At 66.6% G+C, this 56,393-nt stretch carries 51 protein-coding genes (2 of these 51 only partly in view); 26 read left to right on the top strand and 25 right to left on the bottom strand.

Translation table 11 applies throughout. The features are described 5' to 3' along the window. A protein-coding gene (rlmKL, locus tag QKY98_RS13735) for a bifunctional 23S rRNA (guanine(2069)-N(7))-methyltransferase RlmK/23S rRNA (guanine(2445)-N(2))-methyltransferase RlmL (protein WP_077172154.1) crosses the window boundary here: on the bottom strand, positions 1–925 show its 5' portion. 1,247 nt of this gene lie to the left of the window's left edge; 925 of the gene's 2,172 nt are visible here — the first part of the coding sequence; the start codon lies at positions 923–925; its stop codon lies beyond the left edge, outside the window. Between the two features lie 317 nt (positions 926–1,242). On the opposite strand from rlmKL, the gene rmf reads away from it, so the two are divergent. Further along, complete coding sequence (gene rmf / locus QKY98_RS13730; protein ID WP_007159291.1) at positions 1,243–1,458, top strand: ribosome modulation factor; 216 nt, start codon at positions 1,243–1,245, stop codon at positions 1,456–1,458. Positions 1,459–1,577: 119 nt separating this feature from the next. On the opposite strand, the gene QKY98_RS13725 is transcribed toward rmf, so the two are convergent. Next, positions 1,578–2,597, bottom strand: coding sequence for a quinone-dependent dihydroorotate dehydrogenase (locus tag QKY98_RS13725; RefSeq protein ID WP_284671070.1), 1,020 nt, complete (start codon positions 2,595–2,597; stop codon positions 1,578–1,580). A gap of 185 nt (positions 2,598–2,782) precedes the next feature. Between QKY98_RS13725 and QKY98_RS13720 the strand changes: the two genes are divergently transcribed. Further along, positions 2,783–3,658 carry a DUF6685 family protein gene (locus tag QKY98_RS13720; protein ID WP_284671069.1) on the top strand — a complete coding sequence of 292 codons (876 nt, stop codon included), beginning with the start codon at positions 2,783–2,785 and terminating at the stop codon, positions 3,656–3,658. Positions 3,659–3,665: 7 nt separating this feature from the next. Here QKY98_RS13720 and QKY98_RS13715 read toward each other — a convergent pair whose 3' ends face one another. The 4 genes from QKY98_RS13715 to QKY98_RS13700 all read right to left on the bottom strand — a co-directional run bounded on the left by QKY98_RS13715 (position 3,666) and on the right by QKY98_RS13700 (position 9,493). After that, complete coding sequence (locus QKY98_RS13715; protein WP_169854106.1) at positions 3,666–4,235, bottom strand: biliverdin-producing heme oxygenase; 570 nt, start codon at positions 4,233–4,235, stop codon at positions 3,666–3,668. A gap of 27 nt (positions 4,236–4,262) precedes the next feature. Next, positions 4,263–6,674 carry a PAS domain-containing hybrid sensor histidine kinase/response regulator gene (locus QKY98_RS13710; RefSeq protein ID WP_027602659.1) on the bottom strand — a complete coding sequence of 804 codons (2,412 nt, stop codon included), beginning with the start codon at positions 6,672–6,674 and terminating at the stop codon, positions 4,263–4,265. 99 nt (positions 6,675–6,773) lie between these two features. Then, positions 6,774–7,235 carry a response regulator gene (locus QKY98_RS13705; protein ID WP_007159296.1) on the bottom strand — a complete coding sequence of 154 codons (462 nt, stop codon included), beginning with the start codon at positions 7,233–7,235 and terminating at the stop codon, positions 6,774–6,776. An 8-nt stretch (positions 7,236–7,243) separates the two neighbouring features. Then, complete coding sequence (locus QKY98_RS13700) at positions 7,244–9,493, bottom strand: ATP-binding protein (RefSeq protein WP_007159297.1); 2,250 nt, start codon at positions 9,491–9,493, stop codon at positions 7,244–7,246. Between the two features lie 214 nt (positions 9,494–9,707). On the opposite strand from QKY98_RS13700, the gene QKY98_RS13695 reads away from it, so the two are divergent. Beyond that, positions 9,708–10,733: an alpha/beta fold hydrolase gene (locus QKY98_RS13695; RefSeq protein ID WP_284671068.1), complete on the top strand. Its 1,026-nt coding sequence runs from the start codon at positions 9,708–9,710 to the stop codon at positions 10,731–10,733. Between the two features lie 108 nt (positions 10,734–10,841). Here the strand turns inward: QKY98_RS13695 and QKY98_RS13690 are convergent, their stop codons facing one another. The 3 genes from QKY98_RS13690 to QKY98_RS13680 all read right to left on the bottom strand — a co-directional run bounded on the left by QKY98_RS13690 (position 10,842) and on the right by QKY98_RS13680 (position 16,504). Further along, on the bottom strand, positions 10,842–15,689 hold the full coding sequence (locus QKY98_RS13690) for an NAD-glutamate dehydrogenase (RefSeq protein WP_027596984.1): 4,848 nt from the start codon (positions 15,687–15,689) through the stop codon (positions 10,842–10,844). Positions 15,690–15,881: 192 nt separating this feature from the next. Next, on the bottom strand, positions 15,882–16,091 hold the full coding sequence (locus QKY98_RS13685) for a SlyX family protein (RefSeq protein WP_007159300.1): 210 nt from the start codon (positions 16,089–16,091) through the stop codon (positions 15,882–15,884). Beyond that, positions 16,088–16,504, bottom strand: a complete 417-nt coding sequence (locus QKY98_RS13680; RefSeq protein ID WP_284671067.1) for an HIT domain-containing protein — start codon at positions 16,502–16,504, stop codon at positions 16,088–16,090. The genes QKY98_RS13685 and QKY98_RS13680 overlap by 4 nt, the downstream gene beginning before the upstream one ends. A gap of 368 nt (positions 16,505–16,872) precedes the next feature. On the opposite strand from QKY98_RS13680, the gene QKY98_RS13675 reads away from it, so the two are divergent. Both QKY98_RS13675 and QKY98_RS13670 read left to right on the top strand, forming a co-directional pair. Further along, positions 16,873–18,216, top strand: coding sequence for an OprD family porin (locus QKY98_RS13675; protein WP_150338320.1), 1,344 nt, complete (start codon positions 16,873–16,875; stop codon positions 18,214–18,216). 151 nt (positions 18,217–18,367) lie between these two features. Then, positions 18,368–20,074, top strand: coding sequence for a proline--tRNA ligase (locus QKY98_RS13670; protein WP_074584449.1), 1,707 nt, complete (start codon positions 18,368–18,370; stop codon positions 20,072–20,074). Between the two features lie 16 nt (positions 20,075–20,090). On the opposite strand, the gene QKY98_RS13665 is transcribed toward QKY98_RS13670, so the two are convergent. Both QKY98_RS13665 and QKY98_RS13660 read right to left on the bottom strand, forming a co-directional pair. Then, complete coding sequence (locus QKY98_RS13665) at positions 20,091–20,378, bottom strand: acylphosphatase (RefSeq protein ID WP_278387479.1); 288 nt, start codon at positions 20,376–20,378, stop codon at positions 20,091–20,093. Then, positions 20,375–21,625 carry a YihY family inner membrane protein gene (locus QKY98_RS13660; protein WP_027602651.1) on the bottom strand — a complete coding sequence of 417 codons (1,251 nt, stop codon included), beginning with the start codon at positions 21,623–21,625 and terminating at the stop codon, positions 20,375–20,377. Before QKY98_RS13660 ends, QKY98_RS13665 begins: the two co-directional genes overlap by 4 nt. 91 nt (positions 21,626–21,716) lie before the next feature. Here QKY98_RS13660 and arsC point away from each other — a divergent pair, with 91 nt between their 5' ends. Continuing rightward, positions 21,717–22,070, top strand: a complete 354-nt coding sequence (gene arsC, locus QKY98_RS13655; RefSeq protein WP_284671066.1) for an arsenate reductase (glutaredoxin) — start codon at positions 21,717–21,719, stop codon at positions 22,068–22,070. After that, complete coding sequence (wrbA, locus tag QKY98_RS13650; RefSeq protein ID WP_027602649.1) at positions 22,067–22,666, top strand: NAD(P)H:quinone oxidoreductase; 600 nt, start codon at positions 22,067–22,069, stop codon at positions 22,664–22,666. The genes arsC and wrbA overlap by 4 nt, the downstream gene beginning before the upstream one ends. Before the next feature lie 15 nt (positions 22,667–22,681). Here the strand turns inward: wrbA and hda are convergent, their stop codons facing one another. Next, a complete protein-coding gene (gene hda / locus QKY98_RS13645) occupies positions 22,682–23,386 on the bottom strand; it encodes a DnaA regulatory inactivator Hda (protein ID WP_017638945.1) in 705 nt (234 codons plus the stop codon). Between the two features lie 97 nt (positions 23,387–23,483). Further along, positions 23,484–24,563: a DUF2066 domain-containing protein gene (locus QKY98_RS13640; RefSeq protein WP_027602648.1), complete on the bottom strand. Its 1,080-nt coding sequence runs from the start codon at positions 24,561–24,563 to the stop codon at positions 23,484–23,486. A gap of 285 nt (positions 24,564–24,848) precedes the next feature. Here QKY98_RS13640 and purM point away from each other — a divergent pair, with 285 nt between their 5' ends. The 4 genes from purM to QKY98_RS13620 all read left to right on the top strand — a co-directional run bounded on the left by purM (position 24,849) and on the right by QKY98_RS13620 (position 27,834). After that, positions 24,849–25,910 (top strand): phosphoribosylformylglycinamidine cyclo-ligase, encoded by a 1,062-nt coding sequence (gene purM, locus QKY98_RS13635; RefSeq protein ID WP_027602647.1) that lies wholly within the window; start codon positions 24,849–24,851, stop codon positions 25,908–25,910. Then, on the top strand, positions 25,907–26,575 hold the full coding sequence (gene purN, locus QKY98_RS13630; RefSeq protein WP_284671065.1) for a phosphoribosylglycinamide formyltransferase: 669 nt from the start codon (positions 25,907–25,909) through the stop codon (positions 26,573–26,575). Before purM ends, purN begins: the two co-directional genes overlap by 4 nt. Before the next feature lie 15 nt (positions 26,576–26,590). Further along, positions 26,591–27,304 carry a DUF3108 domain-containing protein gene (locus QKY98_RS13625; protein ID WP_007159312.1) on the top strand — a complete coding sequence of 238 codons (714 nt, stop codon included), beginning with the start codon at positions 26,591–26,593 and terminating at the stop codon, positions 27,302–27,304. Between the two features lie 350 nt (positions 27,305–27,654). Then, complete coding sequence (locus QKY98_RS13620) at positions 27,655–27,834, top strand: hypothetical protein (RefSeq protein ID WP_007159313.1); 180 nt, start codon at positions 27,655–27,657, stop codon at positions 27,832–27,834. Between the two features lie 237 nt (positions 27,835–28,071). On the opposite strand, the gene QKY98_RS13615 is transcribed toward QKY98_RS13620, so the two are convergent. From QKY98_RS13615 to QKY98_RS13605, 3 genes are read right to left on the bottom strand one after another with little or no spacing between them, the layout of a single operon-like run. Continuing rightward, positions 28,072–30,297, bottom strand: a complete 2,226-nt coding sequence (locus QKY98_RS13615; RefSeq protein ID WP_284671064.1) for a xanthine dehydrogenase family protein molybdopterin-binding subunit — start codon at positions 30,295–30,297, stop codon at positions 28,072–28,074. Continuing rightward, entirely contained in the window at positions 30,294–31,280 is a 987-nt protein-coding gene (locus QKY98_RS13610; protein ID WP_284671063.1) for an FAD binding domain-containing protein, read from the bottom strand. Before QKY98_RS13610 ends, QKY98_RS13615 begins: the two co-directional genes overlap by 4 nt. Further along, entirely contained in the window at positions 31,277–31,807 is a 531-nt protein-coding gene (locus tag QKY98_RS13605; protein WP_007159316.1) for a (2Fe-2S)-binding protein, read from the bottom strand. The genes QKY98_RS13610 and QKY98_RS13605 overlap by 4 nt, the downstream gene beginning before the upstream one ends. Before the next feature lie 318 nt (positions 31,808–32,125). Between QKY98_RS13605 and paoA the strand changes: the two genes are divergently transcribed. Genes paoA through QKY98_RS13590 form a run of 3 tightly spaced genes read left to right on the top strand, consistent with a single transcriptional unit; the run spans position 32,126 to position 36,004 of the window. Then, positions 32,126–32,794, top strand: coding sequence for an aldehyde dehydrogenase iron-sulfur subunit PaoA (gene paoA, locus QKY98_RS13600; RefSeq protein ID WP_027602642.1), 669 nt, complete (start codon positions 32,126–32,128; stop codon positions 32,792–32,794). Further along, the gene (locus QKY98_RS13595; RefSeq protein WP_027596998.1) at positions 32,791–33,771 is read left to right on the top strand and encodes an FAD binding domain-containing protein; all 981 of its coding nucleotides are present in this window, start codon (positions 32,791–32,793) and stop codon (positions 33,769–33,771) included. The genes paoA and QKY98_RS13595 overlap by 4 nt, the downstream gene beginning before the upstream one ends. Positions 33,772–33,781: 10 nt before the next feature. Next, a complete protein-coding gene (locus QKY98_RS13590) occupies positions 33,782–36,004 on the top strand; it encodes a xanthine dehydrogenase family protein molybdopterin-binding subunit (RefSeq protein ID WP_284671062.1) in 2,223 nt (740 codons plus the stop codon). A gap of 16 nt (positions 36,005–36,020) precedes the next feature. Here QKY98_RS13590 and QKY98_RS13585 read toward each other — a convergent pair whose 3' ends face one another. Both QKY98_RS13585 and QKY98_RS13580 read right to left on the bottom strand, forming a co-directional pair. Continuing rightward, complete coding sequence (locus QKY98_RS13585) at positions 36,021–36,917, bottom strand: DMT family transporter (RefSeq protein WP_027597000.1); 897 nt, start codon at positions 36,915–36,917, stop codon at positions 36,021–36,023. A gap of 22 nt (positions 36,918–36,939) precedes the next feature. Continuing rightward, positions 36,940–37,842: a DMT family transporter gene (locus tag QKY98_RS13580; protein ID WP_027597001.1), complete on the bottom strand. Its 903-nt coding sequence runs from the start codon at positions 37,840–37,842 to the stop codon at positions 36,940–36,942. 104 nt (positions 37,843–37,946) lie between these two features. Here QKY98_RS13580 and QKY98_RS13575 point away from each other — a divergent pair, with 104 nt between their 5' ends. The 5 genes from QKY98_RS13575 to QKY98_RS13555 all read left to right on the top strand — a co-directional run bounded on the left by QKY98_RS13575 (position 37,947) and on the right by QKY98_RS13555 (position 40,932). Beyond that, entirely contained in the window at positions 37,947–38,903 is a 957-nt protein-coding gene (locus QKY98_RS13575) for a LysR substrate-binding domain-containing protein (RefSeq protein WP_284671061.1), read from the top strand. A 54-nt stretch (positions 38,904–38,957) separates the two neighbouring features. Beyond that, complete coding sequence (locus QKY98_RS13570) at positions 38,958–39,335, top strand: lysozyme inhibitor LprI family protein (protein WP_284671060.1); 378 nt, start codon at positions 38,958–38,960, stop codon at positions 39,333–39,335. 70 nt (positions 39,336–39,405) lie between these two features. After that, positions 39,406–40,062 (top strand): DUF2726 domain-containing protein, encoded by a 657-nt coding sequence (locus tag QKY98_RS13565; RefSeq protein WP_284671059.1) that lies wholly within the window; start codon positions 39,406–39,408, stop codon positions 40,060–40,062. A gap of 16 nt (positions 40,063–40,078) precedes the next feature. Beyond that, positions 40,079–40,405, top strand: coding sequence for a hypothetical protein (locus QKY98_RS13560; protein WP_027602636.1), 327 nt, complete (start codon positions 40,079–40,081; stop codon positions 40,403–40,405). Then, entirely contained in the window at positions 40,312–40,932 is a 621-nt protein-coding gene (locus QKY98_RS13555) for a GNAT family N-acetyltransferase (RefSeq protein ID WP_327170493.1), read from the top strand. The genes QKY98_RS13560 and QKY98_RS13555 overlap by 94 nt, the downstream gene beginning before the upstream one ends. Positions 40,933–41,152: 220 nt before the next feature. On the opposite strand, the gene gntR is transcribed toward QKY98_RS13555, so the two are convergent. Next, entirely contained in the window at positions 41,153–42,169 is a 1,017-nt protein-coding gene (gene gntR, locus QKY98_RS13550; RefSeq protein ID WP_027602634.1) for an HTH-type transcriptional regulator GntR, read from the bottom strand. A 186-nt stretch (positions 42,170–42,355) separates the two neighbouring features. On the opposite strand from gntR, the gene QKY98_RS13545 reads away from it, so the two are divergent. Both QKY98_RS13545 and QKY98_RS13540 read left to right on the top strand, forming a co-directional pair. Then, positions 42,356–42,889, top strand: coding sequence for a gluconokinase (locus QKY98_RS13545; protein ID WP_169854092.1), 534 nt, complete (start codon positions 42,356–42,358; stop codon positions 42,887–42,889). A 61-nt stretch (positions 42,890–42,950) separates the two neighbouring features. Continuing rightward, positions 42,951–44,303 (top strand): GntP family permease, encoded by a 1,353-nt coding sequence (locus QKY98_RS13540; protein ID WP_007159329.1) that lies wholly within the window; start codon positions 42,951–42,953, stop codon positions 44,301–44,303. 4 nt (positions 44,304–44,307) lie between these two features. On the opposite strand, the gene QKY98_RS13535 is transcribed toward QKY98_RS13540, so the two are convergent. From QKY98_RS13535 to QKY98_RS13520, 4 genes are all read right to left on the bottom strand, one after another. Continuing rightward, on the bottom strand, positions 44,308–45,861 hold the full coding sequence (locus QKY98_RS13535) for an alkaline phosphatase D family protein (protein ID WP_284671058.1): 1,554 nt from the start codon (positions 45,859–45,861) through the stop codon (positions 44,308–44,310). A 62-nt stretch (positions 45,862–45,923) separates the two neighbouring features. Then, positions 45,924–46,226: a putative quinol monooxygenase gene (locus QKY98_RS13530; protein ID WP_027602631.1), complete on the bottom strand. Its 303-nt coding sequence runs from the start codon at positions 46,224–46,226 to the stop codon at positions 45,924–45,926. Positions 46,227–46,314: 88 nt separating this feature from the next. Beyond that, positions 46,315–46,719 (bottom strand): RcnB family protein, encoded by a 405-nt coding sequence (locus tag QKY98_RS13525; protein ID WP_027597011.1) that lies wholly within the window; start codon positions 46,717–46,719, stop codon positions 46,315–46,317. Between the two features lie 85 nt (positions 46,720–46,804). Continuing rightward, entirely contained in the window at positions 46,805–47,056 is a 252-nt protein-coding gene (locus QKY98_RS13520; protein WP_027597012.1) for a hypothetical protein, read from the bottom strand. Positions 47,057–47,228: 172 nt separating this feature from the next. Here QKY98_RS13520 and QKY98_RS13515 point away from each other — a divergent pair, with 172 nt between their 5' ends. The 3 genes from QKY98_RS13515 (at position 47,229) to trmA (ending at position 51,192) form a co-directional block, all read left to right on the top strand. Continuing rightward, the gene (locus tag QKY98_RS13515; RefSeq protein WP_284671057.1) at positions 47,229–48,620 is read left to right on the top strand and encodes an MFS transporter; all 1,392 of its coding nucleotides are present in this window, start codon (positions 47,229–47,231) and stop codon (positions 48,618–48,620) included. A 124-nt stretch (positions 48,621–48,744) separates the two neighbouring features. Then, entirely contained in the window at positions 48,745–50,040 is a 1,296-nt protein-coding gene (locus tag QKY98_RS13510; protein WP_027602630.1) for an NCS2 family permease, read from the top strand. Positions 50,041–50,103: 63 nt separating this feature from the next. After that, positions 50,104–51,192, top strand: coding sequence for a tRNA (uridine(54)-C5)-methyltransferase TrmA (trmA, locus tag QKY98_RS13505; protein ID WP_284671056.1), 1,089 nt, complete (start codon positions 50,104–50,106; stop codon positions 51,190–51,192). Positions 51,193–51,698: 506 nt separating this feature from the next. Here trmA and QKY98_RS13500 read toward each other — a convergent pair. Next, positions 51,699–52,619 (bottom strand): Gfo/Idh/MocA family protein, encoded by a 921-nt coding sequence (locus QKY98_RS13500; RefSeq protein ID WP_284671055.1) that lies wholly within the window; start codon positions 52,617–52,619, stop codon positions 51,699–51,701. Between the two features lie 50 nt (positions 52,620–52,669). Next, on the bottom strand, positions 52,670–53,554 hold the full coding sequence (ptrR, locus tag QKY98_RS13495; RefSeq protein ID WP_027602627.1) for a putrescine utilization regulator PtrR: 885 nt from the start codon (positions 53,552–53,554) through the stop codon (positions 52,670–52,672). Between the two features lie 109 nt (positions 53,555–53,663). Here ptrR and QKY98_RS13490 point away from each other — a divergent pair, with 109 nt between their 5' ends. Then, positions 53,664–54,809 (top strand): YbfB/YjiJ family MFS transporter, encoded by a 1,146-nt coding sequence (locus tag QKY98_RS13490; RefSeq protein ID WP_027602626.1) that lies wholly within the window; start codon positions 53,664–53,666, stop codon positions 54,807–54,809. Between the two features lie 152 nt (positions 54,810–54,961). Then, on the top strand, positions 54,962–56,393 hold the 5' portion of the coding sequence (locus QKY98_RS13485) for an acetolactate synthase large subunit (protein WP_027597019.1). Its footprint extends 215 nt past the window's final position; the window shows 1,432 of its 1,647 coding nt (coding positions 1–1,432); its start codon is at positions 54,962–54,964; the stop codon falls past the right edge of the window.

Raw genomic sequence — 56,393 nt, 5'->3', positions numbered from 1 at the left:
GGCCCTTGTCCGGACGCGGCTCGAAGCTGGCGACCTCGCCCTGGTAGACCTTGATCCACTCGGACAGCCCGGCCCGCTCGATGTTGTTGCGCGCCGGCTGGATCAGCCGCGGATCGGCTTCGTAGCCGCGGATCCAGACCGGCGTCCTGGCCAGGCCCGCAGTGGCTCGCGCTTCAGCCTCCTGGTGCAGTTGCTGCCAGAGGGCGGGCACATGGCCCAGCCAGCCGGAAAAGCCCCAGCGCTCGCGGCGCAGGTTGGGGGCGATGTCCGCCGCCATCAAGCCGGCTTCGACCAGGAAGGTGCCCACCCCGCACATGGGGTCGGCCAGGGCGCCACCGGCCGCGGCCAGGGCCGGCCAGCCGGCACGGATCAGTACCGCGGCCGCCAGGTTTTCCTTGAGCGGCGCCGCGCCCTGCTGCAGGCGATAGCCACGCTGGTGCAGGCTCTGACCGGAGAGATCCAGCGAGAGGATGGCCTGGCCGCGCTCCAGGTGCAGGTGGACGCGCAGATCCGGAGCAACCTTGTCCACCGTGGGCCGCTGCCCGGTGCGCTCGCGCAGGCGGTCGACGATGGCGTCCTTGACCTTGAGGGCACCGAAATGGGTGTTGTCGATGCCCGCGCCCTGGCCGCTGAAGCCCACCGCCAGGGTGCCGGTGGGCGCCAGGTGTTCTTCCCATTCCACCCCGTGCACGCCCAGGTACAGCCCCTGGGGGTCTTCTACCGGGAAGCGCGCCAGCACCAGTAGCACCCGGTTGGCCAGGCGCGACCAGAGGCACAGGCGGTAGGCATCCGCGAGACTGGCCTCGCCGCGCACCGCCGCGGTCTGGCTGCGGGCTTCCTGCAGACCGAGGCCCTGGGCCTCTTCCAGCAGCAGGGTCTCGAGTCCCTTGGGACAGGTGAGGATGAGTTGTTGCATCGCGGACATCGTTGAATCCATAGGTTAGCGCAAGGAACTTTCTGCCTTTGGTCGGATTGACCGATGAGGACAGCCCCTTGCGTGAAAGTTTGACTGCGTCTCAACAAGCCGCAGTGACGGCATTCCAGCGGCGGTTTATCGCCATTTCATTTCGATTTGATTACGGCTTATAGCTAAAAGGTCGTTCCCAGCCAGAGCGCCATTGGTTAGTAATTGACCACCCGCAGCGCGAAGGTGCGGGGCGGATGTCAGGACGCCGGCTCTGGCATCCAGGCCTGCAACGGGCCATGGACAATCTGCAAGTCAACCTACGAGGGCACTACCCTATGAGAAGACTCAAGCGTGATCCAATGGAACGAGCTTTCCAGCGTGGTTATCAGCACGGCATCGTGGGCAAATCGCGGGACCTCTGCCCCTTCACCCAGGACGCCGTCCGGCAGGCCTGGCTCAATGGCTGGCGTGAGGGCCGTAGCGACCAATGGGACGGCTACGTAGGCACCGCCGGTCTTCAACGCATGAATCAACTTCAAGCCGTAGGCTAATTCGATTTCACTAGCGGAAGCCCAGGGCTTCCCATAGCGTTCTGGTTGTTTTCCAGTCAGATCCTCTCCCAGGATCAGGGACCCGGTCCCACGGGGGCTCCCAGCGAGCCCCCTCCCCCTCAGGGGCGCGCTGCTGCAATGGCATCCACGGCTTCGCGGATCAAGGCCGGTCCGCGATAGATGAAGCCGCTGTAGAGCTGCACCAGACTGGCACCCGCCGCGATCTTCTCCGCCGCATCCTCGCCCGACAGGATCCCGCCCGCCGCGATGATCGGCAGCCGACCACCCAGCTCACCAGCCAGCACCCGCACCACATGGGTGCTCTTCTCGCGTACCGGGGCGCCCGACAGACCACCGGCCTCGGCGGCATAGGGCAGATTCTCCACCCCTTCGCGACCCAGGGTGGTGTTGGTGGCGATGATGGCGTCCATCCCGGCATCGCGGATCGCCTGGGCGGTCAGCACGATCTCTTCATCGGCCAGGTCCGGGGCGATCTTGATGGCGATAGGCACGCGGCGGCCATGCTGGACCGCCAGGTCTTCCTGGCGCTGGCGCAGGGCTTCCAGCAGGCTCTTGAGCGCATCGCCGAATTGCAGGCTGCGCAGGCCGGGCGTATTGGGCGAGCTGACGTTCACCGTGATGTAGCTGGCATGGGCATAGACCCGGTCCAGACCGATCAGGTAGTCGTCCACCGCCCGCTCCACCGGAGTAGTGGCATTCTTGCCGATGTTGATCCCCAGTACGCCCCGGAAGCGTGCGGCCTTGACCCGCTCGATCAGCGCATCCACGCCCGCATTGTTGAAACCCATGCGGTTGATGATGGCGTCGGCCTGCTCCAGGCGGAACAGCCGCGGCTTGGGATTGCCCGGCTGCGGCCGCGGCGTCACGGTACCGATCTCGATGAAGCCGAAACCCAGGCCGGCGAAGCCGTCGATAGCGGCGCCGTTCTTGTCGAGTCCGGCGGCCAGGCCCACCGGATTGGGAAACTCCAGGCCCATGACCTGGACCGGTAGCCGACCCGGCCGCCGGCCGAGCCCGGTCAGGCCCAGACGACCCGCGGCACCGATCAGGTCCAGCGCCAGATCGTGCGATCCTTCGGGAGACATTTTGAAGAGCAGAGGACGGAGCGCGTCGTACATGGCGGACTCACAGGCGATTCGGAAAGCGCGCATTATACAGGCTTGCCACCGGCCATACGTCGCTCGCTCCGGAGGCGAACGGTCACTCGCACAAAAGATCCTACCTTTCGGGAATCATTTGACGATAGCGCGGTCTTTGCCACGCTAGACTCGGTCGTGCAGTTCCTATCCGCCCCGGAGACCTCATGAGCAACAGTGCCAACCTCCTGGGCAGCCCCTGGTCTTCGCTGGCCTTGCATCTGCATCCCTCCCTGGCCAGCCGCCGGATCCAGCGTTGCCTGGAACGCCTGGCCGACGCCTTCGTCCCCTTGCCCGCGCCTACCGACAGCCTTTGGTGGGATGAAGGCCATCCGCTGCACCTGTTGCTCGGCTTGCCCCGCGCCGCCCTGTCCGGACCGACCCAGGAGATCAAGGGCCACGCCCATGCCCTGCTCAGTCAGTTGGTGGTCGCCGATACGCTGCAGGCCGCCGCCCTCGACCTGCGTGCCATCGATGGCCTCTGCCAGCGCCTCGGCGACAGCACGCTCGATACGGCGATACAGCTGGAGGAACTGGCCGCCCTGCCCGCAGCGCGCGAGCAGGTGCGGATCATCGGCTATCGGGATTTCCAGGCGGCGCTCTATCGCACCTTGCCGAATGTGTCTGCGGAACAGCCCCTGCGTCTGCGCCAGGCCAGCTGGCGAGGTACCCGACTGTTCCTGGAAAACGATACGGCCACCACCCTCGCCTTCGCCAGCATCATCGCCTACGCCCGCATCCGCGGGATCGCCGTGGAGGTGCCGGCGCAGATCCAGTGCCTGCGCCTGGATCCGGCGGCCATCGACCGCCTGCAGGAGGCTTTCGCAGTCTATGCCCTGCCCAATGCGGTCTGGAACCACCCCGACTTCATCCAGGTGCTGCTGGGCCTGAAGCTCGACTATGCGCGCCTGCCACTGCCCACGCCGGGCCAGGATCTGGAGTGGTTGCTGCTGCCCAGCGAGGTGGCGAGCACCCGGGTCCTCAGTGAGATTCTCGAACGCCTGGGCGCTGCCGAGGTGATCGGCTACCTGCAGGCGCTCTAGAAACCGCTCAGGGGGCGGCTACCGCCGGCGCATGTCGCTGCCCTGCCGCCAGAAAGACCTCGAAGGCCAGCCGCTGGCCGGCCAGCATCGCCGGATGCAGGCGCGCATCGCTGCCCGCCTCATCCAGACGCTGCAGAAAGCCTGGCCAGGCGCCCTTGGGCGGCACGTGACCCAGATAGGCCCGGGCGTCGCGCACCGCCTCGTCGGGACTCTCGCCGGCATGGCGATCCAGCATTCGCGACCCCAGCCGAGACCCTTCGAGGACATAGGCCACCCCCCAGCACTCGCCTTCGTCGAGCAGGCGCTCGAGGACGACGGGTTCGGGCTGCTCGGCGGCCAGGCGCTGCAGATCCTCTGCCAGCACCCCGGTGCGGCGACGCTCCGCCCAGTCGGGCAGCAGGCGCTGGATGCCGGAGCGCTCCAGCAGGTCTTCCAGACCGATCAGGGCCTGGGCATGGGCCTGCAGAAAGGCGGTGTAATGCAGCCGGGTCTGCAGCGCATAGCGGCCAAAGGTCGCATCGACCTGCTCGTGCAGGGCACCGCCCTCGGCGCGCAACATTTCACGGATGGAGGACACGCAAATACCTCAAGTTGGCGCCGGCCTTCAGAGCGGCGAAGGCTGGGGCTTCTCGCCGCGCAGGGCGGCCTGCAGCCGGGCTGCCAGGTCGGCCTCGCGAAAGGGCTTGGGAACGATGAAGGATTGTTCGGGATCGAGTTCGCCCAGTTCGGCATAGCCGGTGATGAAGACCACCGGCAACTGCGGCAGCCGCTTGCGCACCTGGCGGGCCAGCTCGGCACCGTTCATGCCGGGCATGGCGAAATCCGCCAGCAGCAGATCGATCTGCGGATCGCGCTCCAGCGCACTCAGGGCGGCGAAGCCATTGCTGGCCTCCACCACCTGATAGCCGAGATCGGCCAGCAGGGCAGCGGTCACGTTGCGTACCGCGTGGTCGTCGTCGACAAGCAGGATGCGGCGCTCGGCGGCCTGCTCGTCGCGACCCAGGGCCGGTAGCCCGATCGGATCCTGGGCATCCTCCGCCTCGGTACGCGGCAGATAGACCAGCACCGTGGTGCCACTGCCCATCTGCGTCTCGATGCGGACCCCGCCACCGGACTGCTTGGCGAAGCCGAACACCTGGGCCAGGCCCAGACCGGAGCCCTTGCCCACCTCCTTGGTGGTGAAGAAGGGTTCAAAGGCCTTGGCCAGCACCTCTTCGCTCATCCCGGTACCGGAATCCTGCACCGCCAGCAGCACGTATTCGCCCGGTTCGGGTTCCTCGGGACGCTGCGGCGGCTCGCTGATGGTCTGATTGGAGGTGCTCAGGCGCAGGGTGCCGCCGACCGCCATGGCATCCCGGGCATTGATCGCCAGGTTGAGGATGATGAGTTCGATCTGGGTCGGATCGACCAGGGCGTGCCAGCAATCGGCGCGCAGGTGGGTCTCGATCCAGACACTGCCGCCCATGGTACTGCGCAGCAGCTCCAGCATGCCCTCGACGGTTTCGTTGAGCTTGACCGGCTTGGGCGCCAGTCGCTGGCGACGGGAAAAAGCCAGCAGCTGGGCGGTGAGCTTGGCGCCCCGCTCGCCCGCTTCGCGGATGTTCTGCACCCGCCCCTGGGTCTTGTCGCTGGCCGCCAGGCGCGTCAGGTCGCGCTCAAGGAAGCTGGCGCTGCTGAGCACCACGGTGAGCAGGTTGTTGAAGTCATGGGCCACGCCCGCCGTGAGCTGACCCACGGCTTCCAGTCGCTGCATCTGCTGCAGGGTCGCCTCGACCCGCTCGCGCTCGTCGATCTGCTCGCGCAGCTGGCGGTTCGCTGCAGCCAGCTCTTCCATCGCCAGGACTTCCGAGGAGATGTCGCGCCCGGAGCAATAGGTCATGCCGGCATCCGGTACCGCCGTCCAGGAAATCCAGCGATAGCTGCCGTCACGATGGCGGATGCGGTTGACGAAGCGCTGGCTGGTCGCGCCGGTGGCCAACTGCTTGAGTTCGTTGTCGGTGATGAAGCGCTCGTCGGGATGCACCAGCGCCAGCAGCGAGGAGTCCAGCAACTCCACCCGCGACCAGCCCAGGTTTTCTTCCCAGGCCGGGTTGAGCGCCACCAGGGTGCCATCGGGCTTGCACACCAGCAGCAGATCGCGGGTGAGGTCCCAGGTCCGATCGCGCTCCCGGGTACGTTCTTCGACGCGCTCGCCGAGACTGACGTTGAGCCGCTCGAGCTTTTCCGCGGCATCGCGCTGCTGGGTGATGTCGAGCATCACGCCCAGAAAGCGGGTGCAGACGCCGGCGTCGAAGAAGGGCTGGCCGCGGGTCTCGACCCAGCGCTGGGCGCCATTGTCCAGACGAATGCGGTATTCGCTGCGGTAGTCGTCGTCGCGCTCATCGGCGCTCGCCTGGCGGACCGTATGCAGAAAGCGCTCGAGGCCATCGCTGCCGCACAGCCGTTCGAAGACCTCGAGATCGACCACCGCATCGGCCGGCAGCCCGAACATGGCCTTGCAGCGCTCATCCCAGACCAGGGTACGACTGGCCGGCAAATACTCCCACATGCCCAGGCGGGAGGCGTCCATCGCCAGGCGGGACCTGACCTCCAGGCTGTGCAGGGCTTCTTCGGCGCGGCGCCGCTCGCGGCGCTCGTGCACCACCAGCAATGCCCGCTCGACGGCCTTGGCCAGGAGCTCCATGCTCTGCTTGAGCACATAGTCGTTGGCACCCAGGCGCATCATCTCCACGGCGTGCACCTCACCAAAGATGCCCGAGACGAAGATGAAGGGCGTTTCCGGTGCCAGCGCCCGCGCCACGCGCAGGGCCTCGGCACCGGAGAAGCCCGGCAGGATGATGTCGGAAAGGATGATGTCGTAGGTCTGCTGGCTCAGGGCCAGGGTGAGACCGGTACGCTCGTAGACGATCTTGGATTGCAGCTCGAAGCCGTGCCTTTCCAGCTCGATCAGGATCAGCTCGGCGTCGAGCTTGCTGTCCTCTACCAGGAGGATCTTGATCTGTTTCGAGAGGGGCATAAACGGACGTCGGCCTTGGATCTGTTCGCTCAGGGGAGCCGGGTCGCGCATATCTGCCGGTCGCGGATGACTGGATACGGATGCACTTATCTTCACTCGCTAACGGCCAATGCGCCTGGCGACACGGCGCGATCCTGGCGGCGGCTCGTTGAGTACGGCCCAGAACACGCCGAGGTCACTGATCGCGGCAACGAAATCACGGAATTCGACCGGCTTGACCACGTAGGCGTTCACGCCCAGTTCGTAGGCCTTTTCCAGATCGGGCTCCTCCCGCGACGACGTCAGCATGACCACGGGGATGCTGCACAGCTCCGGGGTACCACGCACCAGGTCCAGCACCTCGAGGCCATCGACCTTGGGCAGCTTGAGATCCAGCAGCATCACGGCGGGATTGCCCGGCTCGCGATCGGCATAGGGCTCGCGGCGCAACAGGTAATCGACCGCTTCGGCGCCGTCACGCAGGACCACGACATCGTTGGCCAACTGGCTGCGCTCCAGAGCCACCAGGGTAAGCTCCAGATCGTGCGGATTGTCTTCGACCAGCACAATGGGTTTGAGCATGAATAGAACTACCTTTTGTGTACCGGCGACGGTCGTTGTTTGGGAAGGGCGAAATAGAAGGTCGCGCCCTCGCCGATGGCACCTTCGGCCCAGACGCGACCGTCATGGCGCTCGATGATGCGTCTGACACTGGCCAGACCGATGCCGACCCCTTCGAACTCATCGGCATGGTGCAGGCGCTGGAAGACGCCGAACAGCTTGCCTACGTAATCCATGTTGAAACCGACGCCGTTGTCCCGGACAAAGATGATGTCCTCGGAATCGCTCGGCAAGGTGCCGATCTCGATCACCGCCGGCTCTTCGTAGCGACTGTATTTGATGGCATTGGCCAGCAGATTGCGCAAGGCGAGATGGACGAAGGCGGCATCGGCGATGACGACAGGCAGGGGGCCGATGTGCCACTCCACCTGCCGCTCGGCATAGTCCGGCGCCATCTCTTCGCGGATGGCTTCCACCAGGGCGGTGAGATTGACGTCGGAATAGCGGATCGCGGCCCGCCCCATCTGCGAGAAGCTCAGCAGGTTGTCCACCAGGCTGCCGGCGAAGCGCGCCGACGAACCGATGTTCTCCAGGAAACGCCGCCCCCGGTCCGACAGCTTGCCACCCTCGATGTCGCCCAGCAGCTCGGCATAGCCGGCGATGTGGCGCAGCGGCGCCCGCAGGTCGTGGGACACGCTGTAGGAAAAGGCCGCCAGTTCCTTGTTGCTGCGCTGCAGCTCCTCGGCCAGCTCGGCCATCTCCTCGGCCTTGCGCAGGACGATCCCGCGCACCGCGTTGCGCAATTCGATGGCGCTTTCCAGCTCCAGCGGCGACCAGGGTAGCGACAGCCCCCGTACCGTCTCCTGCCAGAGCACGAAGCTCTGTCGGGGCGACAGACGCCCGTCGCTGCCTTCCTGCTTGGTCGGCCGGCCGGCCCAGTTGACCACCTGCACCAGTTCGCTGCGGAACCAGATCAGGTAGTGGGAATGCAATTCGGAAATGGGGACGGCGAGCACCCCGGCCGCATGCTGGGCCAGCTGGGGGAGCTCGGCGATATCCTTGGCCAGGTTGTCGGTGACGAAGTGGTCCTTGACGTTGACCGACAGCCACTCGACCAGGCTGTCCACCACCTCGCGCGGCGGTACCTGGCCGATCAGCTCGGTCCCGTCGGAGGAGATGATGGCGGCGCCCTGCGCCCGGGCGAAATCCAGGAAGACCTGCGGCAGCTCCAATAGTCCCTGGCAGACGCTGTCGCGGTCGGCCATGGTCGAGAGCATCTGCACCATGGATTGGCGCAGCGCCAGCCGGCGATCGGATTCCGCATGGGTCTCGGCGGCATCGATCTGCAGCGACAGCACCCGGCCGAACAGCTCGCAGGCGGTACGCGTCTGGAAGGACACCCGCTGGGGTTGACGGTCGTGGCAGAGCACCAGGCCCCAGAGGCGATCACCGACCACGATGGAGATGGACATGGACGCCAGGGTGCCCATGTTCCTCATGTACTGCAGGTGCACCGGCGACACGCTGCGCAGCTGCGCGAAGCTGAGGTCAAGCGGCTGCCCGGTCAGCGGATTGGTCTGCGGCTGCAACGGCGAGGGCTGGTAGTAGGCGTTGCCGATCACCCGGATGCGGTTGGCCAGGTACAGGCGACGCGCCTGGGCCGGAATGTCCGAAGCGGGAAATCTCAGGCCCAGATAGCTGGGTACGCCGGGATCGCACTCCTCGGCCAGCACCTGCCCATGACCGTCCTCGTCGAAGCGATAGATCATGGTGTGGTCGAAACCGGAAATACGCTTGGCTTCGCGCACCGCGAGCTTGGCGATGGCGTCGACGGTTTCGGCCTGGTGCAGCTGTTCGATGAATACCCGCACCATGGGATAGAGGGTATTGAGGCCAAGGCGGCTGTCCACCGGCGCCTCGAATTCGACGATCAGCACCCCGCCGAAGCGGTGCATGAACAGCGCGAAGGTCTGCTGCCGCGGCCCCAGGGTCACATCACCCTGATAGATGGGGTTCTGCTCTTCCTGGGTCAGCGCACCGAGCATGGCCGGCAGATCCCGTTCCGGCAGCAATTCGCCGAGGGTGCGACCCAGCACCTCCTCCACGGCGACCCCGAGGTACTCGCGGACGTTGGCACTGGCCTGGACGATGCGCAAATCCGGCTCTTCCACGGCGAACAGGAAGCCATGTTCCTGGATACTGCCGGGAATATGGATCGGCTCGTTGGCGCAATCGGCCAGAGCGTCGGGCTGCGTCTTGGAGGGTGACTCGAGCGCCAAACCGGGAACCTCATGTGATCGGAAAGAAGCGCAGGGAAAGCGGTGCGCCGAAACGGAAACAAAGGTCATTCAGACTATCAGACCCTGGGCAGGAGGCGAAGCGAAACGGCGCGCAGCCTGAACAGCGACATGCGCGGCGACACTCTCTCGCCGCGGGTTGGAATCTTCTCCGTCGGCCTTCGGTCGGAGCTGGTTTAGCCCCAGGATCCTGCCCATGTCCTTGCGCCGCGCCCTCCCCCTGGCCGCCCTGCTACTGAGTCCGCTCAGTCAGGCCGAGCCCCTCTACGGTGAACGTCTCGAAGGCTTCGACTACGACTATTCGGTCAAGACCTTCAGCTTCGACTCCCAGCGCCAACCGTTGGAAATGGCCTATCTCGACGTCGCGCCGAGCGGAAAACCGAACGGCCGGACCCTGGTGCTGTTGCACGGCAAGAACTTCTGCGCCGGCACCTGGGCGCAGAGCATCCAGGTGCTGAGCGCTGCCGGCTATCGGATCGTGGCCCCGGACCAGATCGGTTTCTGCAAATCCAGCAAGCCAGCCCACTACCAGTACAGCTTCCAGCAACTGGCCGCCAATACCCGGGCGCTGCTCGACCACCTGGGCATCGCCCGGGCGACCCTGATCGGCCATTCGACCGGCGGCATGCTCGCGACCCGCTACGCTCTGCTCTATCCGGAGGCCACCGAACAGCTGGTGCTGGTCAACCCCATTGGCCTCGAGGACTGGAAGGCCCTGGGCGTACCCTATCGCAGCGTCGACCAGTGGTACGCCCGGGAACTGAAGACCTCCGCCGACGGCATCCGCGACTACGAGCGCAGCACCTACTACGCCGGCCAGTGGTCCCCGGCCTACGAACGCTGGGTGACGATGCTCGCCGGTCTCAACAACGGCCCCGGCAAGGAAAGGGTCGCCTGGAACTCGGCCCTGATCTACGACATGATCTACAGCCAACCGGTGGTCTACGAATTCGCCCGACTGCGCATGCCCACCCTGCTCATGATCGGCCAGCGAGATACCACCGCCATCGGCAAGGACGCCGCGCCGGCCGCCATCAAGGCGCAGCTGGGTCACTATCCCGAACTGGGCAAGGCGGCGGCGCGACGCATCCCCCGGGCGACCCTGGTGGAATTCGAGGACCTGGGCCACGCGCCCCAGATGCAGGCGCCGGAGCGCTTTCACCAGGCCCTGCTGCAGGGGCTGAGCGCCCTCAAGGCATCCTCGACGCAGCCCCAGCCCTGATCGAATCAGAACGATGAAAAAAAGCGGCGTACCCGAGGGTACGCCGCCTTTTTTCATGCCCTGAGAGACGACGCTGCCCACGAACGCCATTCGTGGGCAGCGCCTGCCTCAGGCGCTGCTGCTGGCCAGATCCGCCAGTTCACGACTGGCGACGCTGTACATCGCATAGTCCTGACCGCTGGCATTGCGCAGATCCACCAGCAGACCCCGCCAGCGCTCCACGGCTGCGCGATGGCGCTCCAGCCACAGCGAGAGCCGCGCTTCCGGATCGCTCGGCGCCTCGCTCAGGTTGAGCATGGCGATGGTGATGGTGCGCTGCTGCACATCCACCTCGTCGCGGAAGGCTTCGCGCGCCAGGGCCTGCCAGGCATTGGCCACCGGCAGCTGGTTGAGCTGCTGCTGGTACCAGGCCAGGTCCAGCACATCGCCCGCGGCGAACCAGGTGGCCGCCACTTCCAGCGGATCCTGGGCGGTGACCTCCGCCGCCTGGATCACCGGCAGCAGGGTATAGATGTGGTTGGTCCCGGCGACGACCCGCGCCAGCAGCTCGGGTACGCCCGCCTCGGTATAGGCGCGGAAGCGCTCTTCCCAGTCCTGGCGCGGCTCGCCCTGCAGCAGTTCGTCCAGACGCACCCCCAGGGCGGCGATGCGCGGCCCGAAGAAGGCCGCCACGGCGCCGGCATCCAGGCCGCTGCGATGGCTGCGCAGGAACCAGCGGGTCGCCCGCCGGCCCAGTCGCATCAACTCGCTCATCAGGCGCAGCTGCAACTCCGCCGGCACCTGATGATCCAGGGCTTCCACCTGACGCCACCAGTGCGGCAGGTGCAGGACGTCGCGCATCACCACATAGGCGCGGGCGACATCGGCCGCGCTCATGCCGGTGGATTCGCACAGGCGCTGCACGAAGGTGATGCCCATGTGGTTGATCAGGTCGTTGGCGATCTGGTTGGCGACGATCTCGCGTTTCAGGCGATGGCGCGCCATGGCCTCGGGGAACTGCTCGGTCAGGCGCTGCGGGAAGGCGCCCTGCATGTCCCGGGCGAGGTATTCGTCGTCCGGCACCGAAGAGGCCAGCAATTGCTCCTTGAGGTCGATCTTGCTGTAGGAGATCAGCACCGACAGCTCGGCCCGGGTCAGTCCCTGCTCCTTGGCGGCGCGCTCGGCGAGCACCTCGTCGCTGGGCAGGAATTCGAGGGTGCGATCCAGCTTGCCACGCCCTTCGAGGTCGACGATCAGCCGCTGGTATTCGGCCAGGTGCGTCCGCGCCCGGTATTCCGCCAGCGACAGGGCACCGGTCTGCATGTAGTTGTTGGCGACCACCAGTTCGCCGACCTCGTCGGTCATCTCGCCCATCAGCGTGTTGCGCTGCTTGACGGTCATGTCGCCGGCGGAGACCACGTCGCCCAGGAGGATCTTGATGTTGACCTCGTGGTCGGAGCAATCCACGCCGCCGGCGTTGTCGATGAAGTCGGTGTTGCAGGCGCCGCCGTGCAGACCGAATTCCACCCGCGCCAGCTGACTCATGCCCAGGTTGCCACCCTCGCCAATGACCTTGGCGCGCAGGTCGCAGCCGTCCACGCGCAGCGCGTCGTTGGCCTTGTCGCCGATGTCGGCGTGGCTTTCGAAGCTGGCCTTGACGTAGGTGCCGATGCCGCCGTTCCAGATCAGATCCACCGGTGCCTTGAGCAGGGCGTTGATCAGCTCGTTGGGCGTCAGGTGATCGGCCTGGAGATCGAAGCGCGCCTTCATCTCGGGACTGATGGCGATGCGCTTGGCACTGCGCGGGAAGATGCCACCACCCTGGGAGATCAGGCTGGCGTCATAGTCGGTCCAGCTCGACCGCGGCAGGTTGAACAGCCGTTCGCGCTCGACATAGCTGCGCTCGGCGTCCGGATTGGGATCGATGAAGATGTGCAGGTGGTTGAAGGCCGCCACCAGCTCCAGGCTGCGCGAACGCAGCAGGCCGTTGCCGAAGACGTCGCCGGCCATGTCGCCGATGCCCACCACGGTGACCGGATCGGTCTGGACGTCGATGCCGCGCTCCCGGAAGTGGCGCTGCACGCTGACCCAGGCGCCCCGCGAGGTGATGCCCATCTTCTTATGGTCGTAACCCGCCGAACCACCGGAGGCGAAGGCGTCGTCGAGCCAGAAGCCATAGTCCTGGGCAATGCCGTTGGCGATGTCGGAGAAGGTCGCGGTGCCCTTGTCGGCGGCCACCACCAGATAGGGGTCGTCGCCGTCGTAGCGCACCACGGCAGCCGGCGGGACCACTTCACCGTCTTTCAGGTTGTCGGTGATGTCCAGCAGACCGCTGATGAAGATGCGGTAGCAGGCGATGGCCTCGGCCTGGATGTCGTCGCGGGAGCCGCCGGTGGGCAGACGCCGTGGCACGAAGCCACCCTTGGCGCCCACGGGGACGATCACCGAGTTCTTGACCTGCTGCGCCTTGACCAGGCCCAGCACCTCGGTGCGGTAGTCTTCCTCGCGATCCGACCAGCGCAGGCCGCCGCGGGCGACGTTACCGAATCTCAGGTGCACCCCTTCCACGCGCGGGCTGTAGACGAAGATCTCGTAGCGTGGCACGGGGCGCGGCAGCTCGGGAATGGCCTTGGGATCGAGCTTGAAGCTGAAATAGGCCTTGGGCTTGCCAGCGGCGTCGGTCTGGAAGACGTTGGTTCTCAGGGTCGCCTTGATCAGGTCCAGGTAGCGCCGCAGGATGCGGTCCTCGTTGAGCACCGCGACATCGTCGAGGGCACTGAGGATGGCCTGCTCCAGGCGCTGCTGCTTGTCGTCCAGGTCTTCGCTGGTCATGCGCCGCGCCAGGTAGAACTTCATGCGGAACAGCCGCACCAGTTCCCGGGCGATGTCGACGTGGGCGTTGAGGGTAGCGGCGATGTAGCCGATGTCGAAGCCGATGCGGATCTGCTTGAGGTAGCGCGCATAGGCGCGCAGCACCGCGACGTCCCGCCAGGGCAGCCCGGCGGTCAGCACCAGGCGGTTGAAGCTGTCATTTTCCGCCTGCCCATCCACCACCTGGACGAAGGCGTCCTGGAAGGTGTCGTTGAGTTGCTGCAGATCCAGCTCCAGGCCGGCCACGGTGGTGAAGGCGAAGTCATGGATCCAGTAGCGGCGGCCATTGCGATGGCGCAGCTCGTAGGGGAATTCGCCGAGCACGCGCAGCCCGAGGTTTTCCAGGATCGGCAGGACGTCCGACAGCGCCAGGGGCGTATCGGCGTGATAGAGCTTGCAGTGCAGGATGTTGTCGCCGGTCTGGGTCAGCGGCTGATAGAAGCCCATGGCCAGACGGCGCTCGTCGCTGAGCGCCAGCAGGTGGCGCATGTCTACCACGGCCAGGTGCGGCGCGAAGCGCTCGCGATAGCCGGCCGGGAAGCCCAGCGGATAGTCGGCGAGGATGGAGGTGCCCTGGGCTTCGCCGAAGCTGTCCACCATCAGGCTGGCGAAGTCGTCCTTCCAGCTGCGGCAGGCCTGCACCATTTCCTGTTCCAGGCGCGCCGGATCGACATCCTGCGGCTGCAGGGGATCGACGCGCAGGATGAACTGCACCCGCGCCAGCACGGATTCGGAGAAGAAGGTCCAGAATTCGCAGTCGGTGCCATGCAGGCGATCCATGAGGATCTGCTGCATGCGCTGGCGCACTTCGGTGGAATAGATGTCGCGCGGCACATAGGCCAGGCAATAGAAGAACTGGCCATAGGGATCGCGGCGCAGGAAGACGCGCACCTTGCTGCGCTCCTGGATCTGCACGATGGCCATGGCGGTGCTGAACAGGTCGTCCACCGGAGTCTGGAACAGATCGTCCCGCGGCAACCCTTCGAGGACCTGGGCCAGTTCCTTGCCCAGGTGGGCGCTGCTGTCGAAATCGGCGCGGCGACGCACCTCGTCGACCTTGCGGCGGATATAGGGAATCTCGCGCACGCTGTCGTTGTAGACGCTGGAGGTGTAGAGACCCATGAAGCGGTGCTCGCGCACCACCCGGCCAGTGGCGTCCACTTCGCGCAGGGAAACGAAATCGGGATAGGCCGGGCGATGCACCCGGCTCGGGTCGGCCGCCTTGGCGAAGGACAGCAGCACCGGTTCTCGCAGATAGCGCAGCGGCTCACCGGACAGGGTGATCTCGGCGGTCTCGGGGCGACCGCGCAGGCGCCGCGACAGGCCGAGCAGGGAGTCGGGCACATAGCGTTGCACCGCGGTCTCGCCGTCGCCTTCGACGGTGAATTCCTCGTAGCCGAGGAAGGTGAATCTGTCGTCGCGCAGCCAGTCGAGGAAGGCCTTGACCTCGGCCAGCTCGCCCTCCTCCACGCCGGCCGGACGCCGATCCAGCCAGCTCAGCAGGTCGGCGACCTTGGCCTTCATGGCGGCATAGTCGCCGACGGTCAGGCGCACCTCACCGAGGATCTCCTGCAGCGCCGCCTCCAGGGTGCGCAACTCGCTGGTTGCGGCACAGCGGTCGATCTCGAGGAACATCAGGGCTTCGCGGGTCACCCCTTCGCCCTGCTGGCCCTTGGGCAGCAACTCGAGCAGACGACCCTGGGCATCCCGGCGCACGCTGAGGACGCTGTTCTGCAGGGTATGGACACTGTAGCCCTGGCGATTGAGCTCCATGCGCACCGAGTCGACCAAGAACGGCGAATCGGCGTGCAGCACCTCGACCACGGTGTGGCTCGATTGCCAGCCGTGTCGTTCGTAATCCGGATTAAAGACCTGGACCCGCGGCTCGGAGGGATCGAAGACATCCAGCAGACGCCAGGCCGACAGCACGCAGCCGACCAGATCGGAGAGCCGACGCTGAGTGAGTTCTTCCAGCGGGACGATGCCGAAGAACTGGGCGGTGAAGCGCTCCAGCTGTTCGAGGGTATTCCCTTCGACATGGGCCGCGAGGGCATTCTTGAGTTGTTGTTGGAAATCCGCTTGGCTGGCAGCGGTGAAAAACGCCATAACCGTACTCCGTCCTGAAGGTGCTGTGGGCTTCGCTCCGCAGAGGACAGGCCTCTCCCGGAGCGAGTTCCACAGGGGACGAGGCCGGACTGCACCAAAAAAGTGCAAAGATGCAGTGCGGCTAGAGTAGCCAACAAAGACAGCTATGCACGTACGTCAGGGCGACAACAAGATTCAGCTGCGGAACGGATCTCAATAGTGCGGTGGCGGCGCCTCGTCCGGCAGACCACCGCCACCCGAACTCTGCAGCTCGGCCTGGCGCTCGGCCAGGACGCGAATCTGGGCCGCGCAGCGATCCAGCGCCCGCTGCTGCTCGACGATGATGTCGTTGAGGGTCTGAATGGTGTCGTCCTGGAAGGCCTGGCGCATTTCCAGGTCGGCGATACGGTCTTCAAGGGTCATGCCTGTGTCTCCTCTTCGAGCAGCACCCGCCAGCGTTCCGCAGCGGCATGGCCGGCTTCCGCGGTATGGGGCTCGCGTGGCGAGTGCCCCCATACCGGGCCGGGCCAGGCCGGATCGCCCTCCTGCCGCAGCAGGACGTGCAGGTGCAATTGCCTGACGACGTTGCCCAGAGCACCGATGTTCAATTTTTGATCCGGCTGCGCGTGGCGCAACACCTGGGCAACAAGTGTCACCTCTCGCCACAGTTGTGCCTGGTCCTGGGGTGACAGGTCGAGGATCTCGGTAACACTTTCGCGCCGGGGTACCAGCACCAGCCAGTCATAGCGCCTGTCGTTCAGCAGCAATACCTGGCAGAGCGTCAAGGACGCCACTTCCAGGGTATCTCCGGCCAGCCGTGGGTCTATTTGGAACATCTCATCTCCTGCCAACACCTGTTGGCACTAAAAGTGTGCACAGCTTTGGGCAAGTGAAACCTTTGGTGTCACAAAGGTGCAACCAACCCTTCCGAAACTGCCCATTGCCCGGAACGCGGACCAGCGATAGACAGGCGGGCTCAGGGATTGAGCGTTTGTGCACGCTTTTTGCTATCACGATCTGGGTACGACGATCGGACGGGAACTCTTAAAGAGCTTTCTTAAGAGTCACGGTTAATCCGCTCATCACACGCAAAATTTTGATGAAACCTATCGCCCCTCCGAGAGAGGTGCTATATGTGCCGCCATTAGAACAAACAGCCACGGCTGACACGATGGCTGACTTTCAACCCAAAGGAGCATTTCTGATGCAAGCGATGAAGTGGAGCATTCTCGCCCTGGCCGTAGCCGCAGGGACCACTCAACTGGCTTTCGCCGACCAGCAGTCCGAATCCAAGGGCTTTGTCGAAGACAGCAAGCTGAACCTGTTGAACCGCAACTACTACTTCAACCGGGATCGTGATGGCGGCTCGAACGACCGTCGCGACTGGAGCCATGGCTTCCTGCTGAACTACGCGTCGGGCTTCACTCAGGGCACCGTGGGTGTCGGCGTGGATGCCTTCGGCTACCTTGGCATCAAGCTCGATGGCGGCAAGGGTTATGCCGGCACTGGCAACCTGCCGATCGGCAACGATGGCAGCCCGAACGACGAGTACTCCACTGCTGGCGCTTCTGTGAAGCTACGCATTTCCAACACCATACTGAAGTATGGCAACCTGCAGCCCACTTCGCCGGTGTTCGCCGTGGGTGGCAGCCGTCTGTTCCCCCAGACCGCTACCGGCTTCATGCTGACCAGCGAGGAAATCGAGAACCTCTTCTTGGAAGCAGGTCATTTCACAGCTGGTCGCGATAACATAAATACCTATCACGATGGCAACATCGGCCCGGCTTACGCAACGTTTATTGATAACTCCAAGGTTACGAGCCGCTCTGGGGACTACGTTGGCGGCAAGTACAAGATCTCCGATCAGCTCAGCACCTCGCTTTACTATGGTCGCCTGGAAGACGTCTGGAACCAGTACTATGCCAACCTGAACTATGTTCAGCCGCTTGCTGCGAATCAGTCCCTGACTTTCGACGCCAACTATTACTACACCAAGGATACCGGTAGCGCGAAGGCTGGCGACATCAGCAACAATGCCTTCTCCTTGGCCGCTGCCTATAGCATTGATGCTCACACCTTTACCGTCGGCTTCCAGAAAATCAACGGCAATACCCCGTTCGATTACGTTGGCGCTGGCGGCAAAGGCGCAGGTTCGCTGGGCTCCGGCGGCGACAGCATCTTCCTGGCCAACTCCATTCAGTTCTCCGACTTCAACGCCCCGGGCGAGAAGTCCTGGCAGGCTCGCTACGACCTGAACATGGCCACCCTGGGTGTACCCGGCCTGAGCTTCATGACCCGCTATGTGCGTGGTACCGGCATTGAAGCTACCAGCAACGCCGCCTATGCCGGCATTGGCTATCAAGATGGCGACAAAGAGCACGAGACCAACCTCGAAGCCAAGTACGTTCTGCAGAGTGGTCCGGCCAAGGACCTGTCCTTCCGCATTCGCCAGACCTGGCACCGTGGCGATGTCAGCACTGGCTCGGGTAACAGCGGTAACGTCAACGAGTTCCGCCTGATCACCGAGTACCCGCTGAGCATCCTGTAAGGGACAGCGTACCTCGCACGATCCAGCAGCCCGGCATTCGCCGGGCTGTTCTTTTCCGGCCTCCGGTCGGCGCCACCCGCGTCCCTGTACGCCCTGCCCCACCCCGCCGTACAATGCCGGTCCCGTCTCGATGCCGACAGACCGCCTAGCCATGCGTACCAGCCAGTTCCTGCTGTCCACCCTCAAAGAAACCCCTTCCGATGCCGTGGTGATCAGCCACCAGCTGCTGCTGCGTGCCGGCATGATCCGCAAGCTGGCCTCGGGTCTCTACACCTGGCTGCCGCTGGGCCTGCGCGTGCTGCGCAAGGTGGAAGCCGTGGTGCGTGAGGAAATGAACGCCACCGGCGCCCTGGAGGTGCTGATGCCGGCGATCCAGCCTGCCGAGCTGTGGCAGGAATCCGGTCGCTGGGAACAGTACGGCCCCGAGCTGCTGCGCCTGAAGGACCGTCATCAGCGCGATTTCTGCGTGGGCCCGACCCATGAGGAAGTCATCACCGACCTGATGCGCAACGAGTTGAACAGCTACAAGCAGCTGCCGATCAACCTGTACCAGATCCAGACCAAGTTCCGCGACGAGATCCGCCCGCGTTTCGGCCTGATGCGCGGTCGCGAATTCGTGATGAAGGACGCCTATTCCTTCCACCTGAACCAGGCGTCGCTGCAGGAAACCTACGACGCCATGTACCAGGCGTACTGCAACGTCTTCAGTCGCCTGGGTCTGAATTTCCGTCCGGTGCAGGCCGACAACGGCTCCATCGGCGGCAGCGGCTCCCACGAATTCCATGTGCTGGCCGGTTCCGGTGAAGACGACATCGCCTTCAGCGACACTTCCGAATACGCCGCCAACATCGAGAAGGCCGAGGCCCTGCCGCGGGAGACCGCGCGCGGCGCCGCCACCGAGGAATTGCGTCTGGTCGACACCCCCGACACCAAGACCATCGCCGATCTGGTGGAGAAATTCGGCCTGGCCATCGAGAAGACCGTGAAGACCCTGGTCGTGCGTGGCGCCGAGGAAGGCACCCTGGTCGCGCTGGTGGTGCGTGGCGATCACGAACTCAACGAGATCAAGGCGGCCAACCTGCCGGAAGTCGCCAGCCCCCTGGTGTTCGCCACCGAGCCGGAGATCCGCGCGGCCATCGGCGCCAGCCCCGGTTCCCTGGGCCCGATGAATCTGTCGATCCCCTGCATCGTCGATCGCTCGGTCGCCCTGATGAGCGATTTCGGCATCGGCGCCAACCAGGAAGACAAGCACTACTTCGGCGTGAACTGGGAGCGTGATCTGCCGCTGCCCCAGGTCGCCGATCTGCGCAACGTGGTGGCCGGTGATCCGAGCCCCGATGGCCAGGGCACCCTGGTGATCAAGCGCGGCATCGAAGTGGGCCATATCTTCCAGCTGGGCACCAAGTACAGCGAGGCGATGAAGCTGTCGGTGCTGGGTGAGGAAGGCAAACCCACCACCCTGACCATGGGCTGCTACGGCATCGGGGTGTCCCGCGTGGTCGCCGCCGCCATCGAGCAGAACCATGACGAGCGCGGTATCCGCTGGCCGGCTGCCCTGGCGCCCTTCCAGATCGCCCTGGTGCCGATGAAGTACGAGAACGCCGCGGTGAAGGAAGCGACCGATCGCCTCTACGGCGAGCTGAAGGCCGCCGGCTTCGATGTGCTGCTGGACGACCGCGACAAGAAGACCAGCCCTGGCGTGAAGTTCGCCGACATGGAGCTGATCGGCATCCCCCATCGCCTGGTGGTGGGTGAGCGCGGTCTCAACGAAGGCCTGGTCGAATACAAGGGCCGTACTGACAGCGACAGCCAGAACGTCGCCCTGGCCGAGATCGTAGGCTTCCTCAAGGCCCGCTGAGGGCTACCGCTCCAGGTCAGGCGTCCGTGCGCCTGACCTGGAAGTCGGTCAGGCCTGTACAGGCCACCTCCTCCAGCTCCACCCCGGTCACCTCGGCCGCTGCCGGTCCCTGCCAGAGCCAGAGTTCCAGCTGGGCAAGGGCTTCGATCGAACCTTCCAGGTGGCATTCCACCCGGCCATCCGCTAGATTCCGCACCCAGCCGGTGACGCCCAGTCGCTGCGCCTCCTGCCGCGTGCTCTCGCGATAGTAGACGCCCTGGACGCGGCCACTGATCAGGCCATGACGTGCCGATTTTGCGATCATCGCGGGGCTCCTCGTTCTTCCAGCACCGGCGCGACCTTGAGCCACTGGGCCACGCTTCCGGCGAGCAGTTCATGACGCTGTGCCTGCAGCCGCGCGAAGGCCTCCTGCAGCTGTGGATACCAGTCACCGGGAAAGCGTTCGGCAGGCGGCCAGCAATCCGGCGCCGGCGGTGCCCAGGGTGCGCGATCCAGCAGATCCAGCAGCGCATAGCCATGTAGGTCGCGGCAGAGCACCCAGTGGCCGCTGTCGTTCTGGCACACCAGGCGTTCCTGCTGCAGGAACGCCAGCACCGCATGCCATTCATGCTCCGGCAGCTTCCAGCCCGCCTGGTGCAGCCGCCCCAGGTGCAGACTGGAGCCGCTCTGCTGCCTTTCCAGGAAGGCCCGTAGCACGGCGAGCAGGATGAAGAAGGCCGGCAGCGGCGCGCGGCGCCAGTGATGGGTGGTGGACAGGCTGCAGACCACCTCCGCGCCGAGCAGCACGATCAGCCAGCAGACGTAGATCCACACCAGGAACAGCGGCACCGTGGCAAAGGCGCCATAGATCAGCTGGTAGCCGGGGAAATAGAAGACATAGAGGCCGAACAGACTCTTGGCCGCCTCGAACAGCACCCCGGTCAGGGCTCCGCCGATCAGCGCATGGCGCAGCGGGACCCGGGTGTTGGGCACGGCGGCGTACATCAGGGTGAAGGCGGCGATGCTGAACAGCAGCGGCGTGACCTTGAGCAGCGCCTGGGCGCCGGACATGCCGTAGGAGCCGAACACCAGGGCCACCGAGGCCAGGTAGGTGCTCATGGCGAAGCCGGCGCCCAGCAGCAGGGGCCCCAGGCTGAGCACCGCCCAGTAGAGCAGGAAGCTGGAGACCCCGCGCCGCGGAATGCGTACCCGCCAGATGTCGTTGAAGGTCTTTTCCACCGTCACCAGCATGAAGAAGGACGTCACCGCCAGGAGGGCCACGCCCAGCCAGGTCAGGTGCCGCGCCTGCTCGATGAAGTTGCGCAGGTACTCTTCCAGGGTCGCCCCGGTGGAGGGCACGAAATTGCGGAAGATGAAGGCCTGGATCTGCACTTCCGTGCCCTGGAAGGCGGGTATCGCCGAGAGCATGGCGAAGGTGACGGTCATCACCGGGACCACCGCGAACAGGGTGGTATAGGTGAGGGCCGCGGCATTGTTCGGGGCGCGGTCTTCGATGAAGCGGTCGGCGAGGTAGCGAACGAAGGACAGCAGTTCACGCAAGCGGGCCGGCATTGGCGGTTCCTCGAAAGGCACGGTCAAGGGCTGGCGCGGCAGTCCTCGCCAACCCGCTACAATGGGCATCTTACCTTCTATGGATCAGCCCATGAGTGAAATCGTCCTCTATCACAATCCGCGCTGCTCGAAATCGCGGGCGGCCCTGGAGCTGCTGCAAAGCCGCGAGCTAGCCGTGCCCGTTGTGCCCTACCTGGAAACGCCGCCGGATGCCGCCACCCTGCGCGCGCTGCTCGCCAAGCTGGGCCTGAGGGCGCGCCAGTTGCTGCGCACTGGCGAGGACGCCTATCGCGAATTGAACCTCGCCGATCCGGCGCTGGACGACGATGCCCTGATCGCGGCCATGGCCGCCCATCCCAAGCTGATCGAAAGACCCATCGCCGTGCGCGGCGAACGCGCCGTCGTCGGTCGTCCCCCCGAGCGTGTCCTGGAGATCCTGCAATGACCCCCGAAGCCTATGTCCTGGTGCTCTACTACAGCCGCCATGGCGCTACCGCCGAGATGGCCCGCCAGGTCGCCCGCGGGGTGGAGATGGGCGGCATGGCCGCGCGCCTGCGCACCGTGCCGGCAGTCTCCGCCGAGTGCGCCGCCGTCGCTCCGGCGGTGCCCGACCAGGGCGCGGTCTATGCCACCCTCGACGACCTGCGCGACTGTGCAGCGCTGGCCCTGGGCAGCCCGACCCGCTACGGCAACATGGCCGCCGCCATGAAGTACTTCCTGGATGGCACCAACAGCCTCTGGCTGACCGGGGCGCTGGTGGACAAGCCCGCCGGGGTCTTCACCTCCACCGCCAGCCTGCACGGTGGCCAGGAGAGCACCCTGCTGTCCATGGCCCTGCCGCTGCTGCACCACGGCATGCTCATCACCGGCCTGCCCTACAGCGAGAGCGCCCTGCTGGAAACCAAGGGGGGCGGTACGCCCTATGGGCCGAGTCATTTCGCCGGAGCGGATGGCAAGCGCGCGCTGGACGAGCAGGAGACGGCGCTGTGCCGGGCCCTGGGCAAGCGCCTGGCGACCCTGGCGGGTCGCCTGCAGCAATAGCGGTAGCCGGCGCGGCTACCAGCCCATGATTTCCTTGACGAAGGGAATGGTGAGCTTGCGTCGCGCCTGCAGCGACGCCTGATCCAGGCGTTCGAGCATGTCGAACAGGGCGTCCATGCTGCGGGTGTTGCGCGAGAGGATGAAGCGACCGACCTCGTCGGTCAGGTGCAGGCCGCGGCGGGAGGCCCGCAGTTGCAGGGCGCGCAGCTTGTCTTCGTCGGACAGCGGGCGCAACTGGAAGACCAGCGCCAGGGTCAGGCGCGACTTGAGATCGGCCAGCTGCACCGGCAGTTGCCGCGGCGAGGCGGTACTGGAGATCAGCAGTCGCTTGCCGGCATCGCGCAGGCGATTGAACAGATGGAAGAGCGCCTCTTCCCAGCGCCGCTGCCCGGCCAGGGCGTCGAGATCGTCGAGGCAGACCAGCTCGCACTGTTCGAGGTTGTCGAACAGCTCGACGCCGTAGTCGGCCAGTTCGCCCATGGGCAGGTAGATGGCGCGCTCGCCCAGTTCTTCCAGGCGGTGACAGGCGGCCTGCATCAGGTGGCTGCGACCGGCACCCGCGCCGCCCCAGAGATAGATCAGGCTTTCCGTCCAGCCGGCATCGGCATCGCAGAGACGCTCGACATAGCCGAGCGCCGCGGCATTGGCGCCAGGGTAGTAGTTGACGAAGGTGGCGTCGTCACGCAGACGAATGCCCAGGGGCAGCTGTAAAGGCATCATGCCGGCTCGAACGGCTCTTGGCAGTTTCGCGAGGGCGCCAAGTCTAACCAAATCCCGGGCCCCTCGCAGCAGCCGCTTCAGTCTTGGGTGCCAGCCCTCACGGCCAGCGAAAATACAGGGTGGTCCGCGCCGGTTGCGCGGCCGGCGCCGGCTGGGCCGCGGGCGGGGTCGGAGCAGCCGTGGCATCCACGGGTGCAGCCGGGGTCGCCGGTGCCGGAGCGGCCGGCGCCGTAGCGGGCTGCAGACCGGCAAGACCGAGTTGCGCCTGCAACTGGTCCGGATTGGCGGTGAGGTCGTAGGTCAGCTGGGTGCCGTCGACCTTGACCAGCCGGCTCGACAGGGGCTCCAGCACCTTCTGCAGCTGGGCATAGCGTTCGAAGTTGGAATTGTCGGCCACCAGGGTCAGCGGCTGGGTCGTGCCCGGGCGGGAGACGAATTTCTTCGACAGGCGCGCGGCGACATCCTGCAGCACCGCAGCGGCCAGGGCATCCTGATCGGCGGCCTGGCTGCTGCCCTGTTCGGCGGCACCGTTGTTCCACAGGCGCCACTGGGCCTGCCAGCCATTGCCCTGGGGTTTGGCGTGGACGGCCAGCAGGGCATTGGCGCCGTAGCGCTCGGAGGCCTGGCGCAGGGCGGTCGGATCGCTGGCGTCGATGTTGGCGGCGGTGCCGGCGAGTTGTTCGTTGAGGTCGGCCAGCGGCAGACGGATCGGCAGACCGGCGCGCTGGGCGCCGCGCTGGACCCCGGTGCTGGCGGGCTGGCCGTCACCGACCAGGGTCGCCCCGCTGTCGGCGTCGTTGAGCCACCAGATCATCACCACCGGACGATTGGCGCCCCATACCGAGAGACCCGCCTGACCCAGGGCCCGCTCGGTGGCGGCCGGATCGAAGTTGACCACCAGCACCTCTGGCGGACCGGCGTCGTAGCCGTACTGGCTGATCAGGGATTCGGGCGCCGCCAGGGCGCTGGCCAGCGCCGGGGTCTGGCCGGCCTGGGGGTTGCCGGTCAGGCGCCCGGCCAGGACCTGCAGGGCGCGCTTGAGGGCGGCATTGCGCTCGTCCGGCTGTTGCGAGGTCACCGGCTCGCGGACCTGGTAGAGGTTGTCCACCACCTCGGCGCGGGCGAGCGGACTCAGGACCAGCAGCGAAGCGAGCAACGGAAGGACGAGACGGCGCATGGCGATTCCATAGAAGGGGCAAGGGGCATACCTTAAAAGCCGCCTGACCCGCGAGCAAGGGCACTGGGTCGCGGGCCGCGCAGAAGGTAGCGGCGGAGACTGCCCGCCCGGCGAACGGGCAGGTGATCTGGCTCAGACCACGGCAAGCTGGCCGGGTGCCATCGCCGCCCGGACCGGAGGCCGCGGCGGGCCGCGTGCTTTGGCACGGCTTCTGGTAAAATCGCCCGCCTCATTGCCGGCTGGCGCCAGCCGGCTCGTTTCGCCATTAGCCAAAGGCCAGGATTCATGAGCAAACAACCCCAGCTGAGCTACAAGGACGCCGGTGTAGACATCGACGCCGGTGAGGCTCTGGTAGAACGCATCAAGGGCGTCGCCAAGCGCACCGCCCGCCCGGAAGTCATGGGCGGCCTGGGGGGCTTCGGTGCCCTGTGCGAGATCCCGGCAGGCTATCGCCAGCCGGTACTGGTCTCCGGCACCGACGGTGTCGGTACCAAGCTGCGCCTGGCCATGAACCTGGCCAAGCACGACAGCATCGGCATCGACCTGGTCGCCATGTGCGTCAACGACCTGGTGGTCTGCGGCGCCGAGCCGCTGTTCTTCCTCGACTACTACGCCACCGGCAAGCTCAACGTCGACGTCGCCGCCCAGGTGGTGACCGGCATCGGCACCGGCTGCGAACAGGCCGGCTGCTCCCTGGTGGGCGGCGAGACCGCCGAGATGCCCGGCATGTACGAAGGCGAAGACTACGACCTGGCCGGCTTCTGCGTCGGCGTGGTGGAGAAGTCCCAGATCATCGACGGTTCCAAAGTGGCTACCGGCGACGCCCTGATCGCCCTGCCCTCCTCCGGTCCGCACTCCAACGGCTATTCGCTGATCCGCAAGATCATCGAGGTGGCCGGTGCCGACATCGAGAACATCCAGCTCGACGGCCAGCCGCTGACCGAGCTGCTGATGGCGCCCACCCGCATCTACGTCAAGCCGCTGCTCAAGCTGATCAAGGACACCGGCGCGGTCAAGGCCATGGCCCACATCACCGGCGGCGGTCTGCTGGACAACATCCCGCGCGTGCTGCCCGAAGGCGCCCAGGCGGTGCTCGACGTGGCCAGCTGGCAGCGTCCGGCGGTGTTCGACTGGCTGCAGCAGCAGGGCAACGTCGACGAGACCGAGATGCACCGCGTGCTGAACTGCGGCGTGGGCATGGTCATCTGCGTGGCCCAGGAGCAGGTCGAAGCCGCCCTGCAGGTGCTGCGTGCCGAGGGTGAGCAACCCTGGGTCATCGGCCGCATCGAACAGGCCGCCGCCGGCGCCGACCAGGTCGTGCTGAACAATCTGAAACAGCACGGATGAGTCAAGCCGACTGCGCCGTGGTGGTGCTCATCTCCGGCCACGGCAGCAACCTGCAAGCCCTGATCGACGCCGCGACACCACCCGTGCGGATCGCGGCGGTGATCGCCAACCGCGCCGAGGCCTATGGCCTGGAGCGGGCCCGGCAGGCCGGGATCGCCACCCAGGTGATCGATCACCGCGAGCATGCCGATCGCGAAGGCTTCGATGCGGCCCTGGCGGCCGCCATCGACGCCCGGGGCGCCGATCTGGTGGTGCTGGCCGGCTTCATGCGCATCCTCACGCCGGGCTTCGTGCGGCGCTACCAGGGTCGCCTGCTCAATATCCATCCTTCGCTGCTGCCCCTCTACAAGGGCTTGCACACCCACCAGCGCGCCCTCGATGCCGGCGATGCCTGGCACGGGTGCAGCGTGCACTTCGTCACCGAAGAGCTGGATGGCGGTCCGGTCGTGCTGCAGTCGCGGGTGCCGGTACGTTCAGAAGATACGGCGGAGAGCCTGGCGACACGGGTACACGCCGCCGAGCACCTCCTTTATCCTGTGGCCGTGCGGTTGTTCGCCGAAGGCCGTCTGCGGCTGGGTACCCTGGGTGCCGAGCTCGACGGCGAGCCGCTGCCGCCTACCGGGGCCGAGTTGCCGTCGCTGACGGCCGCGGCCTCCCCTTCCTGATCCAAGGAGAAACTGATGCGACGTCTGTTGTTCCTATTGGCCACCCTCTGCAGCGCCTCGGCCTTTGCCTTCGACCTGCAGCCGTTCACGGCCAGCTACACCGCCGACTGGAAGCAGATGCCGGTCAGCGGCTCGGCCGAGCGCTCGCTCGAGAAGGAAGCCGATGGCCGCTGGGAGCTGAAGTTCGAAGCCTCCATGCTGGTCGCCGGTCTCAACGAATCCAGCACCTTCCGCCGCGAAGGCGAAGCCTTTCTGCCGGATACCTACCAGTACAAGCGCAGCGGCCTGGGCAAGAGCCGCGAGAGCGAGCTGACCTTCGACTGGGCCGGCAAGAAGGTCACCGGCAAGGACAAGGATGATCCGGTCAGCCTGACCCTGGATCGCGGTCTGCTGGACAAGTCCACCTACCAGCTCAAGCTGCAGCAGGACGTGGCCGACGGCAAGAAGAGCATGAGCTACCAGATCGTCGACGGCGACAGCATCGACACCTATGACTTCCGCGTCATCGGACCGGAGCGCATCCGCACCCCGCTGGGTCTGCTCGACACCATCAAGGTCGAGCGCGTGCGCGACCCCACCAAGAGCAGCCGCAAGACCGAGCTGTGGTTCGCCAAGGACTGGGACTATCTGCTGGTGCGTCTCTACCAGCAGGAGAGCGACGGCAAGGAATACCAGACCAGCCTCAAGGAAGGCACGGTCAATGGGCGCACGGTGAAGGGCGCCAACTGATCTGGTCTGCAGGCAAAAAACGCCCTCTTCGGAGGGCGTTTTCTTTTATGCGCCCACGCAGGTGTGATGGCTGCCCCCGGTGACAGGCGAGTAGGTATCCAGCAGCCTTTTTCAGGCAGTGTGCCTCTTCTCCTATCGCGGCCATGGGCCGCTCCTACAAAATCCATAAAGGTGTAGGAGCGGCCCATGGCCGCGATACCAACGCCGCAAGACGACAACCGCAAGCGCGACAGATTGTCGCAGAAGTTGTAACGACTTGTTGCCGAGATACGCCTTGGTCCGGAAGCGAAACGCTCTAGTATGGGTTTTCAAGCCCTGCCGTAGCGCGGGCTCGACCAAGGAGATACAGCATGACCATTACCGTAACCGAACGTGACGAAGACCATATGTCCCGCGAAGCCCGTGGCCTGGGCATGCATCTGTGGGACGTGAAGCAGGAAGGGGAACTGGTCGGCGTCTACCAGAGCGAAGCCGCTGCCCTGGAATACAAGGAGCAGATCGAACACGAAGGCGCGTCGCACGCCGAGTGAGTCGAAGGATCTTTTTACCGACTGCCTGAAAAAGGCCCGCCTCTTGGAGGCGGGCCTTTTTCGTTTCAGGGAGTAGCGACGGGTTGGGGTAGGTTGGGTTGAGCGGAGTGAAGTCCAACGTCACTGGGGGCAATGGTGTGCCTGGCATCCCTCACCCCAGCCCTCTCCCAGGGGGAGAGGGGGTGGTTCAGCTCGGGGAGCTTCATCGTCGGAGCCCAACATGGCCCCAACCTCGTCCTAGTGCACCAACTCGTCGGCGAATACCTTGTCCAGGGTGATGGGCAGATCGCGGACCCGCTTGCCGGTGGCGTGGAAGATGGCGTTGGCAATGGCTGCCGCCACCCCGACAATGCCGATTTCGCCGATGCCCTTGGCGCCGAGCGGATTGACGATCTCGTCGTCTTCCTCGACGAAGATCACCTCCAGCTGCTGGATGTCGGCCTGCACCGGGAAGTGGTATTCCGCCAGGCTGTGGTTCATCCAGCGACCTTCGGAAGTGTCCATCATCCCCTCTTCCTGCAGGCCCATGCCGATACCCCAGACGATGCCGCCGGCCACCTGGTTCTCGCCGGTCTTGAGGTTGAGGATGCGACCCGCGGCCACCGCGGTGACCACGCGACTGACTTGGACGCTGCCGAAGTCTTCGTCGACCTTGACCTCGACGAACACCGCCGAGTGGGTACCGGTGGCGTAGTCGTCGCGCCCCTCCGCCGGTTCGGCGCTGGCCAGTGTTTCCATGGACGGCGAACCCGAGGCCTTGAGGATGGCGGTGAAGTCGACGCGCTGGGCCGGGTCGGTCTTGAGGCTGATGCCGCCATCGGCGAACACCACCTGGTCCAGTTCGGCCTTGGCCAGCGGCGAGTCGTCCATCTCCTTGGCCGCATCCAGCAGTTGCTGGCGCAGCTGGTCGCAGGCCAGCTTGACGGCGGTACCCACCGAGGACACGGTGAAGGAACCGCCCTCCAGGGGTGCCTTGGGCAGGGTGGAATCGCCCAGCTTGAAGGTGACCTTGTCCAGCGGCAGGCCGAGGTTTTCGGCGGCGATCTGGGTCATCACCGTGTAGGTGCCGGTGCCGATGTCGGAGGTGGCACTGGCCACCACCAGGCTGCCGTCGATGTTCATCACCGCCTTGGCGGTGGCGGGTTGCTGCATGGCTTCCCAGACCCCGGTGGCCATGCCCCAGCCCACCAGCTGGTTGCCGTCGCGCATGGAGCGTGGCGCCATGCTGCGTCGCTCCCAGCCAAACCGCTCGGCGGCCTGGCGGTAGCACGCCAGCAGTTCCTTGCTGGAATAGGGCTTGCCCTTGGCCGGATCGGTGTCGGTGAAATTGCGGATGCGCAATTCCAGCGGATCGATGTCGGCAGCATAGGCCAGTTCGTCCATGGCGCTTTCCAGCGCATAGACGCCCAACACCGCGCCCGGGGCGCGCATGTCCAACGGTGTGTAGACGTCCAGGGCGGCCAGTTGATAGGCCAGCTTGACGTTGGGGCAGGCATAGAGCGACGCCGACCAGACCAGCACCATTTCGGTGAAGTCCTCGAAGCGCGAGGTGATGCCCAGGGCGCTGTGATCGATGGCCTGCAGCTTGCCGTCGCTGTCGCAGGCCAGCTTGAGTTGCTGGTAGGTCTCGGGGCGATAGCCGAAGGTGAACATCTGCTGGCGGGTCAGGGTCACCCGCACCGAGCGCTTGAGTTGCAGCGCGGCCATGGTCGCCAGCACCAGCTGGTACTGGGGACGCAGACCGGAGCCGAAGGCGCCGCCGACGAAGGGCGAGATGACCTTCACGTCACCCTCGCCCAGGCCGAAGATGTTGCTGACGAACTGGGCGCTGTTCTGCACGCCCTGGGTCTTGTCATGCACGGTCAGCTTGCCGTCCTTGTGGTAGATGACGGTCGAGGCATGCATCTCCATGGGGTTGTGGAATTCCGCCGCGGAGTGGTATTCGGCCTCGATCCGTACGGGCGCCGCGGCCCAGGCCGCCGAGGCGTCGCCGCGGTTGTCCGGCAATTCCATGGGCGCTTCGTGGGCCTGGTCGCGGGCCTGGGCCAGGTCGGTGGCATGGTCTTCCTCGCTGTACTGGGCCCGGATCAGCGAGGCGGCGTGGCGCGCGGCTTCGAAGGTCTCGGCCACCACCAGGGCGATGGGCTGGCCGCTGTAGAGGATGCGATCGTTGTACAGCGGCCGGAAGGGCTTGCCGTCGGCCGCGTCCATGTCGGTGTAGCTCTCGTCGTAGCTGGCCATCTTGGGTCGGTTGAGATGGCTGAGCACCTCGAGCACACCCGGCTGGGCCAGGGCTTCGCTGACGTCCAGGTCGAGCAGGCGACCCTTGGTGATGGTGGCGTTGACCACGAAGCCGAAGGCCAGATCAGGGACGCTGAATTCGCCCGCATAGAGCGCCCGGCCGGTGACCTTGAGCGGACCGTCGACGCGGGGAACGGCTTTTTGCAGATGGACGACGGTCATTGCAGGGTACCTCCGGCGGCTTCGGTAAGGGCACGCACGATGGCGCGCCGGGCCAGTTCGATCTTGAAGGCGTTGTGGGCGAAGCCCTGGGCGCCCTGCAGCAGGCGATCGGCCAAGTGGCCAAAGGCCGCCTTGTCCGCCATCTGACCGACGACGGCCTGCTCGGCTTCTGGCAGACGCCAGGGTTTGTGGGCCACGCCGCCCAGGGCGACGCGGACCTGCTTGATGCGCTCGCCGTCCAGTTCCAGCGCGGCTGCCACCGAGACCAGGGCGAAGGCATAGGAGGCGCGGTCGCGAATCTTCAGGTAGGCGCTGTTGGCCGCCAGGCTGTCGGCCGGCAGGGTCACGGCGGTGATGAGTTCATCGGCGGCGAGGTTGGTATCGCGCTCGGGGGTGTCGCCGGGCAGTCGATGGAAGTCGGCGAAGTCGATGACGCGCTCGCCACTCGGACCGCTCACCTCGACCCGGGCTTCCAGCGCGGCCAGGGCCACGCACATGTCCGAGGGATGGGTGGCGATGCACTGCTCGCTGTGGCCGAGGATGGCGTGGATGCGATTCTGGCCTTCGCGGGCACCGCAGCCGGAGCCGGGCTCACGCTTGTTGCAGGGGGTGCCCACGTCGTAGAAGTAGTAGCAGCGGGTACGCTGCAGCAGGTTGCCGCCAGTGGAGGCCATGTTGCGCAGTTGCGGCGAGGCGCCGGCGAGGATCGCCTTGGCCAGCAGCGGATAGCGCCGCTGTACCTCGGGGTGATAGGCGACCTCGGCGTTCTTGACCAGGGCACCGATGCGCAGACCGCCTTCGGCGGTGGTCTCGACCTCGCGCAGGGGTAGGCCGTTGACGTCGATCAGCTGCTCGGGGCGCTCGACGTTTTCCTTCATCAGATCCAGCAGGTTGGTGCCACCGGCGATGAAATGGGTCTGGGGGCCATGCTGGCGGATGGCGTCGGGCACGGCGTTGGGCTTGGCATAACCGAAGCGGTTCATTCGCGGCCCTCCCCTTGCTGACAATCCGGACGCGCCCGCTCGATGGCGGCGCGGATGTTGCGATAGGCGCCGCAGCGGCAGAGGTTGCCGCTCATCTGCTCGGCCACCTCGGCCTCGCTGTGGGCATGGCCCTCCTTGAGCATGCCGATCGCCGAGCAGATCTGCCCCGGGGTGCAATAGCCGCACTGGAAGGCGTCTTCGGCGACGAAGGCGGCCTGCATGGGGTGCAACTGGTCGCCCTGGGCCAGGCCCTCGATGGTGGTGACCTCGGCGCCGTCCTGCATGACCGCCAGGGCCAGGCAGCTGTTGATGCGGGTGCCGTTGACCAGCACGGTGCAGGCGCCGCACTGCCCGTGATCGCAGCCCTTCTTGGTACCGGTCAGATCGAGGTGGTCGCGCAAGAGATCGAGCAGCGTGGTCCAGGGCTCCACGGCCAGCTGCAGCTGCTTGCCGTTGAGGGTCAGGGCGATGGTATGGGACTCGGGTTCGGCCAGGGGCTGGAGCTGGCGCGCGGGGGTGGCGTTCATGGCGGACCTCACGGTTAAAGCCGCGGGGTGCAGATTGCCCCCGTGGTCGGAATCAGGCGGTGACAGCGAAAGGCCACCTCAGGTAAGGGACTGCGCCCGACCGGAAGCGGTTCAGCACCCCTGCCCAGCGGTATTCAACGTCACGTTGAAGGTTGTTCAGCGAAGCGTTGGAAAGCCCGTGTCAGAGGGTTTCGCCCTGGTCAGGACACATCTGGTATGGCGCTTCGCTACGCCAGCGGCCCAGTGGCCTGAACCCCATAGGTTCTGGGGCAGTCATCAGAACTCCCGTGATGTGCCCCCAACGATGAGAATCCGACCATGGCTTCCGACTCCGATGCACGCTGGCGCCTGTCCCGGCGTCAGTTCCTCGGCACCTCCGCGGTGCTGGTAGCGACCAGCGCCATACCCGGCTATGGCTTCGCCCAGGCCAGCGGTGGCGCGCCCCTGACGCCCCAGGCCATCGCCGCCCGCCTGCCGCAACTGCTGCCGCTGACCCTGCAGATCAATGGCGAGGCGCGCCGGCTCCGGGTCGACAGCCGCACCACCCTGCTCGATGCGCTGCGCGAGAACCTGCACCTCACCGGCACCAAGAAAGGCTGCGACCATGGCCAGTGCGGCGCCTGCACGGTGCTGGTGAACGGCCAGCGCATCAACAGCTGCCTGAGCCTGGCGGCCATGCACGAAGGCGACACCATCACCACCATCGAGGGCCTGGGCAACGCCGAGCGCCTGCATCCCATGCAGGCGGCCTTCCTGGCCAAGGACGGTTTCCAGTGCGGCTATTGCACCCCGGGGCAGATCTGCTCGGCGGTGGCCCTGCTGGACGAGGTCAAGGCCGGCATGCCCAGTCACGTCTCGAAGCGCCTCGACGGACCGATGCGGCTGAGCGAGGAAGAGATCCGCGAGCGCATGAGCGGCAATCTCTGCCGCTGCAGTGCCTATCCCAACATCGTCGCGGCCATCCAGATGGCGGGGGGCCAGGCATGAGAGTCTTCGACTATCAGCGCGTGCAGACCGAAGCCGATGCCAGCCGCCAGGGTGCGCGGGCCGGCAGTCGCTTCATCGCCGGCGGCACCAATCTGCTGGACCTGATGAAGCTGGAGATCGAGACCCCCAGCCAGGTGCTGGACATCAATCGCCTGCAGCTGGACCAGATCAGCGCCACCGCGGATGGCGGCCTGCGCATCGGTACCCTGGTGCGCAACTCCACCCTGGCCGCCGATGCCCGGGTGCGCGAACGCTATCCGGTGCTCTCCCGCGCGCTGCTGGCCGGTGCCTCGGCGCAGTTACGCAACAAGGCCACCACCGGCGGCAACCTCCTGCAGCGCACCCGCTGCTCCTACTTCTACAACACCGCCATGCCCTGCAACAAACGCCAGCCCGGCAGTGGTTGCGCGGCCCTGGGCGGCTTCAATCGGATGAACGCCGTCATCGGCGCCAGCGACCAGTGCATCGCCGTGCATCCCTCCGACATGGCGGTGGCCATGCGGGTGCTGGACGCCACGGTAGAGACCCGCGAAGCCAATGGCCGCACCCGGCGCATCCCCCTCGCCGATTTCCATCGCCTGCCCGGGGACACCCCGCAGATCGAGACGGTGCTGCAACCCGGCGAACTCATCACCGCCGTGACCCTGCCGCCGCCACCGCCCGGCATCCAGGTCTATCGCAAGGTGCGCGACCGTGCCTCCTATGCCTTCGCCCTGGTGTCCATGGCCGCCATCGTCGAGCTGGACGGCCCGCGCATCCGCAGCGGTCGGGCGGCCTTCGGCGGCCTGGCGCACAAGCCCTGGCGGGTGGCGGCGGCCGACCAGGCCTTTGCCGGCCAGGCCGTGGACAGCGATCTGGCGGCCGTGGGCGATGCCCTGCTCGCCGGTGCCCGTGGCTATGGCCACAACGACTTCAAGCTCGAGCTGACCCGCCGCATCCTGCGCGCCGGCGTGGCCGACGCTCGCCAACAGGCCTGAGGACAGCAGCATGGAAATGAATGAACCCGCCGGCCGCAACCTGATAGACGAGAATCGCGGCGGCCTGATCGGCAAGCCCATCGACCGCGTCGACGGCCTGCTCAAGGTCACCGGCCAGGCGCCCTACAGCTTCGAATTCCGCAACGATCGCGTCGCCTACGGCTTCATCGTCGGCGCCACCATCGCCAAGGGCCGCATCAGCCGGCTGGACACCTCGGCCGCGGAGGGCGCGCCGGGCGTGCTCAGCGTGCTGACCTATCGCAACGCGCCGCGCCAGGCCGCCCGCGAGCCGGACAACAGCGGTCGCTTCACCCGGCCCAAGCCCTACCTCGACAGCGACCAGGTGCGCTATTTCGGCGAGCCGGTGGCCTTCGTGGTGGCCGAGACCTTAGAGGAGGCGCGCCTGGCGGCGGCTCTGGTAGAGATCGACTACGCGGCCGAACCGGGCGTCTTCGACCTCGCCGCCAACCTCGGCCAGGCGGTCAAGCCGCCGGATGCCGATCAGCCCACCGATACCGCCTCGGGTGATGTCGACGCCGCCTTTGCCCGGGCGCCGATCAAGCTCGACGAGCGCTATACCACGCCCTACCACATCCATGCGCAGATGGAGCCCCACGCCAGCCTCGCCCAGTGGGACGGCGACCGGGTGACCATCTATTGCTCCACCCAGTTCGTCGAGCAGGCGCAGAGTTGCGTGGCCAATACCCTGCAGCTGCCCAAGGAAAACGTGCGCATCGTGGCGCGCTATATCGGTGGTGGCTTCGGTGGCAAGTTGCCGATCTATGCCGACGCCCTGATCGGCGCCATGGCCGCTCGCGCCATCGGCCGGCCGGTCAAGGTCACCCTCACCCGCCAGCAGATGTTCCAGATCACCGACCATCGCTCGGCCACCATCCAGCGCATCCGCCTGGGCGCCGACCGCGAGGGCCGTATCCAGGCGATGGCCCACGAAGGCTGGTCCCATTCCGCCCGCGGCCTCACCTACTACGAACCCACCGGCCTGTCTTCGCGCACCCTCTATGCTGGCGACGACCGCCTGGTGGCGCACCGCATGGTCGAGCTGGATCTGCCCGAGTCCGGCTCCTGCCGGGCGCCCGGCGAAGCCGTGGGCATGCTCGCCAGCGAAAGCGCCATGGACGAGCTGGCGGTCATGCTCGGTCTCGATCCCATCGAGCTGCGCATCCGCAACGAGCCCAGCCAGGATCCGGAAAAGCACATCCCCTTCTCTTCCCGCAAACTGGTGGAGTGCATGCAGGACGGCGCCCGCCGCTTTGGCTGGAGCCAGCGCAAGGCCACGCCCGGCCAGGTGCGCGAGGGCGACTGGCTGATCGGCATGGGTATGGCGGCAGCCAGTCGCGCCAACATGCTCAGGCCGTCCCAGGCCGGGGTGCGTCTGGAAGCCGATGGCTCGGCCACGGTCAAGACCTCCATGACCGACATCGGCACCGGGACCTACACCATCCTGGCGCAGATCGCCGGCGAGTCGCTCGGCTTGCCGGTGGAGCGGGTCAAGGTGCTGCTGGGCGACAGCGACGACCCGGCCGGGGCCGGCTCCGGCGGTTCCTTTGGCGCCGCCAGTTCCGGTTCCTCGGTCTATGTCGCCTGCGAGAATCTGCGGCTGAAGGCGGCAGAGGCGGCGGGCCTGGATCCGGCCAGTGCCCGTTTCGTCGGCGGCCGGCTGATCGCCGACAACGGCAGTCGCGACCTCGCCGAACTGGCGCGCCAGCACGATCTCCAGGCCATCGGCGAGATCAAGCCGGGCCAGACGCTCAAGGACTATTCCCAGCAGGGCTATGGCGCCTTCTTCGCCGAGGTGGGGGTGCACGCCCTCACCGGCGAGATCCGCCTTAGACGCATGCTCGGGGTGTTCGCCGCCGGGCGTATCCTCAACGAGAAGACCGCCCATTCGCAGATGCTTGGCGGGATGATCTGGGGCGTGGGCAGCGCCCTGCACGAAGACGGGGTGATCGACACTCGCCATGGCCATTTCGTGAACCACGACCTGGCCGACTACCACTACCCCTGCCACCTGGACATTCCCGCCATCGAAGCCCATTTCCTGCCGGAAGTGGACGACAAGGCCAATCCGCTGAAGATCAAGGGCGTCGGCGAACTGGGGATCTGTGGCGCCGGGGCCGCGCTCACCAACGCCGTCTACAACGCCTGCGGGGTGCGCATCCGCGATTATCCGCTGACGGTGGACAAGGTGCTGGCCGGACTGAAGACGGCCTGACGGCGGGCGGCGCGGTTCAGCGCGCCGCCTTGCCCCCGGCCCGTGTCGCCAGCAGCACCCCACCGATGGCGATCACCATGGCCACCCAGGCCAGCGGCGGCAGGGTCTCGCCCAGCAGTAGCCAGGCGCTCAGGGCGGCGCCCGGCGGCACGCAAAAGAACAGCGCACTGACCCGCGCCGCCTCGCCGGCGCGGATCATCCACACCAGCAGGCTGATGGCCAGGAGCGAGTTGGCCAGTACCAGGTAGGCCAGGGCGCCGATGAAGGCCGGCGCCCAGTGCACCGGATTGTGCTCGAACAGCAGCGCCACCGGCGCGCAGCAGACCAGGCCGACGCTGTACTGCACCAGGTTGTTGGTGACCGGATGCTGGGCCACGCCCAGGCGCTTTTCGTAGAGCACGGCGCTGGTCATGCCCAGCAGCGCGCCGACCGCCAGGAAGATGCCCGGGACGGACTCCACGGCGACGCTGGCCCGGGCCAGGATCACCCCGATGGCGCCGAGCAGCCCCAGGGCCAGCCCCAGCCACTGCAGCGGCGTCACCCGCTCGCCCACCAGCAGGGGTGCGCCCAGGGCCACCAGGATCGGCTGCAACGAAGCAACCATGGCCACCACGTTGGCCGAGGCGCCCAGCACCAGGGCGCCATAGCTCATGCCGAAATAGACGCCCTGGATCAGAAAGCCCACCACGGCGAGATTCGCCCATTCCCGCCGCGTTCGTGGCAGCGGCGGACGCAGGACCAGGAAAGCCACCAGCAGCACGCTGAAGGCCAGCGCATAGCGCATCGCCAGCAGGGTGAAGGGCGGCGCATAGGCCAGACCCACCTTGGACACGGCGAAGCCGGCGGACCACAGGGCCAGGAACACCAGGGGAATGAGGCGCAGCAACCAGGGATTCAGCGAGGTGGACGACATCGGATGCTCAGGGCCAGGCGAGTCAGCGGGACGCGACTCGCGAGCGGGAAGGATAGCTGACGATCAACAGCCCGCTGAGCACCAGGGCCGCGCCGGCGAGAAATCCCGGACCCGGGGTCTCGCCCAGCAGCCAGACGCCCATCAGCACACCGAACAGGGGCGTCAGCAGGGTCAGCACGCCCAGGGGCGCCGCGCGATAGCGACTGAGCAGCACGAACCAGCCCAGCAGACTGATACCAGCGACGATGAACACCTGAAAGGCCAGGCTCGACCAGGCCAGGGAATCCAGCCCGGCCAGATCCAGGCGCTTGCCGAGCGGCAGGGCCAGCGCCAGCAGCACCACGCCGGTCACCCCGAGTTGATAGAACAGGGTGCGCAGCGGCGGCGCCTCGGCCAGGGCACTGCGGCGGATCAGCACCGTGGTGGCGCCCCAGGCGGCGCCGCCGGCCAGACCGATCAGATCGCCCAGCCAGCTGGTGCCGCCGCTCGGCTTGCCGATCAGGAAGGCGCAGACCACCCCAGTGGCCGCCAGCAGCATGCCCAGCCACTGCCGCCCCGACAGCCGCTCCCCGGGCACCAGCCAGTGCAGGCCGCAGGCGGCGAACAGCGGCGCCGTGTAGATGAACACCACCATGTGCGCGGCGCTGGTGTATTTCAGGCCGACCGCCATGCAGAGGAATTCCAGGGCGAACAGCGACCCGGCGAGCAGCCCGGGAAGCAGCGTCTGGTCGCGACCCAGGCAGCGGATGCCGCGCCAGCGCGCCAGGCCATAGAGCAGCCCGGCCGCCAGCAGCGAGCGCCAGCCGATCTGCAGCAGCGGATCCACCTGCTCGGCGATGGCCTTGATCGCCGTCTGCTGCAGGCCCCAGACCAGGCAGAGCACCAGCATGACCAGCACGGCGGGGAGATCCAGCTCCTTGCGCATGAGCGTCGCTCCAGGAAAAAGTGAGCCTGCATGGTGAAGGTGGCTGAACAGGTCGGACAAACGATGTTTAATGGGCGTCAGGCTCAGGAAAACTAAGGCTCCGTGTGACGACCGCCCTCCCCCTCAATGCTCTGCGCGCCTTTGCCGCTGCCGCGCGACACCAGCACTTCGCCAAGGCCGCGGACGAGCTGCACGTCACCGCGGGCGCCATCAGCCGGCAGATCCGCCTGCTCGAGGAAGAGCTGGGGCAGCCGCTGTTCGAGCGCCTGGCCCAGGGCGTGCGCCTCACCGTCCAGGGGCGCGCCCTGGCGTCGGAGATCGCGCCGCACCTCGACGGCCTGACCCGCGCCGTCGCCCGGGCGCGGGTCAAGAGCAGCGTCCTGACCGTCAGTGCGCCGCCCACCTTTGGCCAGGAATGGCTGCTGCCGCGCCTGGAAGACTTCCAGCGCCAGCATCCGGATATCGAGGTCTTTCTAGATGCCTCCTCCGCCATCGTACCGCTGGGTACCGAGGGCGGTGCCCAGGCGGCGATCCGCTATGGCCGGGGCGACTGGCAGGACGGCGAGACGCGCCTGCTGCTGCGCGAATGGATCTTTCCGGTGTGCAGCCCGACGCTGATCCCGACGCCACTGACAGAACCCGCCGCCTTGCTGGCCTATCCGCTGCTGCATGCCGAATGGCCCGGCGGCTGGCGTTCGGGCCGGCCCAGCAGCCGTTTCAACGCCTGGCAGGACTGGTTCGCCAGCCAGCAGGTACCCCTGGGCGAAAGTCTGCGCGGTCCGCGCTATTCGCTGAGTGGCATGGCCCTGCAACAGGCCGCGGCCGGCAAGGGCGTGGCCCTCGGCGGCTGCGTGCTGGCCCAGCGCCTGCTGGCCAGCGGCGCCCTGGTCCGCCCGCTGCCGGATCGGTTCAACCAGCTGTCGACCCAGGCCTACTTCCTGGTGTTGCCCAAGGGCCCGGTGGACGCGCCGGTACAGCGCTGGATCGACTGGCTGCTGGTGCAGATCCGCCAATTCCGCGAGACCCAGGGCGAGCCGCAGGAGACCGGCGGCGCCTGGTGAGAGCCGCGCTTTTACGGCAGTCTAGGCGGCCCGCCCCTGCAATAGTCAGCCTGCATGAACACCTGTCGCCTGTCCGCCCTGCTCGCCCTGCTGCTCTCGACCGCCGCCCTGGCCGCCGAGCAGCCCCCGGCCGACTGCGATCGCCAGGGCAGCGAGGCGCAGCTGGCGGCCTGCGCCGCCGGGGATCTGGCCCTGGCCGAAGCCCGGCTGGCCGACATCTACGGCCGCCGCCTGGCCGCGCTCTCCGCTGCGCAACGACCCGCCTTCGAACGTCTGCAGCAGCTCTGGCAAAGCGACCGCGCCCCCCGCTGCGCTGACGCGACGCGCGGATTCCGGGGCGCCATGCAGCAGCTGCAGTATCTGAGTTGTCTGAAGTCGGTGACCCTGCTGCGGCTGGACGATCTGCAACGGCAACTCCCGCGGCGCGACTGACGCTTCGTCGCCACCGCTGCTGTCCGGCGCCGGAACTCACTATCATGGCGCCCCGCTGTTGGAGTTCGAGATGTACGAGCGTTACCTGCCCCTGCTGGTCCCGGCCGGACTGCTGCTTCTGGGGGTTTTGTGGTGGTGGCAGCGCCGGCGCCAGGCCGCCTTTCCCTATCGCCAGGTCGAAGCCCTCTTCACCCCCGCCGAACAGGCCTTTCTCGCGGTGCTCGACGAAGCCGTGGGCGACGACTACCGGGTGTTCGGCAAGGTGCGCATCGCCGATGTGGTCCAGACCCTGCCGCTGCGCGATCGCCGCCGCTATCTGATCGCGCAGAATCGCATCAACTGCAAGCACTTCGACTTCGCCATCTGCCGCCGCGACGACCTCGCCGTGCACGCCGTGGTCGAACTCAACGACAGATCGCACCTGCAGCGCCATCGCCAGCAGCGCGACCGCTTCGTTCGCGCAGTGTGCGAGGCCGCCCAGTTGCGCCTGGTGGAGATCCCGGCGGCGGCGCGCTATTCCGCCACCGCCGTGCGCGACGCCGTGTTCGGCGGGCGCCGTCCGCGCCAGCGAACCGCAGCGCCCAGCCAGCCCCTGGCGCCGGAATGCCCGGAATGCCAGGCGCCCATGGTCCGCCGCCGCGCGCGCAGCGGTCGCCACCAGGGCCGGGAATTCTGGGCCTGCTCGAACTATCCGGATTGCCGCGGCCTGCTCGACATCGACGACTGACCAAGGGGCCCTTGCCATGCGCTATCCCACCACCCCGGACGGACGCTACTTCGTGGTCAGGGGCCGACTCTGGCGCTGCACCGACCCCAGTCTGCCCGCCGACCGCCGCGACCTGCTGACCCATGAACTGATGGATGCCCGCCGTCAGGTGGGCGTGGCCAAGCGTCAGGGTGACGAAGCCGCCCTGCGCAGCGCACGCGCCGCGGTGGACGCCGCCAAGCACGCCCTGGGCGAGCGCGGACCGGTCTGGTGGACCGATGGCGCGCCCGACTACAACCGGCGGATGGCCAGGAACACCCCCTATGCCGACTGGTACCAGCAGCTGGATGCCAAGGCTTCCTGACCCGCGCAGCGCGGCGTAAGGTGAACGGCCGACTCCTCTTGCGAGCACCGCTCTTGCGTATCCGTCCCGCCTTCGTCACCGATCTCGCCGCCGTCTGCCGGCTGGCCGAGCAACTCGCCGAGCAGCATCACCGGCAGGCCCCGGCGACCTTCGCCGAGCCCTCCGGCGGCTGGCGCGACCAGGACTACTGGGCCGCCCAGCTGGAGCCGGAAGACGGGGTGCTGTTCGTCGCCGAGGCCGGTGACGAAATGGTCGGCTTCGTTACCGCGCGCCTGTCCGACACCCGCTCGATTTCCTTTCTGCAGCCGCTGATCCTCTGCCGGATCGGCACCCTGGTGGTGTCGGCCTGCCACCGACGGCTGGGCGTGGGTGCCCGGCTGCTGGACGCAGTGGAAGCCTGGGCGCGGGACAACGACGTCGACGAATTGCGCCTGGAGGTCATGGAATTCAACGAGGACGCCCAGGCCTTCTATGCCCGCCAGGATTTCCGGGGGCAGTCGCGGATATTGGCCAAGGCGTTGCGGTAAGACCTGCTGCACCGCGATCGCGGTTATGACGGTCCGCGGAGCTGATGGATGCCAGAAGATGGATTATTCGTTGTCGGAGCAAAACCATATCGCGGCCATGGGCCGCTCCTACAGAAGCGTCAAGCCCGGTAGGAGCGGCCCATGGCCGCGATAAGCAAAGTCATACAGTTCTGGCTGCATCGACGGACCGCCGTGGTCACGATCGACCCAAGCCAAAGCCCTACACACTCTCCCGACTCACCAACTCGAATCCCAGGTCTACGCAGGTCGGTTGGCGGCGGCCGTCGAGCAGCCCCAGCAGGAGGGTCGCGGCCTGGCGCCCTACCGCGGCGCGGGGGGTCTGGATGGAGGTCAGCCGGGGGACCGTGTGCGCCGAGCCGGGCAGGTCGTTGAAGCCCAGCACCGAGATCCGTTCGGGGATGGCGATGCCCAGCCGCTGCGCCTCGAACAGCGCGCCCTGGGCCAGGTCGTCGTTGCAGAAGAACAGGCCGTCGACATCCGGGCGGCGGGCCAGCAGTTCGCGAAACTGTCGGGCGCCCAGGCCCACGGACGACGGCTGCGGATCCAGTACATCCAGACTCGGGTCATAGCAGCCCGCCTCGCGCAGCACCTCGCGAAAGCCCTCCCCTCGGGCCAGTGCCCGCGGGTCGAGCTGGGCGGCCACATAGCCCAGGCGCTTGCGTCCGGCCGCCAGCAGATGCCGCGCCGCGGCGGCTCCGGCGGCGCGCTGGGAAAAGCCGACGCTGGGCACCGCCCCCGCCGGGTCCAGCTCCATCATGTGCACCCGCGGCACCCCGCTGGCCGCCAGCAGCTGGCGCGCGGCGTCGGTGCGGTCGAAGCCGGTCAGCAGCAGTCCCCGGGGCTGATAGGCCAGGTAGTTGCGGATCAGCTTTTCCTCTTCCTCGGGATCGTAGTGGTAGTTGCCGATCAGCACCTCCAGGCCACGGGGACGCAGGACCTCGTGGATGGCCTCGAGGGGCTCGATGAACAGGTGGTTGGACAGCGAGGGCACCAGCACCACCACCGAATGCCCCTGGGCCGAGGCCAGGGCACGAGCGGCCGGATTGGTGACATAGCCAAGGCGCGCGGCGGCCTCCTGCACGCGGGTGACCAGCTCCGGTGCCACGCTGGCGACACCGCGCAGGGCACGCGAGGCCGTGATGGGGGAAACACCGGCCTGCAGCGCCACCTCGGTGAGGGTGGGCCGACCGGAACTACGAGAACCCGTTCGATTCATTGTTATGGTTTCAGGCTTGTCAGAGACGGAGAACGCGCCTAAGGTAGCGCTGTCTCAGCAGACACTACAAGCCTGACGTGGCCTTCCGCACCGCGTCGGCATTCGGCCTAACAAGATCGACAAGAACTGGAAGCCGCTGCCTTTTCCGCTTTTCGGGGTAGCGCTGTCTCCAGACCGGAGGTGACGATGAACACTCCCATTCCCGCGCTGGTGGTCATGGGCGTCGCAGGCTGCGGCAAGAGCAGCGTCGGCGCGGCCATCGCCGAGCAGGACGGTGGCCGCCTGATCGAAGGCGACGCCTTCCACCCCGCCGCCAACATCGCCAAGATGAGCGCCGGCATCCCCCTCGACGACGGGGATCGCGCCGGCTGGCTGACCCGCCTCGGTGAAGAACTGGCCGCTGCCGTGGCCGCGGGCGAACGCCCGGTGCTCACCTGTTCCGCACTCAAGCGCCGCTATCGCGACCAGCTGCGCCAGGCCGTGCCCGGTCTCGGCTTCGTCTTTCTCGAACTGACCCGCGAGACCGCCGCCCAGCGCGTGGCCAATCGCCCGGGGCACTTCATGCCCGCCAGCCTGATCGACAGTCAGTTCGCCACCCTCGAAGCACCCCACGGTGAACCGGCTACGCTGGTAGTGGACGCACGCGACAGCCTGCCCGCCATCGGCACCCAGGTGTCGGCCTGGTGGAACACCTCGATTCGCCTGGCCCAGCCGGCCTGACGAGACAGCGCTACCCAATCCAACCACCCGCAACGCCCACAACAACAATAGGAGAGGCGCCATGTTCGGCATGGACCACAACAGCTTCCTTCTGCTCGACGCCGCGGTCACCATCGTCGGCCTGGTGCTCCTGATCACCAAGTTCAAGGTCCATCCCTTCATCGCCCTGACCATCGCCTCGGGCTTTCTCGGCCTGACCTCCGGCATGCCGGTGGAAAAGGTCATGAAATCCTTCCAGGACGGCTTCGGCGGCGTGCTCGGCTTCGTCGGCATCCTGCTGGGCCTCGGCACCATGCTCGGCAAGCTGATGGCCGATTCCGGCGGCGCCGACCAGATCGCCCAGACGCTGATCCGCGCCTTCGGCATCAAGCGCGTGCACTGGGCGATGATGTTCGCCGCCTTCCTGGTGGGCATCCCGCTGTTCTTCGAGATCGGCTTCGTGCTGCTGGCGCCCCTGGTGTTCATCGTCGCCCGCCGTACCGGCTTGTCGCTGGTCAAGCTGGGCATCCCGCTGCTGGCCGGCCTGTCCGCCGTGCACGGCCTGGTGCCGCCGCACCCGGGTCCGCTGCTGGCGGTCGGGGTGTTCGGTGCCGACATCGGCAAGACCATCTTCTACGGCCTGATCGTCGGCCTGCCCACCGCCATGATCGCCGGTCCCATCTTCGGCGCCTGGATCTCCAAGCGCATCCCCGGCTCGGCCAATCCCGAGCTGGTCGCCCAGATCGCCCAGGAAACCGACAACCGCAACCTGCCGGGCTTCGGCATCACCGTCTTCACCGTGCTGCTGCCGGTGATCCTGATGCTGCTCAAGGCCTTCGCCGATATCTTCTTTGCCGCCGACAACCATTTCCGCATCTGGATGGACTTCATCGGCCACCCCATCACCGCCCTGCTCGCCGCCCTGCTGCTGAGCTTCTACAGCTTCGGCACCGCCTGCGGCTTCTCCCGCGAGAAGATCGTCAAGCTGCTCGACCAGAGCCTGGCGCCGGTGGCGGCCATCGTGCTGATCGTTGGCGCTGGCGGTGGCTTCAAGCAGATGCTGGTGGCCAGCGGCGTGGGTGAGGTGATCGGCAACCTGGCGGTGCAGACGCAGATCTCGCCGATCCTGCTGACCTGGCTGGTGGCAGCGGTGATCCGCGTGGCTACCGGTTCCGCCACCGTGGCGACCATCACCGGCGCCGGCATCGTCGCCCCCGTGGTGGCGCTGATCCCCGGGGTGAACAAGGAGTTGCTGGTGCTGGCCGCCGGCGCCGGTTCGGTGATCCTCTCCCACGTCAACGACGCCGGCTTCTGGCTGGTGAAGCAGTACTTCAACATGACCGTGGCCGAGACCTTCAAGACCTGGTCGATGATGGAAACCATCCTCTCGGTGGTGGCCCTGGCCTTCATCATGCTGCTGTCGCTGTTCGTCTGATCCGCTAGACCGGGACGGCCCCTGGCCGTCCCGCCTCCACCACGAAGCTCGCCCGGGTGCCGCGCCTGGCATCCGGGCGCGTTCGGTCACTGATGGTGCGCAGATCCACCTGCAGCCGCTCCCGCGTCAGCTCCAGGGCCAGATAGCCACGCTCCCGGCTGTCGAAGAAACGCACCTGGGGATTCTCCGGCAACAGCGCCTGGAAGCGTCGGTAATCCGGTCCGTCCGAGGTGATGGAAGTGCCGACGAACTCGCTCGCCACCACCGGGCTCCGCTCGTCCTCCGGATCGCGGTGCAGATCCGTCACCCAGAAGGAATGGATGTCCCCGCCCAGGGTCACCGGATTGGCCAGGCGACTCGCGGCCATGGCCGCCAGCAGGCGCTCGCGGGTGGCCGGATAGCCGTCCCAGCCATCGGTCCAGCGCGCCGGATCGCCATCCGGCAGGCGCTGCCGCAGGGGTGCGAGCAGGAGATCCTGGGCAATGAGGTTCCACTGCGTACCGTTATGGCGAAAGCCGTCCAGCAGCCAATCCTCCTGCGCCCGCCCCAACATGCTGCGCGTGGTATCACGCAGGCCCGGGCAATCCGGCGCGACCAGATGGCCACCGCGGGTCCTGGTCGTCGCGCAGGCCGGTTCGCTGCGGTATTGCCGGCCATCGAGCAGGTGGATCTCCGCCAGGTCGCCAAAGCGCCACCGGTCATAGAGGCGCAGCGCGCTGCCCTGGGTGCGCCAGGCGCGCAGCGGGGCGTGTTCGCGAAAGGCCTGGTAGGCCGCCTGCCGTCGCGCGGCGAAGGCGGCCAGACTGACCCGGGGATCCGCCGACCAGGGACCGGAATAGTCGTTCTGCACCTCGTGGTCGTCCCAGGTCAGCAGGCTGGTGACATCGGCATGCAGGTACTGCAGATCGGGATCGGTGCGGTAAAGGGCATGGCGCCGCCGATAGCTGGCCAGGTCGCGGGCCTCCGGCAGGCCGTGGCGGCGGATCGCTGGCAGCAGCAGCGGCACATTGGACTCATAGATGTAGTCGCCGAGGAACAGCGCCAGGTCCGGCTGCTCGTCGGCCATGTGCCGATAGGCACTGAAGAAGCCCTTCTCATAGTGGGAGCAGGAGGCCGCCACCAGCTTGAGTCGCTGCGGCGCGCTGGCCGGCGGCGGCAGCGTGAGGGCGCGACCGATGCGACTCTGATGCCCCAGGGCGGTGAAGCGGTACCAATAGGGTCGCCCCGGCAGCAGACCTACCAGGGTGATGGACACGCTGAAGGCCGCCCGGGGCTGCGCCTGGACCGTACCGCTCTGCACCACCTGGCGCAGCCCCGGATCCAGGGCGACTTCCCACCGCACCTCGACCGGGGCATGCAGACCGCCCAGGCCATCCTCGGCCAGGGGATCCGGCGCCAGGCGGGTCCAGATGACGAAGCCATCGGCAGCGGGATCGCCACTGGCGACGCCCAGGGTGAAGGGATCCAGTTGCGGTTCACGCGCGCTGCACCCGGCGAACCAGGGCGCGCTCAGACCCAGACCGAGCAGACCTAGCGCTTGACGTCGAGAGGGGTTCATCCAAGCCTCCACGAAAAGAGGCCAGGGTGACTCAGGCAAATGACAGCGCTATGTCGCCCGACTCAGGCCAGCGGCAATTCTTCCAGGATCATCACCTGAGGCGCCTCGGTGAGCAGGCCATCGAGATCGCTCAGCAGCTGCTTGAAGTGCGCGGTCTCCTCGTGCTCGGCCAGGGCCTCGCGGCTGGCCCAGCGCTCGATGAAGACATAGCGACCCTCGTGGCTCGGATCACGGTGCGGAGTGTAGAAATGGCAGGCGGCCTCGGCGCGGGAAGGGGCGACGATGGCGCGTAGGGCGTTCTCGACGGCTGCGGCCTGGCCGGGCTTGGCCTGCAGGATGGCGACGACGCGAATTTCACTGGTCATGCAAAAAACTCCGAAAAGGGTGCCTCAGCATGCCGCCTGGACACCCCGAATACCACCGGGGTCGAGAATCGGCCCCGGCCATGGTGGATCACTGCTTGGCTTTGACGATCTTGTCGATCACCGCATTGCTGCGCTTGATCAGTACATAGTCGGAGCCGATCTTGACCCACTGGCTGTCTTCGCCCGGCTGCTCCAGGCCGTGCTTCTTGAAGTCCTTGATCACGTACTCGTCGCGGATGTACTTGCGCGGCGCCCGGCCACCCTCTTCGAGTTCAAAGGTAGGATGATCAGGGTCATGAGTGACGGCATCATCGCTCTGATTGGCATCCTTCTTGTTGACCTTGTTCTGGTACTGCGAGCTGGTGGGCTCCGAAGCCGCCTTGTCGGCAGCGGGCTTGACCGGGGTCATGGCCTCGGGCGCGGCCTGGGCCTGCAGGGCGCCGGTCAGGACGACGGTACCCAGGGCCAGAGAGAGCAGCGATTGCTTGATCATGGGGGTGTTTCTCCTCTGCATTCGAGGTTTTGACCCCGGGGTCAGCGGAAAAGCTCCACGAATACCTACGGCTACGCCTTTGGCCTTACTGGCATTCGTCCCGGTCTGCCTTTACCAGGGTCAGCACCGGGGGCAACTGGCGTGAGCGCTGGGTGGAAAAGGCGTCCAGCGAGCAACTCAGACGATAGGACTGCTGGCTGAGGAGTGAGGCCTCCTGACGCAGGGTCAGGAAGTTGAGGAAATAGCGCTGATGCTGGCGCTTGGCCTGGCTACCCCGTTCGAGCAGCCGCCGGGCTTCCGCCATGGCCATGATGTGGCTATCGATCACGTCCTTCATGCAACGGCTTCCTCATGGCGATGACGATTAGCGAACCTGTCTCCTCTGGACTTTAGCAGCCTGTTCGAGAGACGGTGGCAAATCCTTTGAGTTTTTATCGGCAAGCCAGGGCTGGCGCGCCTTGCAGCACCTCAGGCAGAGTAGCCCACCCCTTGGCCTGAGGCGCTGACCCATGGAACGCTGGAAGATTCTCGCCGGCCTGGTGAGCTTTACCTTTTTCATGGAAAACCTCGACGCCACCGTGATCGCCACGGCCCTGCCGCAGATGGCGGCGTCTTTCGGCCGTGATCCGGTGGACCTCAACCTGGGCATCAGCTCCTATCTGCTGGCCATTGCCGTAGGCATCCCGGTCAGCGGCTGGATCGCCGAGCGCTTCGGTCCACGACCGGTCTTTACCCTGGCTATTGGCGTCTTCACCCTGGCCTCGCTGCTGTGTGGGATGGCCCTCTCCCTCGAGCAATTCATCGCCGCGCGCATCCTCCAGGGGCTCGGCGGCGCGCTGATGGTTCCGGTCGGGCGGCTGGTGGTGCTGCAGGTCACCGAAAAGCACGAACTGGTGCGCGCCATCGCCCTCATCACCTGGCCGGGCCTGGTGGCCCCCGTGCTGGGCCCGCCCCTGGGCGGCCTGATCACCACCTATGCCGACTGGCGCTGGATCTTCTATCTCAATCTGCCGCTGGGATCGATCGCCCTGCTGCTGGCCTGGCGTCTGGTGCCCGCCGACCTGCCGACCCAGCGCCATCCGCTGGACTGGCGCGGCTTCCTGCTGCTGGGCGGGGCCTGCGTCGCCTTCATGTGGGGCGTCGAACGGCTCGGCCAGAACCACGGCAGCCTGGGCAGCAACCTGGCCTGGATGGGGATAGGGCTGATCCTCGGCACCAAGGCGGTGCGTCACATGACGAAGATCGAACGTCCGCTGATCGATTTTGGCACACTGCGGATTCCCACCTACCGCGCCGCCATCCTCGGTGGCGGCCTGTTCCGCGTCACCATCGCGACCGCGCCCTTTCTGCTCCCCCTGATGTTCCAGCTGGCCTTTGGCCTGGACGCCTTCCAGGCCGGCCTGCTGCTCCTGGCGCTGTTTGCCGGCAACCTGGCGGCCAAGCCCTTCACCACCGCCGCCATGCGCCGCTTCGGCCTGCGCGCCATCCTGACCATGAACGGCGTGCTCAGCGCGCTCAGCCTGCTGGCATGTGGTCTGCTCACCCCGGACTGGCCGCTGCCGCTGATCGTGCTGCTGCTGTTCGCCAGCGGCGTGTCCCGCTCGCTGCAATTCACCGCCAGCAATGCCCTGGCCTTCGCCGACATCCCGAAACCCCAGCTGAGCCATGCGTCCACCCTGTTCAGCACCAATTTTCAGCTGGCCATGGGCTTGGGCGTGGCCATCGCCGCCCTGCTGCTGCGCGCCTCGATGGAGTGGCACGGCCACCTCGATCCGCAGTTGTCGGACTTCCGGCTAGCCTTTTGCATAGTGGCCGTGCTCGGCATCCTGAGCACCCTGGATGCCTTCCGCCTGGCCCGCAACGCAGGCGATTCGGTCAGCGGCCACACTGCGAAAAGCTGACCGACCGGACAGTGCTCGACCCGATGCCGATTTGGGGGTAAGTCTTAGTGCCTTACCCGTGTTAACCGACCTGTTATGATGCGCGCCGTTTTTTCCGATCAGACCGGCGCGCACGAGGCATCCCATGCTGGAAAGACTCTTCCAACTCAAGGCCCACAACACCTCTGTCCGCACCGAACTGCTGGCTGGGGTGACCACCTTCCTGGCCATGGCCTACATCCTGTTCGTCAACCCGAGCATCCTCGGCGCGACCGGCATGGACAAGGGCGCGATCTTCGTCGCCACCTGCCTGGCCGCCGCCATCGGCTCGGCGCTCATGGGACTCATCGCCAACTACCCCATCGCCCTCGCCCCCGGCATGGGCCTCAACGCCTTCTTCACCTACACCGTGGTCCTGCACCTGGGCCATACCTGGCAGGTGGCCCTGGGCGCGGTGTTCCTCTCGGCGCTGATGTTCTTCCTGCTGTCGATCTTTCGCATCCGCGAATGGATCATCAACAGCATCCCGCTCCCGCTGCGCTCGGGTATCGCCGCCGGCATCGGCCTGTTCCTGGCGCTGATCGCCCTGCAGACCGCCGGCATCGTGGTGGGTAATCCGGCGACCCTGGTGGGCCTGGGCGACCTGTCCAAACCCGGTCCGCTGCTGGCCATCCTCGGCTTCTTCCTGATCGTCGTGCTCGAGGCGCGCAAGGTCACCGGCGCGGTGCTGATCGGCATCCTGGTGGTCACCGTGATCGCCATCGCCCTGGGCGTCAGCGCCTTCGGCGGCCTGGTCTCCATGCCGCCGTCGCTGGCACCGACCTTCCTGCAGCTGGACATCCGGGGGGCCCTGGACGTCGGCCTGATCAGCGTCATCTTCGCCTTCCTGTTCGTCGACCTGTTCGACAACTCCGGCACCCTGATCGGCGTGGCCAAGCGCGCCGGCCTGATGGGCAAGGACGGCCATCTGCCGAAGATGGGCCGCGCCCTGATCGCCGACAGCTCCGCCGCCATGTTCGGCTCGCTGCTGGGCACCTCCACCACCACCAGCTACATCGAATCGGCCGCGGGCGTTTCCGCCGGGGGTCGTACCGGCCTCACCGCCGTGGTGGTCGCGGTGCTGTTCCTGCTGGCGCTGTTCTTCGCTCCCCTGGCCGGTAGCGTGCCGGCCTTCGCCACCGCCCCGGCGCTGTTCTTCATCGCCGTGCTGATGACCTCGGGCCTGGCCGAGATCGAGTGGGACGACCTGACCACCGCCGCCCCGGTGCTGGTCACCGCCCTGGCCATGCCGCTGACCTATTCCATCGCCAACGGCATCGCCTTCGGCTTCATCACCTGGACGGTCATCAAGCTGCTGTCCGGCCGTACCCGCGAGCTGAATTCGGCGCTGATCGTGCTGTCGATCCTGTTCGTCATCAAGCTGGGCTGGTTCAACGCCTGACCCTTCACCCTCGGGGCCCTGGTCCCGAGGGTTTCCCCGCCTTATCGTCTCTCCGGATCTACCATGTCCCAGCCTTCCTTCGCCCCCGCCGACTACCAGACCCAACTCGATGCCAAGGCCGGTCGCCTGCGCGACCTGCTGGCGCCCTTCCAGGCGCCCGAGCCGGAGGTCTTCGCCTCGCCGCTGCAGCACTACCGGCTGCGCGCCGAATTCCGCCTGTGGCGGGAGAACGAAGAGCGCCACTACGCGATGTTCGCCCCGGGCGACAAGCACACGCCGATCCTCATCGAGGACTTCCCCATCGCCAGCCAGCGCATCAACGACCTGATGCCCCGGCTCAAGGCCGGCTGGCAGGCGGACGTGGCGCTGTCGTTCAAGCTGTTCCAGGTGGAATTCCTCACCACCCTGAGCGGCGATGCGCTGATCACCCTGGCCTACCACCGCCCGCTGGACGCCGCCTGGCAGGCCGCCGCCGAGCGCCTGACCGCCGACCTCGGTGTCAGTCTGATCGGTCGCTCCCGCGGTCAGCGCCTGGTGATCGGGCGTGACCATGTGCTCGAAGAATTGGAGGTGGCCGGGAAGACCTATAGCTATCTGCAACCCGAGGGCGGCTTCACCCAGCCCAATGGCACCGTCAACCAGAAGATGCTGACCTGGGCCCATACCGCCCTGGGCGAGCGCGAGGACGATCTGCTGGAGCTCTATTGCGGCAACGGCAACTTCACCCTGCCGCTGGCCAGCCGGGTCCGCAAGGTGCTGGCCACCGAGGTGAGCAAGACCTCGGTCAACGCCGCCCTGCACAACCTGGCCAGCAATGGCGTGGACAACGTCAGCCTGGTGCGGCTCTCCGCCGAGGAACTGACCCAGGCGCTCAACGAGGTCCGCCCCTTCCGGCGCCTGGCCGGCGTGGATCTCAAGAGCTACGACTTCGGCACCGTGTTCGTCGATCCGCCGCGCGCCGGCATGGATCCGGACACCTGCGAACTGACCCGCCGCTTCGAGCGCATCCTCTACATCTCCTGCAACCCGGAGACCCTGGCCGAGAACATCGCCCAGCTGCAGGACACCCACCGCATCACCCGCTGCGCCCTGTTCGACCAGTTCCCCTGGACGCACCACATGGAGAGTGGGGTGTTGCTGGAGCGGCGTTGAGCATCGAGCCAGCCCGCGTGGAAAAGGCTGCGCCGTTTTCCACCCTAGGCCGCAGCTGAGCGCCTTTCTCCCTTGGGAAGAGGGTTGGGGTGAGGGAAGCCAACAAGCCAAGCCACCCTTGTTGGGCTTCGCTGCGCTCAACCCAACCTACACGAGCCCGAGGTGGCGCCCCCTTGCCCTGCGGGAGAGGACTGGGGTGAGGGAAGCCACCGAGCCGTAGATTGGGTTGAGACAGCTCCATCATCGAAACCCAACAAGCCAAGCCACCCTTGTTGGGCTTCGCTGCGCTCAACCCAGCCTACAAGAGCCCGAGGTGGCGCCCCCTCTCCCTCCGGGAGACGGCTGGGGTGAGGGAAGCCGTACCGTAGGTGGGTTGAGACAGCTCCACCGTCGAAGCCCAACAAGCCAAGCCATCCCTGTTGGGCTTCGCTGCGCTCAACCCAACCTACACGAGCCCGAGGTGGCGCCCCCTCTCCCTCCGGGAGAGGGCTGGGGTGAGGGAGGCCCTACTCGTGAAACTCCGCCACCGTCTCGCGTCGGCCATAGAGGAAGGCATCGGCCACATGCCGTAGCGGCGCCACGTCCACGTCGGAGCGGTTCTGCGCCACCAGCTCGGCGAAGCGCGCATAGAGACCGGCGTATTCCCTGTCCGGGCCCTGGTGGCTCAGTTGGCCGTCCAGGTACAGCTCGCTGCCGCCCTTGCTCAGGGTCAGGCGACCCGCATCGGTGTCGACGTGGATGTCCCAGGTCTGGGGCCCGGTCTGCAGGAAGTCGAAGTCGGCGGCGATGGGCACCCCGGCGCTGTCGACGAAGGCCAGTTGCGCCGCCACCGGGGTCTGGCAGTTGCCGGGCACCTGCAGCGTCGCCTCCTTGAGAAAGAACGGCCGCGGCAGGATGGCGGTGACAATGGACAGGGCATTGATGCCCGGATCGAAGACGCCCATGCCGCCCGGTTCCCAGATCCAGGCCTGACCCGGATGCCAGACGCGCACGTCTTCCTTCCACTCGATCCGGACCGCCTGGATGCGCTTGCCTTCCAGCCACGCGCGCGCCGGCTGCACGCCCTGAGCATGGCGGGAATGCCAGGTGGCGAACAGCGAAAGACCGGCCGCCTCGGCCTGGCGCGCCAGGGCGTCCACCTCGCTCAGGGTCGCCCCCGGCGGTTTCTCCAGCATCACGTGCTTGCCCGCCGCCAGGGCCTCGCGGGCCTGTTCGTAGCGCACCGCCGCGGGCGCACAAAGCGACACGGCGTCGATCGCCGGACCGTCTTCGAGCAGGGCGCTCAGGCTGGGATAGTGGGCGACGCCGTCGAGCTGGGCATTGCGGCTGGCCACGGCGACCAGCTCGTAGTCGGGATTGGCGGCGAGCGCCGGCAGGTGCTGGTCACGGGCGATCTTGCCCAAACCGACGATGGCTATTCTTATCATGATCGTCCTCGGTAGACGGTAGGAAACCGCCGCCTAGGATCGGGTAATCATCACACCAAAGCAACAGCTTCGCGGTCGGTCTGCAGGCTCTCGCGCAACTCCAGCCAACTGCGCAGATTGGCCCCCTCGCGGCCCTTGCGCCACATCAGCCAGGTGGTGGCCCGGGCGAAGCGTGCCTGGATTTCGTGACGCTGCACCCGCTCGCGACCGGGCAGGCTGTCGAGCATGGATTCCGGCATCAGCGCCACTCCGCCGGTGATCACGCAGGCCAGCATGCTGTGGTAGGACTCGATCTCCATCACCGGTCCGCTGGGCACCCCGGCGGCGGCGTACCAGGTGTCCAGGTAGCGACGATAGGAGCAGCCGGCGCGAAAACCGAACACCGGGCGCCCCGCCACGTCGGCGGGCGAACGCACCGGACCGAGTTCCAGTCCGGTGATCAGCACCAGGCGCTCCTCGAACCAGGGCTGACCTTCCAGCGCCGCGTCGGGCGCCGGGCCGTCCACTAGGGCGGCGTCCAGGCGACCGGCCAGCAGGCCCTCGACCAGTTCGCCACTGGGGCCGCTGTGCACCTGCAGATTCACCTTGGGATAGCGCTGGTGATAGCGCGCCAGCAGCCCCGGCAGGTGGATGGCCGCGGTGCTGAACATGGAGCCCAGCACGAAGGTACCGGCCGGCTCGCCGCCCTGCACCGCGCTGCGCGCCTCGTCGGCCAGGGCGAACAGGCGATGGGCGTAGTCCAGCAGCCGGTGGCCGGCGGCGGTCAGGTGCAGCCGCTGGCGTTCGCGCAGGAACAGCTCCACCCCCAGTTTGTCTTCCAGCTGGCGCAGGCGCGTGGAGAGATTGGACGGCACCCGGTTGAGCCGCTCGGCGGCCTTCACCAGGGATCCCTCCTCGGCCACCGCCTGGAAGATGCGTAGCTCTGCGAATTCCAAGGATCACCACCTTTCTCTTTAGCTGAACATCTATTTCTTTATTATTCGTTTTTATTGATTAACTTCAAGGCCTAGGCTGTACCCATCCGCTCGCTACTGGAGTCTTGCGATGACCGCCACCACCCGCCTGCTGGCCTGCCTGCTCGCCCTGGCCACCGCCATGGGCATCGGCCGCTTCGCCCTCACCCCCGCCCTGCCGCACCTGATCGCCGAAGGCCAGATCGACCTCACCGGCGCCAGCCTGCTGGCCGCGGCCAACTACCTGGGCTATCTGCTGGGCGCCCTGGATGCGCTCTTCGCCCGCCGGACCCATGCGCGGCTGGTCGGCGGCCTCTGGCTCTGCGCCGGCCTGACCCTGGCGTCGCTGCTGGCCGATGGCCTGGCCGCCCAGGCGCTGCTGCGCTTCGGCACCGGCCTGGCCAGCGCCTGGGTGCTGGTGATGGTGACCGGTCTCAGCCAGCCCCTGGCCGCCGAAGCCGGCCGGCCGCGCCTGGGCGCCCTGGTCTTTACCGGTCCCGGGGTGGGCATCCTCATCAGCGGGTTGATGGCCCTCGTCAGCAATCGCCTGGGCGGTGGCTCCAATCAGCTGTGGCTGAGCTACGGCCTGCTCGCCAGCGTGGCGACCCTGGCGCTGCTGCCCCTGCTGCCACGGCGCGGTCCGGCCACCCTGCTACCCACCGCCGCAGCGCCGGCCAAGCGTTCCCCGGCCTTCAACCGCCTGATCCTGGCCTATGGCCTGGTGGGCGTCGGCTACATCCTGCCGGCGACCTTTCTTTCGCAGATGGCCGCCAGCCGCTTCCACGGCCAGTGGCAGGCCGACCTCTTCTGGCCCGGCTACGGCCTGGCCGCGGCCCTGGGCGTGGTGCTGGTCAGCCTGAGACGCCCGGGCACCGACACCCGGCGCTGGCTGATCGCAACCCTTTGGCTACAGGCCGCGGGCGTACTGCTCTGCCTCCTGCCGGGCAGCCTGGCGCTGTTTCTCGGCGTGCTGCTCTGCGGCGGTCCCTTCCTCGCCTGCATGCAGCTGGTGATGCAATACGGCCGCGAGCTGGCACCGGCCACGCCGCAACGCAACGCCGGGGTGCTCACCGCCAGCTTCGCCAGCGGCCAGTTGCTCGGTCCGCTGCTCGGCGCGGCCAGCAGCCATTTCGCCGGCGACCTGCAACCGGCCCTGGTGATCGCCGCGCTGGGCCTGCTGTTCGCCGGTCTGCAACTGCGCCGCGCCCGGGCGTCGCTACAGCGCTGCATCGCCTGAATCGTTTCCGCTGCGGCCATTCGTCACAGAAGTAAAACTGGGTGGTTCCTTGTTTTGAAATGTTTCGCCGTTCCTGAGTACAGTGATCGCCGCGCCTCATAGAGGAGGCGCCTCAGGCGCTCGCCATCCACCCTACAAGGAATACAACACTCATGATGAAGGCCTCCGATCTGGTCGTTCGCTGCTTGGAGAACGAGGGTGTGGAATACATCTTCGGCATTCCCGGCGAAGAGAACCTGGACCTGCTGGAATCCCTGCGTCGCTCTTCGCAGATCAAGCTGATCCTGACTCGCCACGAGCAGTCCGCCGGCTTCATGGCCGCCACCTACGGCCGCTTCACCGGCAAGACCGGTGTCTGCCTTTCCACCCTCGGTCCAGGTGCCACCAACCTGGTCACCGCCGGCGCCTACGCCTACCTGGGCGGCATGCCGATGCTGATGCTGACCGGCCAGAAGCCGATCAAGAAATCCAAGCAGGGGCGTTTCCAGATTCTCGACGTGTGCCGCATGATGGCGCCGCTCACCAAGTACACCCACCAGTTCGCCTCCGCCGACAACATCCCGTCGCGCATCCGCGAGGCCTTCCGCCTCGCCGAGGAAGAAAAGCCCGGCTCCGTGCACCTGGAACTGCCGGAAGACATCGCTGACGAGCACACCGAGAGCCTGCCGGTCCCGCCGAGCCTGAGCCGTCGTCCAGTCGCCGAAGCCAAGGCCATCGCCGCCGCCGTCTCCAAGCTGGAAAACGCCCGCAGCCCGGTGCTGGTGCTGGGCGCCGGCACCAACCGCAAGATGACCGCGCGCGTCCTGCGCCAGCTGATCGAGAAGACCGGCATCCCCTTCGTCACCACCCAGCTCGGCAAGGGCGTGGTCGACGAGCGCCATCCGCGCTTCCTGGGCAACGCTGCCCTCTCCGCCGGTGACTTCGTGCACCGTGCGCTGGAGTCCGCCGACCTCATCGTCAACATCGGCCACGATGTGATCGAGAAGCCGCCGTTCTTCATGACCCGCGGCGGTACCGAGGTCATCCACATCAACTTCCGCTCCGCCGAAGTCGATCCGGTGTACTTCCCCCAGGTCGAGGTGGTCGGCGACATCGCCAACGCCATCTGGGAGATCAAGGAGCGCATCGAGGTCCAGCCCACCTGGGACTTCGACCGCCTCCTGACCATCCGCGAAGCCAACGAGGCCCATGTCGCCGAAGGCGCCACCGACGACCGCTTCCCGGTCTATCCGCAGCGCCTGGTGGCCGATCTGCGCCACGTGCTGCCGTCCGACGGCATCGTCGCCCTGGACAACGGCATCTACAAGATCTGGTTCGCCCGCAACTACAAGGCCTACATGCCCAACACGGTGCTGCTGGACAACGCCCTGGCCACCATGGGCGCCGGTCTGCCGTCGGCCATGGCCGCGCGCCTGGTACACCCCAACACCCCCATCGTGGCGGTGTGCGGTGACGGCGGCTTCATGATGAACAGCCAGGAGCTGGAAACCGCGGTGCGTCTGAAGATGAACCTGGTGGTCATCATCCTGCGCGACGACGGCTACGGCATGATCCGCTGGAAGCAGGCGCAGATGGGCTTCGAGG

Source organism: Pseudomonas sp. HR1 (assembly GCF_030175875.1).
Taxonomy (GTDB): domain Bacteria; phylum Pseudomonadota; class Gammaproteobacteria; order Pseudomonadales; family Pseudomonadaceae; genus Chryseomonas; species Chryseomonas oryzihabitans.
The sequence above is the reverse complement of the archived record's forward strand: the minus strand, read 5'-3'. Positions and strand labels throughout refer to the sequence as shown.

Bases quoted from the DNA above. Each gene is read 5' to 3' on its own strand.
- rmf (WP_007159291.1), top strand. From the start codon at position 1,243: ATGAGAAGACTCAAGCGTGATCCAATGGAACGAGCTTTCCAGCGTGGT.
- QKY98_RS13725 (WP_284671070.1), bottom strand. From the start codon at position 2,597: ATGTACGACGCGCTCCGTCCTCTGCTCTTCAAAATGTCTCCCGAAGGA.
- QKY98_RS13720 (WP_284671069.1), top strand. From the start codon at position 2,783: ATGAGCAACAGTGCCAACCTCCTGGGCAGCCCCTGGTCTTCGCTGGCC.
- QKY98_RS13710 (WP_027602659.1), bottom strand. From the start codon at position 6,674: ATGCCCCTCTCGAAACAGATCAAGATCCTCCTGGTAGAGGACAGCAAG.
- QKY98_RS13705 (WP_007159296.1), bottom strand. From the start codon at position 7,235: ATGCTCAAACCCATTGTGCTGGTCGAAGACAATCCGCACGATCTGGAG.
- QKY98_RS13695 (WP_284671068.1), top strand. From the start codon at position 9,708: ATGTCCTTGCGCCGCGCCCTCCCCCTGGCCGCCCTGCTACTGAGTCCG.
- QKY98_RS13690 (WP_027596984.1), bottom strand. From the start codon at position 15,689: ATGGCGTTTTTCACCGCTGCCAGCCAAGCGGATTTCCAACAACAACTC.
- QKY98_RS13685 (WP_007159300.1), bottom strand. From the start codon at position 16,091: ATGACCCTTGAAGACCGTATCGCCGACCTGGAAATGCGCCAGGCCTTC.
- QKY98_RS13680 (WP_284671067.1), bottom strand. From the start codon at position 16,504: ATGTTCCAAATAGACCCACGGCTGGCCGGAGATACCCTGGAAGTGGCG.
- QKY98_RS13675 (WP_150338320.1), top strand. From the start codon at position 16,873: ATGCAAGCGATGAAGTGGAGCATTCTCGCCCTGGCCGTAGCCGCAGGG.
- QKY98_RS13670 (WP_074584449.1), top strand. From the start codon at position 18,368: ATGCGTACCAGCCAGTTCCTGCTGTCCACCCTCAAAGAAACCCCTTCC.
- QKY98_RS13665 (WP_278387479.1), bottom strand. From the start codon at position 20,378: ATGATCGCAAAATCGGCACGTCATGGCCTGATCAGTGGCCGCGTCCAG.
- QKY98_RS13660 (WP_027602651.1), bottom strand. From the start codon at position 21,625: ATGCCGGCCCGCTTGCGTGAACTGCTGTCCTTCGTTCGCTACCTCGCC.
- arsC (WP_284671066.1), top strand. From the start codon at position 21,717: ATGAGTGAAATCGTCCTCTATCACAATCCGCGCTGCTCGAAATCGCGG.
- wrbA (WP_027602649.1), top strand. From the start codon at position 22,067: ATGACCCCCGAAGCCTATGTCCTGGTGCTCTACTACAGCCGCCATGGC.
- hda (WP_017638945.1), bottom strand. From the start codon at position 23,386: ATGATGCCTTTACAGCTGCCCCTGGGCATTCGTCTGCGTGACGACGCC.
- QKY98_RS13640 (WP_027602648.1), bottom strand. From the start codon at position 24,563: ATGCGCCGTCTCGTCCTTCCGTTGCTCGCTTCGCTGCTGGTCCTGAGT.
- purM (WP_027602647.1), top strand. From the start codon at position 24,849: ATGAGCAAACAACCCCAGCTGAGCTACAAGGACGCCGGTGTAGACATC.
- purN (WP_284671065.1), top strand. From the start codon at position 25,907: ATGAGTCAAGCCGACTGCGCCGTGGTGGTGCTCATCTCCGGCCACGGC.
- QKY98_RS13625 (WP_007159312.1), top strand. From the start codon at position 26,591: ATGCGACGTCTGTTGTTCCTATTGGCCACCCTCTGCAGCGCCTCGGCC.
- QKY98_RS13620 (WP_007159313.1), top strand. From the start codon at position 27,655: ATGACCATTACCGTAACCGAACGTGACGAAGACCATATGTCCCGCGAA.
- QKY98_RS13615 (WP_284671064.1), bottom strand. From the start codon at position 30,297: ATGACCGTCGTCCATCTGCAAAAAGCCGTTCCCCGCGTCGACGGTCCG.
- QKY98_RS13610 (WP_284671063.1), bottom strand. From the start codon at position 31,280: ATGAACCGCTTCGGTTATGCCAAGCCCAACGCCGTGCCCGACGCCATC.
- QKY98_RS13605 (WP_007159316.1), bottom strand. From the start codon at position 31,807: ATGAACGCCACCCCCGCGCGCCAGCTCCAGCCCCTGGCCGAACCCGAG.
- paoA (WP_027602642.1), top strand. From the start codon at position 32,126: ATGGCTTCCGACTCCGATGCACGCTGGCGCCTGTCCCGGCGTCAGTTC.
- QKY98_RS13595 (WP_027596998.1), top strand. From the start codon at position 32,791: ATGAGAGTCTTCGACTATCAGCGCGTGCAGACCGAAGCCGATGCCAGC.
- QKY98_RS13590 (WP_284671062.1), top strand. From the start codon at position 33,782: ATGGAAATGAATGAACCCGCCGGCCGCAACCTGATAGACGAGAATCGC.
- QKY98_RS13585 (WP_027597000.1), bottom strand. From the start codon at position 36,917: ATGTCGTCCACCTCGCTGAATCCCTGGTTGCTGCGCCTCATTCCCCTG.
- QKY98_RS13580 (WP_027597001.1), bottom strand. From the start codon at position 37,842: ATGCGCAAGGAGCTGGATCTCCCCGCCGTGCTGGTCATGCTGGTGCTC.
- QKY98_RS13570 (WP_284671060.1), top strand. From the start codon at position 38,958: ATGAACACCTGTCGCCTGTCCGCCCTGCTCGCCCTGCTGCTCTCGACC.
- QKY98_RS13565 (WP_284671059.1), top strand. From the start codon at position 39,406: ATGTACGAGCGTTACCTGCCCCTGCTGGTCCCGGCCGGACTGCTGCTT.
- QKY98_RS13560 (WP_027602636.1), top strand. From the start codon at position 40,079: ATGCGCTATCCCACCACCCCGGACGGACGCTACTTCGTGGTCAGGGGC.
- gntR (WP_027602634.1), bottom strand. From the start codon at position 42,169: ATGAATCGAACGGGTTCTCGTAGTTCCGGTCGGCCCACCCTCACCGAG.
- QKY98_RS13545 (WP_169854092.1), top strand. From the start codon at position 42,356: ATGAACACTCCCATTCCCGCGCTGGTGGTCATGGGCGTCGCAGGCTGC.
- QKY98_RS13540 (WP_007159329.1), top strand. From the start codon at position 42,951: ATGTTCGGCATGGACCACAACAGCTTCCTTCTGCTCGACGCCGCGGTC.
- QKY98_RS13535 (WP_284671058.1), bottom strand. From the start codon at position 45,861: ATGAACCCCTCTCGACGTCAAGCGCTAGGTCTGCTCGGTCTGGGTCTG.
- QKY98_RS13530 (WP_027602631.1), bottom strand. From the start codon at position 46,226: ATGACCAGTGAAATTCGCGTCGTCGCCATCCTGCAGGCCAAGCCCGGC.
- QKY98_RS13525 (WP_027597011.1), bottom strand. From the start codon at position 46,719: ATGATCAAGCAATCGCTGCTCTCTCTGGCCCTGGGTACCGTCGTCCTG.
- QKY98_RS13520 (WP_027597012.1), bottom strand. From the start codon at position 47,056: ATGAAGGACGTGATCGATAGCCACATCATGGCCATGGCGGAAGCCCGG.
- QKY98_RS13515 (WP_284671057.1), top strand. From the start codon at position 47,229: ATGGAACGCTGGAAGATTCTCGCCGGCCTGGTGAGCTTTACCTTTTTC.
- QKY98_RS13510 (WP_027602630.1), top strand. From the start codon at position 48,745: ATGCTGGAAAGACTCTTCCAACTCAAGGCCCACAACACCTCTGTCCGC.
- trmA (WP_284671056.1), top strand. From the start codon at position 50,104: ATGTCCCAGCCTTCCTTCGCCCCCGCCGACTACCAGACCCAACTCGAT.
- QKY98_RS13500 (WP_284671055.1), bottom strand. From the start codon at position 52,619: ATGATAAGAATAGCCATCGTCGGTTTGGGCAAGATCGCCCGTGACCAG.
- QKY98_RS13490 (WP_027602626.1), top strand. From the start codon at position 53,664: ATGACCGCCACCACCCGCCTGCTGGCCTGCCTGCTCGCCCTGGCCACC.